The sequence below is a fragment of the Burkholderia sp. 4NA327C6 genome, assembly GCF_005502655.1.
Classification (GTDB): domain Bacteria; phylum Pseudomonadota; class Gammaproteobacteria; order Burkholderiales; family Burkholderiaceae; genus Burkholderia; species Burkholderia contaminans.
In genome coordinates this window covers 1-47,801 of sequence record NZ_SCNZ01000057.1, presented here as the reverse complement: position 1 = coordinate 47,801, position 47,801 = coordinate 1, and the positions used below count along the sequence as shown (strand labels likewise).

General features: G+C 62.7%; 38 protein-coding genes, 3 pseudogenes and 1 other annotated feature. Of the genes and pseudogenes, 20 read left to right on the top strand and 21 right to left on the bottom strand.

Features of this window, described 5'->3' with window-relative positions:
- Positions 1–99: 99 nt before the first annotated feature.
- From FFS49_RS36185 to ltrA, 3 genes are all read left to right on the top strand, one after another.
- On the top strand, positions 100–396 hold the full coding sequence (locus FFS49_RS36185) for a reverse transcriptase N-terminal domain-containing protein (protein ID WP_081071079.1): 297 nt from the start codon (positions 100–102) through the stop codon (positions 394–396).
- Positions 332–1,569 (top strand): IS3-like element IS1416 family transposase gene (locus FFS49_RS36180; RefSeq protein WP_105819029.1). Its coding sequence is split into 2 segments (ribosomal slippage): positions 332–623 and positions 623–1,569, totalling 1,239 coding nucleotides; the frame shifts between segments, so codons are not numbered across the junction. Before FFS49_RS36185 ends, FFS49_RS36180 begins: the two co-directional genes overlap by 65 nt.
- Positions 613–729 (top strand) — a sequence feature (AL1L pseudoknot). Its footprint overlaps the gene before it by 117 nt.
- A 24-nt stretch (positions 1,570–1,593) precedes the next feature.
- Positions 1,594–3,063: a group II intron reverse transcriptase/maturase gene (ltrA, locus tag FFS49_RS36175; protein WP_081071078.1), complete on the top strand. Its 1,470-nt coding sequence runs from the start codon at positions 1,594–1,596 to the stop codon at positions 3,061–3,063.
- 280 nt (positions 3,064–3,343) lie between these two features.
- Here ltrA and FFS49_RS36170 read toward each other — a convergent pair whose 3' ends face one another.
- From FFS49_RS36170 to FFS49_RS36150, 5 genes are all read right to left on the bottom strand, one after another.
- A complete protein-coding gene (locus FFS49_RS36170) occupies positions 3,344–4,072 on the bottom strand; it encodes an SDR family oxidoreductase (protein ID WP_060092562.1) in 729 nt (242 codons plus the stop codon).
- A 5-nt stretch (positions 4,073–4,077) separates the two neighbouring features.
- A complete protein-coding gene (locus FFS49_RS36165; protein ID WP_081071077.1) occupies positions 4,078–5,388 on the bottom strand; it encodes an MFS transporter in 1,311 nt (436 codons plus the stop codon).
- A gap of 66 nt (positions 5,389–5,454) precedes the next feature.
- The gene (locus tag FFS49_RS36160; protein ID WP_060092557.1) at positions 5,455–5,982 is read right to left on the bottom strand and encodes a 2,4'-dihydroxyacetophenone dioxygenase family protein; all 528 of its coding nucleotides are present in this window, start codon (positions 5,980–5,982) and stop codon (positions 5,455–5,457) included.
- A gap of 173 nt (positions 5,983–6,155) precedes the next feature.
- On the bottom strand, positions 6,156–7,091 hold the full coding sequence (locus FFS49_RS36155) for a TauD/TfdA family dioxygenase (protein ID WP_060092564.1): 936 nt from the start codon (positions 7,089–7,091) through the stop codon (positions 6,156–6,158).
- A gap of 140 nt (positions 7,092–7,231) precedes the next feature.
- Positions 7,232–7,924, bottom strand: a complete 693-nt coding sequence (locus tag FFS49_RS36150) for a GntR family transcriptional regulator (protein WP_060092555.1) — start codon at positions 7,922–7,924, stop codon at positions 7,232–7,234.
- A 392-nt stretch (positions 7,925–8,316) separates the two neighbouring features.
- Here FFS49_RS36150 and FFS49_RS36140 point away from each other — a divergent pair, with 392 nt between their 5' ends.
- Together FFS49_RS36140 and tnpC are read left to right on the top strand one after the other, a co-directional pair.
- On the top strand, positions 8,317–11,316 hold the full coding sequence (locus FFS49_RS36140) for a Tn3 family transposase (RefSeq protein WP_060092553.1): 3,000 nt from the start codon (positions 8,317–8,319) through the stop codon (positions 11,314–11,316).
- Positions 11,309–11,647 (top strand): Tn3 family transposase post-transcriptional regulator TnpC, encoded by a 339-nt coding sequence (gene tnpC / locus FFS49_RS36135; protein WP_060092552.1) that lies wholly within the window; start codon positions 11,309–11,311, stop codon positions 11,645–11,647. Before FFS49_RS36140 ends, tnpC begins: the two co-directional genes overlap by 8 nt.
- Positions 11,648–11,698: 51 nt before the next feature.
- Here tnpC and FFS49_RS36130 read toward each other — a convergent pair whose 3' ends face one another.
- A complete protein-coding gene (locus FFS49_RS36130) occupies positions 11,699–12,259 on the bottom strand; it encodes an alpha/beta fold hydrolase (protein WP_081071076.1) in 561 nt (186 codons plus the stop codon).
- Between the two features lie 315 nt (positions 12,260–12,574).
- Here FFS49_RS36130 and FFS49_RS36125 point away from each other — a divergent pair, with 315 nt between their 5' ends.
- The 3 genes and pseudogenes from FFS49_RS36125 to FFS49_RS42795 all read left to right on the top strand — a co-directional run.
- Entirely contained in the window at positions 12,575–13,450 is an 876-nt protein-coding gene (locus FFS49_RS36125; RefSeq protein ID WP_060092550.1) for a site-specific integrase, read from the top strand.
- Between the two features lie 21 nt (positions 13,451–13,471).
- Entirely contained in the window at positions 13,472–14,641 is a 1,170-nt protein-coding gene (locus FFS49_RS36120; protein WP_060092548.1) for an IS91 family transposase, read from the top strand.
- 397 nt (positions 14,642–15,038) lie between these two features.
- Positions 15,039–15,161 (top strand): annotated as a pseudogene (locus FFS49_RS42795) (LysR family transcriptional regulator); the annotation flags it as partial.
- Between the two features lie 82 nt (positions 15,162–15,243).
- Here FFS49_RS42795 and FFS49_RS36110 read toward each other — a convergent pair.
- Complete coding sequence (locus FFS49_RS36110; RefSeq protein WP_060092547.1) at positions 15,244–16,221, bottom strand: LysR family transcriptional regulator; 978 nt, start codon at positions 16,219–16,221, stop codon at positions 15,244–15,246.
- Between the two features lie 258 nt (positions 16,222–16,479).
- On the opposite strand from FFS49_RS36110, the gene FFS49_RS36105 reads away from it, so the two are divergent.
- The 4 genes from FFS49_RS36105 (at position 16,480) to FFS49_RS36090 (ending at position 21,074) form a co-directional block, all read left to right on the top strand.
- The gene (locus FFS49_RS36105) at positions 16,480–17,619 is read left to right on the top strand and encodes an iron-containing alcohol dehydrogenase (protein WP_105819010.1); all 1,140 of its coding nucleotides are present in this window, start codon (positions 16,480–16,482) and stop codon (positions 17,617–17,619) included.
- A gap of 82 nt (positions 17,620–17,701) precedes the next feature.
- The gene (locus tag FFS49_RS36100) at positions 17,702–19,015 is read left to right on the top strand and encodes an MFS transporter (RefSeq protein WP_060091149.1); all 1,314 of its coding nucleotides are present in this window, start codon (positions 17,702–17,704) and stop codon (positions 19,013–19,015) included.
- Positions 19,016–19,058: 43 nt separating this feature from the next.
- Positions 19,059–20,261 carry an alpha-hydroxy acid oxidase gene (locus FFS49_RS36095; protein ID WP_081071006.1) on the top strand — a complete coding sequence of 401 codons (1,203 nt, stop codon included), beginning with the start codon at positions 19,059–19,061 and terminating at the stop codon, positions 20,259–20,261.
- Positions 20,262–20,285: 24 nt separating this feature from the next.
- Positions 20,286–21,074 carry an SDR family oxidoreductase gene (locus FFS49_RS36090; RefSeq protein ID WP_060091151.1) on the top strand — a complete coding sequence of 263 codons (789 nt, stop codon included), beginning with the start codon at positions 20,286–20,288 and terminating at the stop codon, positions 21,072–21,074.
- 107 nt (positions 21,075–21,181) lie between these two features.
- Here FFS49_RS36090 and FFS49_RS36085 read toward each other — a convergent pair whose 3' ends face one another.
- Together FFS49_RS36085 and FFS49_RS36080 are read right to left on the bottom strand one after the other, a co-directional pair.
- Positions 21,182–21,457, bottom strand: coding sequence for an NIPSNAP family protein (locus FFS49_RS36085; protein WP_060091153.1), 276 nt, complete (start codon positions 21,455–21,457; stop codon positions 21,182–21,184).
- Between the two features lie 24 nt (positions 21,458–21,481).
- The gene (locus FFS49_RS36080) at positions 21,482–22,504 is read right to left on the bottom strand and encodes an IS30 family transposase (RefSeq protein ID WP_060091155.1); all 1,023 of its coding nucleotides are present in this window, start codon (positions 22,502–22,504) and stop codon (positions 21,482–21,484) included.
- A gap of 228 nt (positions 22,505–22,732) precedes the next feature.
- On the opposite strand from FFS49_RS36080, the gene FFS49_RS36075 reads away from it, so the two are divergent.
- Positions 22,733–24,316 carry an aldehyde dehydrogenase (NADP(+)) gene (locus FFS49_RS36075; RefSeq protein WP_060091169.1) on the top strand — a complete coding sequence of 528 codons (1,584 nt, stop codon included), beginning with the start codon at positions 22,733–22,735 and terminating at the stop codon, positions 24,314–24,316.
- Positions 24,317–24,349: 33 nt separating this feature from the next.
- Here the strand turns inward: FFS49_RS36075 and FFS49_RS36070 are convergent, their stop codons facing one another.
- Positions 24,350–25,261 (bottom strand): LysR family transcriptional regulator, encoded by a 912-nt coding sequence (locus tag FFS49_RS36070; RefSeq protein ID WP_060091157.1) that lies wholly within the window; start codon positions 25,259–25,261, stop codon positions 24,350–24,352.
- A 100-nt stretch (positions 25,262–25,361) separates the two neighbouring features.
- Here FFS49_RS36070 and FFS49_RS36065 point away from each other — a divergent pair.
- Together FFS49_RS36065 and FFS49_RS36060 are read left to right on the top strand one after the other, a co-directional pair.
- Positions 25,362–25,901 (top strand): annotated as a pseudogene (locus FFS49_RS36065) (aldo/keto reductase); the annotation flags it as partial.
- Between the two features lie 337 nt (positions 25,902–26,238).
- On the top strand, positions 26,239–26,481 hold the full coding sequence (locus tag FFS49_RS36060; RefSeq protein ID WP_060091160.1) for a hypothetical protein: 243 nt from the start codon (positions 26,239–26,241) through the stop codon (positions 26,479–26,481).
- 313 nt (positions 26,482–26,794) lie between these two features.
- On the opposite strand, the gene FFS49_RS36055 is transcribed toward FFS49_RS36060, so the two are convergent.
- A complete protein-coding gene (locus FFS49_RS36055) occupies positions 26,795–27,100 on the bottom strand; it encodes a DUF4148 domain-containing protein (protein ID WP_081071008.1) in 306 nt (101 codons plus the stop codon).
- Between the two features lie 305 nt (positions 27,101–27,405).
- Here FFS49_RS36055 and FFS49_RS36050 point away from each other — a divergent pair, with 305 nt between their 5' ends.
- From FFS49_RS36050 to FFS49_RS36035, 4 genes are all read left to right on the top strand, one after another.
- Positions 27,406–27,738, top strand: coding sequence for a PepSY domain-containing protein (locus FFS49_RS36050; protein WP_060091162.1), 333 nt, complete (start codon positions 27,406–27,408; stop codon positions 27,736–27,738).
- Between the two features lie 113 nt (positions 27,739–27,851).
- A complete protein-coding gene (locus FFS49_RS36045) occupies positions 27,852–29,303 on the top strand; it encodes a TolC family protein (RefSeq protein WP_325090151.1) in 1,452 nt (483 codons plus the stop codon).
- Complete coding sequence (locus FFS49_RS36040) at positions 29,197–30,402, top strand: efflux RND transporter periplasmic adaptor subunit (RefSeq protein ID WP_244104448.1); 1,206 nt, start codon at positions 29,197–29,199, stop codon at positions 30,400–30,402. The genes FFS49_RS36045 and FFS49_RS36040 overlap by 107 nt, the downstream gene beginning before the upstream one ends.
- Positions 30,399–33,467 carry an efflux RND transporter permease subunit gene (locus FFS49_RS36035; RefSeq protein ID WP_105819012.1) on the top strand — a complete coding sequence of 1,023 codons (3,069 nt, stop codon included), beginning with the start codon at positions 30,399–30,401 and terminating at the stop codon, positions 33,465–33,467. The genes FFS49_RS36040 and FFS49_RS36035 overlap by 4 nt, the downstream gene beginning before the upstream one ends.
- A gap of 189 nt (positions 33,468–33,656) precedes the next feature.
- Here FFS49_RS36035 and FFS49_RS36030 read toward each other — a convergent pair whose 3' ends face one another.
- The 10 genes from FFS49_RS36030 to FFS49_RS35985 form a co-directional block, all read right to left on the bottom strand.
- Positions 33,657–33,953 (bottom strand): hypothetical protein, encoded by a 297-nt coding sequence (locus tag FFS49_RS36030; protein ID WP_059889796.1) that lies wholly within the window; start codon positions 33,951–33,953, stop codon positions 33,657–33,659.
- 140 nt (positions 33,954–34,093) lie between these two features.
- Entirely contained in the window at positions 34,094–37,231 is a 3,138-nt protein-coding gene (locus FFS49_RS36025) for an efflux RND transporter permease subunit (protein ID WP_060091191.1), read from the bottom strand.
- A gap of 53 nt (positions 37,232–37,284) precedes the next feature.
- Positions 37,285–38,349, bottom strand: a complete 1,065-nt coding sequence (locus tag FFS49_RS36020; RefSeq protein WP_045577993.1) for a metal transporter — start codon at positions 38,347–38,349, stop codon at positions 37,285–37,287.
- On the bottom strand, positions 38,346–39,743 hold the full coding sequence (locus FFS49_RS36015) for a TolC family protein (RefSeq protein WP_059464115.1): 1,398 nt from the start codon (positions 39,741–39,743) through the stop codon (positions 38,346–38,348). Before FFS49_RS36015 ends, FFS49_RS36020 begins: the two co-directional genes overlap by 4 nt.
- A gap of 77 nt (positions 39,744–39,820) precedes the next feature.
- Positions 39,821–41,134, bottom strand: coding sequence for a HAMP domain-containing sensor histidine kinase (locus FFS49_RS36010; protein ID WP_045577995.1), 1,314 nt, complete (start codon positions 41,132–41,134; stop codon positions 39,821–39,823).
- Entirely contained in the window at positions 41,124–41,813 is a 690-nt protein-coding gene (locus tag FFS49_RS36005) for a response regulator transcription factor (protein WP_045577996.1), read from the bottom strand. Before FFS49_RS36005 ends, FFS49_RS36010 begins: the two co-directional genes overlap by 11 nt.
- Before the next feature lie 464 nt (positions 41,814–42,277).
- A complete protein-coding gene (locus tag FFS49_RS42790) occupies positions 42,278–42,850 on the bottom strand; it encodes a DUF4148 domain-containing protein (RefSeq protein ID WP_224383344.1) in 573 nt (190 codons plus the stop codon).
- A gap of 168 nt (positions 42,851–43,018) precedes the next feature.
- Positions 43,019–45,427: an HAD-IC family P-type ATPase gene (locus FFS49_RS35995; RefSeq protein WP_052691545.1), complete on the bottom strand. Its 2,409-nt coding sequence runs from the start codon at positions 45,425–45,427 to the stop codon at positions 43,019–43,021.
- Between the two features lie 147 nt (positions 45,428–45,574).
- Positions 45,575–46,027 (bottom strand): hypothetical protein, encoded by a 453-nt coding sequence (locus FFS49_RS35990; protein WP_045577997.1) that lies wholly within the window; start codon positions 46,025–46,027, stop codon positions 45,575–45,577.
- Positions 46,028–46,060: 33 nt separating this feature from the next.
- Positions 46,061–46,843: a membrane protein gene (locus FFS49_RS35985; protein WP_045577998.1), complete on the bottom strand. Its 783-nt coding sequence runs from the start codon at positions 46,841–46,843 to the stop codon at positions 46,061–46,063.
- A 371-nt stretch (positions 46,844–47,214) separates the two neighbouring features.
- Here FFS49_RS35985 and FFS49_RS35980 point away from each other — a divergent pair.
- A pseudogene (locus FFS49_RS35980) lies at positions 47,215–47,688 on the top strand (DUF4158 domain-containing protein); the annotation flags it as partial.
- Positions 47,689–47,801: the final 113 nt, after the last annotated feature.

Here is a 47,801-nt window from a genome sequence, read left to right as displayed (position 1 = left end):
GCTCGGTCAGAATTTCGATGCTTTCCACGTAATGACTAGGCTTACTGATAGGCACAAGACTATCCCTTATTTTAAGAGAGTCCTCGTGTCCTCAGATACGTGGGGCCGCTCCAACAGGCATGTGCACCTTCTAGCGCGACGTGGGACGGCATCAACTGGGCCAAGGTCCAACGACACGTAAGAAGGCTGCAGACGCGTATGGTGAAGGCGTTACAGGCTGGCCGCCATAACAAGGTGAAAGCCTTGCAATGGTTGCTGACCCACTCGTTCAGCGGCAAGGCTGAACCGCACCGAATTTTGTGGAGGCTCGGATTCTTGAGAGAATCGAGCCATGAACAAGAAGGCAACCAAGTTTTCCCCGGAAGTCCGGGAGCGCGCAGTGCGTCTGGTACGTGAGCAGCGTAGCGAACATCCGTCGATGTGGGCGGCGGTCGAATCGATTGCGCCGATGATCGGCTGTACGCCGCAGACGCTGCTGGATTGGGTCAAGCGCGAGGAGATCGATCGTGGGGAACGTGATGGCGTGAGCACGGCCGAGCGTGAACGCATCAAGGCCCTGGAGCGTGAGGTCAAGGAACTGCGCCGTACCAACGAGATTCTCAAGCTGGCGAGCGCGTTTTTCGCCCAGGCGGAGCTCGACCGCCGATTCAAGTCCTGAAGGCCTTCGTTGATCAGCATCGCGACACCTTCGGGGTCGAGCCGATCTGCAAGGTATTGCGGATCGCCCCGTCGGGCTACCGACGCCATGCTGCGCAGCTTCGTGATCCGTCCAAACGCTGCGCTCGTGCCAAACGCGATGAGGTCCTGCAACCCGAGATCAAGCGTGTCTGGCGGGCCAACATGCAGGTCTACGGTGTGCCGAAGGTCTGGAAGCAGATGAACCGGGAGGGCATTGTGGTCGCACGCTGCACGGTCGGGCGGCTGATGAAGCTGCAGGGCTTGCGAGGCACAGTTCGCGGCAAGCGAGTTCGCACGACGAATCCCGATACGAGCGCCCCGCGCCCGCTGGACCGGGTCAACCGGCAGTTCAAGGCTGAGCGCCCAAATCAGCTCTGGGTGTCTGACTTCACCTATGTCTCGACATGGCAGGGTTGGCTGTACGTGGCGTTCGTGATCGACGTGTTTGCCCGTCGCATCGTCGGTTGGCGCGTCAGTTCGTCGATGAGCACGGACTTCGTTCTGGATGCGCTCGAACAGGCGCTGTACGCGCGCCAACCGGGCGACGATGGGACCTTGATACACCACTCCGATAGGGGGGCTCAATACGTCAGCATTCGGTATAGCGAACGTTTGGCCGAGGCGGGTATCGAGCCGTCCGTCGGCAGCCGTGGCGACAGCTACGATAACGCGCTGGCTGAAACGATCAACGGTCTCTACAAGACGGAACTGATTCATCGGCGCGCTCCTTGGAAAACGAGGGAATCCGTCGAACTGGCAACGCTGGAATGGGTCGCCTGGTACAACCATCATCGGCTGATGGAACCGCTCGGCTATATCCCGCCCGCCGAGGCTGAGGCAAACTACTACAGGCAACTCAGAAATGCTGCTGAAGTGCCTGCATTAACTTAAACCAACCGGCCTCCACGATTCCCGGTGCGGTTCAAGGCATTAGCTGTGAAGCGGGTGACTGAAAATCAAGGCAGGAACACCCCCGGGGTGGACAAGGTAACGTGGAAAACACCGGGGGCAAAGACCAACGCGATCGCGTCGTTGAAGCGGCGGGACTATTCGCCCCTTCCACTTCGGAGAGTATTGATTCCGAAGAAAAACGGCAAGACGAGGCCGCTCGGCATACCCGTCATGAAGTGCAGAGCCATGCAAGCATTACATTTGCTGGCACTGGAACCGATTGCGGAAACCACCGCCGATCTGAACTCCTATGGGTTCAGGCCGGAGCGCTCAACCGCTGATGCAGGAGAACAATGCTTCACCTCTCTTGCGCAAAAGACGAGTGCGCAATGGGTGCTAGAGGCCGACATTCAAGGCTGTTTCGACAAAATCAGTCACGACTGGATGCTCGCCCATATCCCCACGGATAAGGCGATCCTCAAGAAGTGGCTCACGGCGGGATTCGTATACCAGAACGAACTCTTCCCGACCGAGGCAGGTGCCCCGCAGGGGGGAATTATCAGCCCTGTCTTGGCTAACATGACGTTGGACGGTCTCGAAGCCAGGTTGGCGGAGAAGTTTCCGCAGGCACGGCGGGCAGGTCTGAAAATGAACATGGTGCGTTACGCGGACGACTTCATTATTACAGGCAGTTCGAAGGAATGGCTGGAACAGGAGGTTAAGCCCGCAGTGGTTGAATTTCTGGCGGAACGCGGGTTAGTGCTATCGCCAGAAAAGACCCGAATAACGCATATCAGGGAGGGGTTTGACTTCCTCGGATGGAACATTCGCAAGTACAACGGCAAGCTGCTCATGAAGCCGTCCAAAGCGAACGTCAAAGCGCATCTTGACAAAATCCGTGAAGTCATCAAGGCCAACAAGACGGCTAAACAGGCAAACCTGATAAGGCTGCTCAATCCGGTATTACGTGGATGGGCGAATTACCACCGCCATGTAGTCGCCAAGGAAACCTTCGCTCGGGTTGATGACGATGTCTGGTCAATGCTATGGCGATGGGCGGTAAGAAGGCACCCGAACAAGGGAGCCTCCTGGGTGAAGGAAAAATACTTCAGAACTCGGGGTGCCCGGAACTGGGTATTCGCCGTCACAGAAAAACAAGAGGATGGAACGCAACGCGAGCTTACCCTGCTACGAGAATTGGATACGCCAATCCAGCGGCATGTCAAGATCAGAGCCAACGCCAATCCACACGACCCAAAATGGGAACCGTACTTCGAGTCCCGATGGGGCACGAAAATGCGCAACTCGTCAAAAGGCCGTGCGAAGCTGTACCGCGTCTGGCTCCGGCAGGACGGCCTGTGTCCTGACTGTCAGGAACCCATAACGACGGGCATCACTTGGGGTGTTCGCTGTATCGTGAAACGAACCGAAGGCGGATCGGACGCAGCAAGCAATCTTCAAGTACACCATCTCGATTGCCGTAGAGATCATTAGTCTGCCGAAAATACCGTTGTGAAGCCGGGTGTCGAGAGATGCCTTTGCAGAGGCTTGAGCCGTGTGGATCGAAAGACCCATGCACGGTTCTGAGGGGGCTGGACGCGGGTAACCGCGCCCAGCTACCCGACAGAACCCTCCTCCAGGGCGCTACCGACGATGCGAGCTGCACCCGCTCCACCGTCCGGTATCGGTCGCGCCCCGCCGATAATTGCACGCTACTATGCTCCGTCCCTTGTTCCATGCTCGTTCTAGCGCGCGGTGCCTGAAAAGCGGTCAGCTATGCCACCAGATATCCGCCATCAACCGGTATGACGGCACCTGTCATGAACGCTGCCGCCGGCGAGCATAGGAATGCGACGACTTGCGCGATATCGTTGGGCTGGCCCCAGCGCTTCATCGGCGTGCGGTCAAGGATCGCTTGCGAACGGCTCTCATCGTTCTGCAGCGCCTCAGTCAATGGAGTCGCAATCCAGCCGGGAGCCACCGCATTCACGCGGATACCGTCGCCCGCATAGGCGATCGCAAGCGACTTCGTCAGTTGCACGACACCGCCCTTGCTGGCGCTGTACGCGGGTACCAGTCCGCCGCCAAAATAACTCAGCATGGAAGCTGTGTTAACGACCGCTCCGCCGCTCGCTTTGAGTCGCTCGCGCGCCGCGGCGCACACGCGCATCGTGCCACTAAGGTTCACGGCGATCACGCCCTCGAAGACATCAATGCGAAGCTCGTCACCGCGCCGGATCATGCCGGCGCAATTGACGAGCATGTCGATCGATCCGGCTGTCTCGACGAGCGAAGCGACGCTTGCGTCATCACTGACGTCCAGTGCGACGACCTCGATACCGGGGCCGAGCGCCTGGCGCTGGGCTTCGGTCGGAGCGACGCCCCCGGAGATGACACGCGCGCCGAGCCGCGCGAGGCATTGCGCAATGCCGGCGCCGATGCCCTGCGTACCGCCCGTCACGACGGCGGTCTTGCCTTTGAAAAGGTCCGTTTGGAAGGTCATATTGGTCAGGAGAAGTCGGAAACAGGGACGGTGGAGACAGCGGGTTCGCTATCCTCAATCCTGGCTCTTACAACAAACATATAAACCAGCGCCGCGGCGAAAGAGACCATCGCACTAATGAGGAAAGCGTTGACGAAAGAGTGTGTCCGGTCCACTACAATGCCGGTCACGAACGGCGCAAACGATCCGCCAAAATAGCCGCCGAAATTCTGGATACTGGCGAGTGAGGCCACCATGTGACGTGGCACCGCGAATGTCGCCAGCGTCCAGCACGCGCCGCTTGCCAGATTGACGAAGTACATCGCGGCGCACAGGTAGATCATCGCGAGCGTCAGATTCGGCGTGAAAGCGGCGGGCACAGTGAACGCCGCCGCGCCGACGAGACCCACACAGATCGGCCACTTGCTACTGGTCATGGGTGGCACTCCGCGGGCCATCAGACCGTCGGACACGAAGCCGCTTGAAAGCATGCCAAGCGTGCCAAACAGGTAGGGAATGGCGACGAGCCAGCCCGTGTTCGCGATGGAAATATGCCGTTCATGCTCAAGATACGCGGGCAGCCAGGTGAGATACAGCCACACCATATAGATCACGCCCATGTTGCCGAAGATCATGCCCCACGTGGTTGTCTTGGTAAACAGGTTGCGCCACTCGCGAATCGTCATGCGGCGTTCGGCGCGCTGCTCCGGCTCGCCGGCGCCAAGAAAAGCCACTTCTTCCTGCTCCAGTGGGACCTTTCGCCGATCCCGATAGACGAGGTACCAGCCGATCGATACGGCGATGCCCAGCAGGCCCATCACGACGAACATCGTCCGCCAGCCGAAGACCAGCATGATGACCGTGAGCATGGGTGGGGCGACGGCCGGTGCAATGGTCGAGGAGGTGATGAAGATGCCCGTTGGCCGCCCGCGTTCGTGTACCGCGAACCATTCGCTGACGACTTTTGCGCCCGCAGGGAAGTTCGGCGCCTCGCCCAACCCCAGCGCCACCCGAGCCACGAGGAATTGCGGCAGACTCGAAACAAGACCGCCGCACAACTGCGCGCTCGACCAGACAAACATGCCGAGGCCGAGCATCACGCGCGCGCCGAAGCGATCTAGCAGCATGCCAATGGGCAGTTGCGAGAACGCATAGGCGAACGAGAACGCCGACAGCAGCAAACCCATCTGCGACGCAGAAAGGCCGAGCTCGTGACTCACGGAGTGGTTCGCGATCGAGAGGGTGCTTCTATCCAGATAGTTGACGGTGCCGGCCAGTGTCAGAAACGTGATTGCGACCACCTGAATATGTTTGAGGCGAGATGTTTTCTTAAGCATGGTTGTCTCCTCCGATGCTTTATTTGTGCCTTGGGTTCGGTCGATGTTGTCGAGTGTTATTGACTGTTATCGGATGAACTGATCGACGTAATCTTCGCCCAGACCCACCGCTGTGAAGTGTTTGCGGCACATGTCAACCTTGGTGAAGACGTCTTCATAGCCGGTGTAGTTGCCATACGGGTCGCAGTAAAACATCACGCCGTTGACCTGGAAGTAGGTGATCATTTCTTCCACATCCTCCGGGACGTAGAGCGTATGGGTCTCGCCGGGCGGCTCGAATACATAGCTGCCCTCGGTCGCTTCCCATTCATGTTCGAGGTAGCGCCAGCGCCCCTTAAGGACCATGCCGTGGACGGCTTGCGGGTGCCTGTGGCGGCTCAATACGCCCGACTTGCGTACGCGCAGCAGATTCATCCAGTAACCGGTCGATACGTTCAGGCAGAGCGGCCGGAACCAGACGTTCTCCGCCTGAGGAACCCAGAGGCGCTCGTCCTGAGGAATCGCCGAGCCAACGACGATCTCCTTCGCCGCTTCCTTGGGAAAGGGCAGTTGATACGGCGTCATTGCATCCGCCGAAGGTTTGGCTACAGCCATTCGCTGGCTCCTTGTCACTCTTGAGTGATGTTGGTGCCGGCGCATGCATGGGTTAGGAACCCGCTGCGCCGGCCGAAGGAAATCGGTAATGGTCGTCGTCGCATGCAGCACGAGTACTCATGCAGGCGGCGCGGGCCACGCGTCATCACTGCGCGCGCGACGCTTCGAAGCGGTTACGTCGCTACACGCTTGTTACCGACCACGGCCCGCGAATAGGGCCCAAGGACCGGACCGTCGCCCGCGACGGTGGTGCGGCGAAACACGCGACGATACTTGCTCATGTCATAGGCTTCCGCTTTATGCAGCATCGTCCGGTTATCCCACACGACCAGATCGCCTTTCCTCCACTCATGGAAGTAGGTGAACTGCGGCTGCGAAACGTGTTCGACGAGTTTCCTGTGCAGCGCTTGCCCTTCTTCCAGCGTCAAGCCACTGATCTCGTTTCCGGCGTTCGCCGTGAAATACAGTGAGCGCTGGTTGCCGCGCTCTGGATGGACGCGCACCAGCGGCTGGCTTACCGGGGGCACGCTCTCCTTCTCGTGTTTCGAAACCGGCGGCAGCTCCGGGAATAGGCGCCGGCCGAATTCGTATGTGTGAACCATGTGAAGCGGTTCGATCTCGTCCTTGAGCGCCTGGGGCAGTGCAGCATAGGCGGCGATCATGTTGGAGAAGCCGGTGCGCCCGCCCGGCGCGCCTTTCGGCATTACTTCAATGCCATAAAGCAGCGATACGTATGCCGGGACATACCGGTAGGAACTGTCGGTATGCCACCGAGCGTTAACCTTCTGGTAGATCACGCGAAAATCGGTTTCGGGCAGGTTCTGGCCATCCGCCGAGACGTTCGCAACATGGTAGACGGTGGGGGCGGCCACGGTCTTGTCTTCCTCGGGAAAGTCTTCCAATGGGCCCCATAGCTTCGAGAATTCGATTTGCTCTGCCTCGGTGAGCATCTGGTCGCGAAAGCAAAGCACACCGTACTTCGCGATTGCGCGCTTCATTTCATCGATGACTTCCTGGTTCACCGGCTTCGAGACATCCAGTCCCGTTACTTCAGCGCCGAGCGCGTCTGCCAGTGGCGAAATTACATAGTGCTTGGTTGCTGCCTCCATCGTCTCCTCCAGGTGGTTATCACCTGGCATGCCACTGGCATGCCAGAACACGAGGCATAGTAAGACGACAATCTCCCGGACGGCAACCGGTGGCTAACCCTTAGTTGCGGCGCGGCATAAGTTCTCGAAGCGGCATTGAATCAGTCGGGGCTGGGGTGATGCGGCAGCGTCGCATGTGCAAACTCGACCAAATAGTCGATCAGCCGGTTTGATGCCGTACTGGCGAGGGCAGGGTCGCCGGATGCGATCGCTTCGACAAGATTCGCGTGCAGTGGTCCGATCTGGACGAGAGCGGTTCGTGGGTCGTGGTGATAAAACCAGAAACGACGCGATACCGTATGCAACGTCGACGCCAAGGCTGCCGCGGTACCGTTTCGAGCCGCCTTCGAGAGCAACTGGTTGAGCTCGGCATCAAGGCGCAGGAATTCGCGCACGTCATTCGCGGCGATCGCCTTTTTGGTGTATTCGAGATTCTCCGCAAACGATTCGCGCTCTGTTGCACTGGAGCGGCGCGCCGCGGCGGAGCCCAACAGCCTGTCGAGTTCGCGCCGCGTTTCCAGGACCTCAAACTGGCGGCGAACGTCAATGGTGGTTACGACAACGCCGCGCCGTGGGATGATGTCCACCAGGTATTCCCGCGCGAGCCGCTGGAGGGCTTCCCGAATCGGCGTAGTGCCGATACCGAGTTGACGACTCAGGATCGACTCGGATACGAGGGAGCCGGGCGCGAGTTCCAGGGTGACGATCATTTCCTCCAGTCGCCGGTACGCCTCCTGGTTGAGCGTGGTGCTCGATCGCAGCGCCGGTTCGGCGACGGCGGCGGTTTCATTCATGTCCGTAATATGCACCACGGCACAATGCTCCTAAAGCAAGCGGTAAAGTTGTTTCGCAAGATGCGAGAACGTCATAGCTTACCTTAGCGCGGACCTCGATATGGGTTGCGCAACCTTGTCGCCCAGAAGGGATAAGTCCGCACCAATCGATCAACCGCGTTCCGCGAATCCGCCTCAACCAGCCACAGGCCGCCAGCGCCTGAGCCTTCGTTGTCGCGAAGCGGCCCGGCCGCCTTGAGGGGGTCTGGCCAAGATAAGCGAATCCGCTATCATAAGCCCGTAGGTTATGTGACTCTGCGCGGGTCATGCCCATTGGTTATAAGCCGCCCTGGATTTCCTCTTTCCTCCTCGGCTAGACTGGCCGGCCCTTCAGCGATTCCCGAGATCCCTGTATGGCCACCGTCGAGCGTACCGCCTACCCGCGTTTCCCGAAGGTCTTCTCCGCCAAGGAACTGCAGGCGTGCTACACGCCGAGCGCGGAGGAATTGGACTTGGCTGGCCGTGCCACACGAGGCCGGAGTTCCAGGCTCGGCCTGCTCGTGCTGCTGAAGGTGTTCCAACAGTTGCACTATTTCCCCTATCTCGACACGATTCCCGCTGCCGTGGTGGACCACGTGCGCGTTTGCGCGGGGCTGGACCCTGACACGCCATTCGGTTACGACCGCACGGTTTCCCCCATGCTGTACCGCCATTACGCGTTGATACGCGAGTATCTTGGCATCCAACCCTATATCGGCACGGACGCCAATGAGGTCACAATCCGCGCCGCCCGCGAAGCCGCCGAGACGATGGACCAGCCGGTGGACATCATCAACGCCACCATCGACGCGCTGCTCCTACAACAGATCGAGCTGCCGGCGTTCTCGACGCTGGACACCATCGCCGGGCAGATTCACGCGCGCACGCAGGCCGCGCTATTCCGTCGCGTCGTCCGCCGGCTCTCCGAAGGCGACCGGCAGTGCCTGGACCGGCTCCTTGTACGCGAATTCACGAACCGGCAGACCGCCTACAACAACATCAAGCGGCATGCCCGGCGTCCCTCGCGCAAGCATCTGAATCTGCTGATCGAACATCTGGAATGGCTGGACTCCTTTGGCGATCTGTCCGTGGCGCTGGATGGCGTGCCCGCCACCAAGCTGCGTTCGTTGGCCAACCAGGCGATGAGCTTGGATGCGGCCAACCTCAAGGAGATTCCGCCCGAGAAGCGCTACACCCTGATCGTGGCGTTGCTCAACCACATGCGGGTGCGCAGCCGCGACGATCTGGCGGAAATGTTCATCCGTCGCATGGGCGCGATCCACAAACGGGCCCGCGATGAACTCGAATACATCCAGTCCCGCCAGCGTGCCAAGCTCGAAGGCCTCGTCACCGTGCTGGATGGCGTGGTCGACATCGTTGCCGACGGCGGCGAAGATGCCCGGATTGGGGAGCAAGTCCGCAAGCTGCTCGCCCCCAACAGGGATCTGGAGCCGCTGCGCGAGCGCTGCGCCGAAGTGCGGGCCTTCAGCGGCAACAACTACCTGCCGCTGTTGTGGCGCCACTTCCGTGCTCACCGCTCCGTCATGCTGCGCCTGGCGCGGGTGCTCGAATGGGAGTCGACCAGCCAATCGCGCACGCTGCTGGCCGCGCTCGATGTCGTTCTGGAAAACGAATCCCTGCACCGCGAGTGGATCGCCGCCGAGGTCGATGTCAGCTTCGCCTCGGAGCGCTGGCGCAAGCTGGTGCGCCGGCCGCACCATCAAGGCCCTCCCACCAACCGGCGCTACCTGGAACTGTGCGTGCTGTCCCACATGGTCAACGAACTGCGCTCGGGCGACCTGTGTGTGATGGGATCGGACGCCTTTGCCGACTATCGGGACCACCTGCTGCCGTGGCGCGAGTGCGAGCGCCGCTTGCCCGAATACTGCGCCAAGCTGGATCTGCCGGCCAACGCACAGGAGTTCGTCGCGCACCTCAAGCAGTGGCTGGCCGACACCGCGCAGACGATGGACAAGAGTTTCCCCGACAAGCGCCAGCACGTCACCATCAGCGCCGACGGCGAACCGATGCTCAAGCGTACGGTCGCCCGCGACATCCCGCCCTCGGCCGTCGCGCTGCAGCAGGCACTGATCCGCCGCATGCCGACCCGCAACCTGCTCGACGTGCTGGCCAACATCGAGCACTGGACCCAGTTCACGCGGCATTTCGGGCCGCTATCGGGCAGCGATCCCAAGATCCGCAACGCTGCCGAGCGCTATCTGCTGACGATCTTCGCGATGGGTTGCAACTTGGGGCCGACCCAGGCCGCGCGCCACATGGGCGATCGCGTCACGCCGCATATGATGTCGTTCGTGAACCGCCGGCACATGAGCCTGGAGCGACTGGAAACCGCGCAGCGCGAGCTGATCGAGCTGTACCTGCGCCTGGATTTGCCCAAGCACTGGGGCGATGGCAAGACGGTGGCCGCCGACGGCACCCAGTACGACTTCTACGACAACGATCTGCTGGCCGGCTACCACTTCCGCTATCGCAAGATGGGCGCGGTGGCCTACCGGCATGTGGCCGACAACTACATTGCCGTCTTCCGGCACTTCATCCCGCCCGGCGTGTGGGAGGCAATCTATGTCATCGAGGGCCTGCTCAAGGCCAACTTGAGCGTCGAAGCCGACACCGTGCACGCCGACACCCAGGGCCAGTCGGCCGCGGTGTTCGCTTTCACCCACCTGCTCGGCATCCACCTGATGCCCCGCATCCGCAACTGGAAGGCGCTGGATCTGTACAAGGCCGATGAGAACCTCAAGTACAAGCATATCGAACCGCTGTTCTCGGAGGTCGTCGACTGGGATCTGATTGCCTTTCACTGGCAGGACCTGATGCAGGTCGCGCTGTCGATCCAGGCCGGCACCATCTCTTCGCCTCTGCTGCTGCGCCGTTTGGGTTCGGAGAGCCGCAAGAACCGGCTGTACCTGGCCGCGCAGGAACTGGGCAGGGTCGTGCGTACCGTGTACCTACTCGAATGGATCGGCAGCCGCGAGATGCGTCAGGAAGTCACCGCCACCACCAACAAGATCGAGTCGTACAACGGTTTCGCGAAGTGGTTCTCGTTCGGCGGCGATGCGCTGCCCGAGAACGACCCGGACGAGCAGCAGAAGCGCCTGCGCTACAACGACCTGATTGCCTCGGCGGTGATCCTGCAAAATACCGCCGACATGATGCAGGCCCTGCGCACCATGGTGGCCGAAGGCATGCAGGTCAAGGTGACCGACATCGAATTCCTGAGCCCGTATCAGACCAGCAACATCAAGCGCTTCGGCGACTACAAGCTGCACCTGGAGCGCATGCCAGAGGCCTGGATTCGGGATGGCTTATTCGCTGAGCCAGCCCGGGCTGTTCGGAGAGCACGCCATGCCTGAGACCAACACCCCCTACGGCGACGTCGACAGTGATGCGTTGCAGTCGCTGCAGCAGACCTTCGACACCCGCGCCATCTTGCACGCAGTGGAGTTGCTCGATGGCATCCGTGCACGCTGCGCGCCGGACGGGTTGCGCGACGATCTGCTGCGTGTGCACGGCATGGCGCATACGGTGATCAACGGCGCGAGCCTGTCCTACAGCACCGATGGACCGACGCTGGTCGAGCAAGCCGATGCGGTGCTTGTGGAACTCGAAGATTGGATCGTGGCGCTTGAGCAGATGCGAACGTCCTTGGAACCGCTGGAGCGGCTGCGTCCGGATAGCGAATAGGGGTAAGCGCCTCGCCAAGGTAGAGGGGGCAAGGTTCGCATCACGATGCTCTCACGAAACAGATGCAATGAACTGTCCCAACCAAACCAGTCCTTGCGGCCAAAGACCAAGTTGCGCCGCTGACCCGATATGGCCAAGTGCGCCAACGTCGACAAAACTCGATCCCCATGCCGAGGCGAAGGCCCGCGCCCGTTCAAAGGTTACGCGGTCGTCGTTACGGCTTGCGAGGACCATCGTGGGGAATGGAAGCCGCTTCGTAATCGCCGGAGCAAAGCCGCGCATTCGATACCCCGGCGTTGCGGCAAGCCGATCGACATCTGACGTCGCGACCAGGAATGCACCAGCCACTGTTCGAGAGTTAGCTTCTTGCGCCCAGCGAGCAACAAGCGCAGTACCGAGACTGTGAGCGACAAGCAGGACTGGCCGTCGACATCGGTCCACCGCCTCGGTCAGTCGACGAGACCAATCGTCATAGACAGGAACGTCCCAATCCTCCTGTTCCACCCGGCGCATGTTTGGGAATACTGCTTCCCAATGCGTCTGCCAGTGGTCAGGACCGGAGCTGTGTGTGCCGGGAAGGCTTAGGATGTCGAAGTCGCTGAGATCACGCACTTGAAATCTCCTGCACTGCCCGGGAGAAGCGTAGTCTCACCCTGATCGGCATTCGAAATCAATCGTTTCTATGGTCACTTGGCTTCTGCGCGGTCGCATATGATTTGCCGTCCGGAACGAGGGATGAATGACCGCTGTACCTTGGAAGCTGGCGATGTGGTCGCGGTGAGTCCAAGATCCGTTCGGGGTCGAAGGACTAAACCGCTCGCGCGGTAGGGGCTCCGGTCCGACGCTGGAGGCCAGGGAGAGGCCGGTCACGTGGCTTTATGTTGGCGAGTGAGGCAATCCGCCTCGTTCCTCAACAGGAGCCGAATCATGACCTCCTTACCGGCAAACGCCAGCCCATTACGCCAGCGCATGATCGACGACATGCGCATGCGCCAGCTTGCCCCCAAGACGCAGGACATCTATCTGCACATCGTGCGTGAGTTCGCGCGGTTTCTCGGGCGCTCACCTGACACGGCCACCGTCGAGGACCTGCGGCGCTACCAGCTCTATCTGGTCGACCACGGCACGTCGGCCGTGTCGCTGAACCACGCGATCACTGGCCTGAAGTTCTTCTTCACGGTCACGCTCGACCGGCCCGAGCTGATGGTCAGGATGCAACCGGTGCGTGTGCCCCGCATATTGCCCGTCGTGCTCAGTCCCGATGAAGTGCGGCGGCTCATCGAGGCGGCCGGCAACCTCAAGCACCAGACCGCGCTGTCGGTCGCGTACGGCGCGGGGCTACGCGCCAGCGAAGTGGTCGCGCTGAAGGTCACCGACGTCGACAGCGAACGCATGACCCTGCGTATCGAGCAGGGCAAGGGCCGCCGCGACCGCTACGCGATGCTCTCGCCGGTGCTGCTCGAGCGTCTGCGTGCGTGGTGGCGCGTGGCCCGTGCGCAGGGCAAGATGCTCGATGGCGGGTGGCTGTTTCCCGGGCTCGATCCGCTCGATCAGCTGAGCACGCGACAGCTGAACCGCGCCATTCATGCCGCCGCCGAGGCGGCGCACATCGACAAGCGCGTGTCCATGCACACGCTGCGGCATAGCTTCGCGACACACCTGCTCGAACAGAAGGTGGATATCCGCGTGATCCAGGTGCTGCTTGGCCATGCGAAGCTCGAGAACACCGCGCTCTATGTCCAGGTGGCCACCGACCTGCTGCACGAGGTCACCAGTCCGCTGGACCGTCTGCCCGCCGAGTAGGCCCGCGCGCTGTAGCGCCTCATGCTGGAGGTCGCGGACATCTTCCGCAGCCACGGGCCAGCGTGGCGGACCACGGCACACCTGAGCCTGGGGCAGCTGAAGGTCATGTCAGCCATCGAACGGTGCCGCACCGCGGCGCTGGGCGGACATGTGCTGCGCTGTTCAGGCTGCGCAAGGACAGAGGTGTCCTTCAACTCGTGCCGGGACCGGCATTGCCCGAAGTGCCAGGCCAGCGCCGCACACCGCTGGCTGGAGGCACGCCAGGCCGATCTGCTGCCCGTCGAATACTTCCACGTCGTCTTCACGCTGCCCGCGCCCGTCAGTGCGATCGCCTGGTACAACAAACGGATCATCTACGGCCTGCTGCTCGACATCGCCGCCGACACGCTGCGCACGATCGCCGCCGATCCCAGGCATCTCGGCGCGCAGATCGGGGCCACACTCGTGCTGCACACGTGGGGCTCGGCGCTCACGCATCATCCCCACGTGCACGGCATCGTCCCCGGCGGCGGACTCTCGCCCGACGGCGAGCGCTGGATCGCCTGCCGGCCCGGCTTCTTTCTGCCCGTGCGCGTGCTCTCACGCCTGTTTCGCCGGCGCTTCCTCGACGCGCTCGAAGTGGCCCACCGGCATCGCCAGCTGCAGTTCTTCGGCGAGTACACCGGGCTCGCTGATCCCGCCACCTTTGCCCGGTGGCTTGCGCCGCTGCGTAGCTGCGAATGGGTGGTCTACGCCAAGCGCCCGTTCGCCGGACCGAACGCGGTGCTCGAGTACCTCTCACGCTACACGCACCGCGTTGCCATCTCCAACCAGCGCCTCGTCGCCTTCGATGAGCGCGGTGTGACGTTCCGCTGGAAGGACTACCGCGCGAAGGGACGCACCCGCTACAAGACCATGACCCTGGAAGCCGGCGAATTCATACGCCGCTTCCTGCTCCATGTGCTACCCGGCGGTTTCCATCGCATCCGTCACTACGGGCTGCTCGCCAACCCGGTGCGCCGCGCCAGGCTCGCCAGGGTGCGCGATCTGCTGCACGTCGCCCCCGGGATCAGCCCGTCACCGGACAACGCCACCATCGAAACCCGGCCCGTCTTCATCTGCCGGCACTGCGGCGCACCGATGATCGTCGTCGACATCCTCGCGCGCAGCGCCCCGATCCGCGCACCGCCAATGCGCCGGGAGCAGACATGAACTCCACGGTTCCCCGATATCCGAACCGAGCGTCGGCTTTGCGGCAACGCGGCCCACGAGCGGACGTTTGCGCGTGTCGCTTCGCGAAGCGCTTCGCCCGCCCGCTTCATCCTCGTGAATGCACGACTCTACCGCTTCGCTCTGGCGTTAGCGACCGTCCGGCACCCCGCCTGACCCTGCCGAATCCGACACCACTGACCATCCCGGCCTATCAATCGCCATAGCCGCAAAGCCTTCAACCGCATTGGGGCACTCCGCGGTTTCCTCCATCGGGCTTATTCGACGCCTGCCGACACGCGCGGAGGCATGCACATTCCTGCGGCCGATGGCAGGCATCGAATAAACCTTAACGACTCGAATAAACCTTAACGACTACCGCCCGATGCGATTGCCGGAAATCGACGGCCCGGACGGTGAGCCGTACCGGATCACGCCGTCAATTCGGGCATCGAGCGGCGAGCCGCTCAGGCAACTCGCGCTCGACGGCGCGGGGATCGTGTGCCTGTCCGATTTCATGACGAGGCCGCGCGGACCACGGAATTCGGGCGCCGAGCGGGCGGTTGCGATGCCCGGCGGTCAGCGGTTGTTGTTCAGGCGGTCGTTCAATGCGATTGCGCGTCGTCGCCGGCAGGCTTGCCGCTATCGCCGTTATCCCCGGCCGACGTCGCCAGAAGCCGCTCGATCAGCAGCTTTGCGCCGGGCGAAATTGGCGCACCTTTGCGCGTGACGAGCTCGTACGGCTCGCTTCGCGACGCGAGCGGCACCGGCAGGATGCGTGTGATGCCGTGACACGAGAAAAACTCGGCGACGTCGATCGACACCAGCGCGACGAAGCTCGGGTTGTTCTGCAGCAGGGTGAGCGTGGCGAACGCCGAGGTCGTCTCGAGCAGATGCAGCGGGAAGCGAATCCCGGCTTCGAGGAATTCCCGTTCGAGCAGCATGCGCATCGGCATGTTGGCGCGATACACGACCCAGCGAAAATCCGCGAGATCCTTCAGCGTGAGTTGCGTCGCGTTGCACAGCGGGTGATGGATGTTCGCGATCACCGCCAGCGTTTCGTCCTGAACCTTGATGCTCTCGTAAAGCTGTGGTGTCTGGCTGATCGTGGTCCGGCACACGGCGAGATCGAGCCGGCCGGCATCGATCAGGCTGAGCAGCGTCGCGCTGGTGTCCTCGACGATCTCCACCGACATTTCAGGATGCTGAGCAATCAGCGCCGACACCGCGTCGGTGAGTTGAGGCACGGCGCCCATGATCACGCCGACCGACACCCGTCCGCCGTGCCCGCGCATGATGCCGACGATTTCCTCCCGAAGATGCGCGAGATCGGTGTGAATCAGCCGCGCATAGCGGATCACGCAATGACCGACCTCGTTCGGCTCGAGCCCGCGATTCGTGCGATTGAACAGCGGCGTACCGAAGGTCGTTTCGATTTCCTGCAGCGCCTTGCTGGCGCCCGGCTGCGTCAGCGACACCTGTTTCGCCGCGCTCAGCAGCGACCCGTGATCGCCGAGCGCGATGAGCAGGCGCAACTGCTTCAGGTGCAGCCGCGAGACGATCGAGTTGAGTGACGGAGTCATGCGGATTTGGCGGTGGGTTATACCGATAGCGGGCGCGCTCGGTTTTTTGGGCGGGCTCAATATAACACTCGTTCATCTACCAGGCTTGATAAAAAGTTATATCAGTATCAAATACTCTCAATTACCGAGCATTGGCGTGCTCCCTATACTGGCACCTGCCTAGCAAGAGAATGTCCTGTTATTCACGCACTGAGAGGGTTTTCACCCATTGCTCAGGCGCGCCGACATTCGCACTCACTATAACTGACGCTCATTGCCATGTCCCTCATCAACTACATCACGCAGATCCAGTTCGATTTCGGCGCCATCCGTTTGCTTAACGAGGAATGCGCGCGCATCGGCATCCAGCGTCCGCTCATCGTGACCGACAAGGGCGTGCGGGCCGCGGGCATCATCGACACCGTGCTCGACGCGCTCGCGAGCGCGACGCCGGTGGCGATCTATGACGGCACGCCGTCGAATCCGAACGAGGCCGCGGTGCGCGACGCGGTGGCCGCGTACCGTGACGGCAATTGCGACGGCATCGTCGCGGTGGGCGGCGGCTCGGCGATCGATCTCGCGAAAGGCGTGGCCGTCTGCGCGACGCATGAAGGCCCGCTGCAAAGCTTCGCCGTGATCGAAGGCGGCCTCGCGCGCATCACGTCGCGGACGGCGCCGGTCATCGCCGTGCCGACGACCGCAGGCACTGGCAGCGAAGTGGGTCGCGGCGCAATCCTGATTCTCGACGATGGCCGCAAGGTCGGCGTAATCTCGCCGTTCGTCGTGCCGAAGGTCGCGATCTGCGATCCGGCGCTGACGCTCGGTCTGCCGTCGATGCTGACCGCGGCGACCGGCATGGACGCCATCGCGCACTGCATCGAAACCTTCCTCGCGCCCGCGTTCAATCCGCCGGCGGACGGCATCGCGCTCGACGGCCTGTGGCGCGCATGGCGTCACATCGAGCGCGTCACGCATCAGCCCGACAATCGCACGGCCCGCCTGAACATGATGAGCGCATCGATGCAGGGCGCGCTGGCGTTCCAGAAGGGGCTCGGGTGCGTGCACAGCCTCAGCCATTCGCTCGGCGGGATCAATCCGCGCCTGCATCACGGCACGCTGAATGCGATCTTCCTGCCGGCCGTGATCGAGTTCAACCAGGACGCGCCGACGGTGCGCGACGAGGACAAGCTGAACCGTCTCGCGAAGGCGATGGGGCTCGGCAGCGGCGCGGAAGTTGCGCCGTCGTTGCGCGCGATGACCGAACGGCTCGGCTTGCCGACCGGCCTCGCGCAACTGGGCGTCACGCGCGAGATGTTCCCGGACATCGTCAAGGGCGCGCTGAAGGATCACAGCCACAAGACCAATCCGCGCGTGGCATCGGAAAGCGATTACGTCGCGATGCTCGAAGCATCGATGTAAGACGCCGCGCTCGGGCGGGTAACCGAGGCACAAGCAGCCGCACAGACGGCACATTCCAAAAAGCAAACCGGAGACATTCACCATGCAGGCAAGCAAGAAGCTGCGCCGCATCCAGCGGATCTCGATCTTTTTTCTGACGCTGGCAGGCTGCATCAACTATCTGGATCGCAGTGCGCTGTCCATCGCGAACAGCACGATTCGCGGTGAAATGGGGCTGTCTGCCGCGCAGATGGGGCTGCTGCTGTCGGCCTTCTCGATGGCGTATGCGTTCGCGCAGCTGCCGGTCGGCGTGCTGCTCGACCGGCTCGGCTCCCGCTTCATGCTGGGCGTCGGCATGCTGCTCTGGTCGATCGCGCAGTTGTCGGCAGGCTTCGTGCATACGATCCAGCAATTCTTTATCGCGCGCGTTTGCCTGGGCATCGGTGAAGCGCCGCAGTTCCCGGCAGGCGCGAAGGTGATCAGCGAATGGTTCGCACTGCGCGACAGAGGGGCGCCGACCGGCATCTTCGTCGCGTCGAGCACGATCGGCCCGGCGATTGCGCCGCCGATTCTCACGGCGCTGATGCTGACGCTCGGCTGGCGCGAGATGTTCATCGCGACCGGCGTGTTCGGCGTGCTGACCTCGCTCGGCTGGTATGTGGCTTACCGCAACCGCTCGGAAGTCGCGCTGACGCAGGAGGAAGAAGCGTATCTGGCCGAAGGCACCGAACACGAGGCGAAGCCGCAGCCGCTCACCGGCGCGCAGTGGCGCAGCCTGTTCGGTCAGCGCACCACGTGGGGCATTCTGTTCGGTTTCGTGGGCGTGATCTACATGGTCTGGCTGTATCTGACCTGGCTGCCGGCCTATCTCGAGCACGAACGCGGGATCAGCGTCGCGCGCGCGGGCTGGCTGGTCGCGATTCCGTATTTCTTTGGCACGATCGGCATGATCAGCAGCGGCTATATCGCCGACTGGCTGTATCGCAAGGGGATGAAGCCGGTGACGAGCCGCAAGTGGCCGATCACCGTGGGGCTTGTCGGCGCGGCTGCGTTCACGGTGCCGGCGGCGCTGACGCCGTCGGCGTCGATGGCGATGGTGTACATCTCGCTGGCGATGCTCTTCATCAACATGGCATCGGGCGGCGCATGGTCGCTCATCAGTATCGCGGCGCCGAAGCCTGCGGTGGCCTCGCTCGGCGGTATCCAGAACTTCGGCGGTTTTCTCGCCGGATCGGCGGCGCCGATCGTCACCGGCCTCGTCGTCGACCGCACGCATTCGTTCGTCATTGCGCTGATCGTCAGCGCGGTCGTCGCGCTGCTGTCGGCGCTCGCGTACGTCACGATGGTGCGCGGTCCGGTGACCCTCGCGGAGCCGGAAGACGAGATGCCGGGCGCGGCGCTCGGGTCGGCCGAGTGAGCGGTTCGTAGCGATTCATCAAAGTTCAGGATGCGGGAATCGAATGGCAGTCATTACATGTGTTGAGGATCTGCGTCTGCTGGCGAAAAGGCGGGTGCCGAAGGCGTTTTACGACTACGTCGACAGCGGTTCGTACACGGAGTCGACCTATCGCGAGAACACCCGCGCATTTCAGGACGTGAAGCTGCAGCAGCGCGTGGCGGTCAACGTCGAGCACCGCAGCACGGCAAGCACGATGATCGGCCAGACGGTGACGATGCCGGTCGCGATCGCGCCAACCGGCCTCACCGGCATGCAGTGGGCGAACGGCGAGGTGCTCGGCGCGCGCGCGGCCGAGCAGTTCGGCGTGCCGTTCACGCTGTCGACGGTCAGCATCTGCTCGATCGAGGACGTCGCGCGTCACACGTCCGCGCCGTTCTGGTTCCAGCTCTACGTGATGCGCGACCGCGGCTTCAACGCGTCGCTGATCGAGCGCGCGAAGCTGGCCGGCTGCTCGGCGCTCGTCGTCACGCTGGATCTGCAGATCAACGGCCAGCGGCACAAGGACCTGAAAAACGGTATGACGGTGCCGCCGCGACTGACGCCGCGCAATCTGCTCGACTTCGCGTCGAAGCCGGGCTGGGTGCTGCGCGCGCTGTCCGGCGCGAAGACGTTCGGCAACCTGGCCGGATACATCAAGGGCGGCAACGACGTGATCACGATCAGCAAGTGGGTTGCGCAGCAATTCGACCCGACGCTGAGCTGGGACGACGTTGCCGCGATCCGGCGCGCGTGGGGCGGCAAGCTGGTGCTGAAGGGCATCCTGAGCGTCGAGGACGCGCGGATGGCCGCGTCGGTCGGCGCGGATGCGATCGTCGTCAGCAATCACGGCGGCCGTCAGCTCGATGGCGCGCCGTCCACAGTTGAAGCGATCGGCCCGATCGTCGATGCGGTCGGCGGCGACGTCGAAGTCTGGATGGACGGCGGCATTCGCACCGGCCAGGACGTGATGAAGGCGCTCGCGCTCGGCGCGAAAGGCACGATGGTCGGCCGTGCGTTCATGTACGCGCTGGGCGCGATGGGCGAGGAGGGCGTCACGCGCATGCTGCAGATTCTGCGGAACGAGCTCGACGTGAGCATGGCGCTGACGGGCGTGCGCAGCGTCGGCGAGATCGGCAAACACAATCTGTTTCGGCGCGGCGACACCGGGCTGCTCGCCGGCCGCGATCGCGCGGCATCGGCACGAGCCGAAGTGACAATCGTTTGAAGTCTGAATCAAGGAGCAACACGGATGGATCTGAATATCGAGGGCCGCTGGGCGCTGGTCTGCGCGGCAAGCAAGGGGCTCGGCAAGGGATGCGCGCAGGCGCTCGTCGCCGAGGGCGTGAACGTCATGATCACCGCGCGTGGGGGTGAAGCGCTCGAAGCGACCGCACGCGAATTGCGACAGCTAAATCCGGCCGTGACGGTGACGGCGGTGGCCGGCGACATCACGACGAGCGCGGGCCGCGCAGCTGCGCTCGCGGCCGCGCCGCGCATCGACATTCTCGTCAACAATGCGGGCGGCCCGCCGCCGGGCGACTTCCGCGACTGGTCGCGCGACGACTGGATCGCTGCGCTCGACGCGAACATGCTGACGGCGATCGAGCTGATCAAGGCGACCGTCGACGGGATGGCCGAACGCGGTTTCGGGCGCATCGTCAACATCACGTCCGGAGCCGTGAAGGCGCCGATCGACGTGCTCGGGCTGTCGAACGGCGCGCGTTCGGGCCTGACCGGCTTCATCGCGGGGATCGCACGGCAGAAGCGCATCGCGGAGCGCAACGTGACGATCAACAATCTGCTGCCGGGGCTGTTCGACACCGACCGTCTGCGTCAATCGACGGATGCCGGGGCGAAGGCGCAGGGCAAGAGCTATGAGGCAGCGCTCGAGGCGAAGCGGCAGGGTATTCCGGCCGGGCGCTTCGGCACGGCCGACGAGTTCGGCGCGGTCTGCGCGTTTCTGTGCAGCGCGCACGCGGGGTATTTCACCGGGCAGAACGTGCTGCTGGACGGCGGCGCGTATCCGGGCACGTTCTGATCGGGCGCCTTCTGATTCGTCGTTTGGTGAAATAACGATTGCCCGTCGCGCTTCCGATTATTGGCCGGCGCGACGGGAAATCATCATTTAAGTAAAAGATTCGCCTTTTAGCGAATCGGAGAGAACGACGCCGGCACCAGGATTTTTGATTCCTGATTAATCAGCATCGGCGAGCCTTTCGAAATGAATTTCTCGATCCAGTCCGGATCTGCGAATAGCTCGGCGCGACGCTTCATGCGTTCGTCGAGGCTTTCATAGGCCCAGATATGTACGACCTGGTTCAGCGTGCCGATTTCCGTGTGCCACCAGCCGATCAGTGTTGCGTAACGAGAGATGATCTGCAGACCTTCTTTTTCGAAGTGCCTGATGTATGGCGGTTTCAAGAGTGAAGTGCAACACCTCGCGGATTACTGAACAGGAACTCGGTCCGTGGGGTTAGCCAGAACCTGAGCGAGGATTTGCAGAGGCGTGTGCCAGTTCAGCGTGGCGCGCGGTCGCGTGTTGAGGTTGTCAGCAATCTCGTCGAGGTCCTCTTGAGAGTAGATGGACAGATCCGTGCCCTTGGGCAAGTACTGGCGCAGCAGGCCGTTGGTGTTTTCGCACGTGCCGCGCTGCCAAGGGCTGTGCGGGTCACAGAAGTAGACACGCACGTTGGTCGCGGCCGTCAGTTCGGCATGTCGGGCCATTTCGCGACCTTGATCGTAGGTCAGGGTTTGACGCAGCGGCTCGACGAGCGATTGCAGTTTGGTCGTGAAGGCGGCGAGCGCCGATGCAGCAGTCGCATCGGGCATCTTGGCCAGCAGCACGGCGCGGCTCATGCGTTCGACGAGCACGGCCACGGACGACTTGTTTTCTGCGCCCTTGATGAGGTCGCCTTCCCAGTGGCCCGGCATGAGGCGGTCGTTGATCTCGGGCGGTCGCACGTGAATGCTGACCATGTCGGGAATCGCCCCCCGCCGATCGGTGCCGCGCGATCGCGGCAGGCGCTTGTTGCGGTGCTGGCGCAGGCAGGCAATCAGTTCGCGGCGCAACTCACCGCGAGGCTGGGCGTAGATGGCGTTGTAAATCGTTTCGTGGGACACGTGCAGGCTCGGATCGTTGGGGAAGGTGCGCTTCAGGGTAGCTGCAATCTCCTGAGGCGACCACTGGCGTTCGCGCAAGCGCTGGCAAACGACTCCCCAAAGAACCGAATCGGGTGCGAGCTTCAACGGCGGTCGGGCGGCCTGCCGTCGGGCGTTGCGAGACGCTTGGGCTACACGTGGGCAGTACAGACCGTTGGTCTGCGAGTTGCGGGCCAACTCGCGACTCAACGTCGAGGGCGCACGATTGAGCTTGCGGGCGATCGCCCGCAAGCTCAATCCCTCGTCCCGCCAGAAATCGATTCGCATACGTTCTTCAGGTTGCAGTTGTTGGTACGTGCTCTTTGCCATTCGCGGACTTTACCGGCTGGCGAGAGTGTTGCAGTTTAGATTTGAGGCCGCCGTTTTTTATAACGCTATGAAAATCTGTCATGCAAATCATATTGACTCGTTGCGGAGGATTTGAAAACATTTCATTTAATTTTGGTGATGCGGAATTCATGCCGATGCAATTGAAATTGCATCGGCATGCGCGACGCCCGGATTCGAGTATTCGATTTATTGACTGAGGAAATGGAAATGAACATCGCAGGTAATTTGCTGATCGGTCACAGCGCGCGGCGCGGCATGAGCGGCGTGACGTACGCGATCGACGCGTCGACCGGTGAGCGCATGGAGCCGGCTTTCGGCGGCGCGACGACCGACGATCTCGAGACTGCCTGCGCGCTCGCGTGGGCCGCGTTCGACCGCTATCGGGAGACGAGTCTCGAAGCGCGAGCGCAGTTCCTCGAAGCGATCGCGAGCAACATCCTCGAGCTGGGCGACGCGCTCGTCGAGCGTTGCGTCGCGGAGTCGGGATTGCCGCGCGCACGCGTCGAGGGCGAACGCGGCCGGACGGTGGGCCAGCTGCGCATGTTCGCCGGCGTCGTGCGCGCGGGCGACTTCATCGAGGCGCGCATCGATCCGGCGCAGCCGGAGCGCAAGCCGCTGCCGCGTCCCGATCTGCGCCTGCGGCACATCGGCCTCGGGCCGGTCGCGGTGTTCGGCGCGAGCAATTTCCCGCTCGCGTTCTCGGTGGCGGGCGGCGATACGGCATCCGCGCTCGCGGCCGGATGCCCGGTGATCGTCAAGGCGCATTCGGCGCATCCGGGCACGTCGGAGCTGGTCGGCCTCGCGGTGCAGAAGGCCGTGAAGGATTGCGGGATGCCGGAGGGGACGTTCTCGCTGCTGTTCGGCAGCGGCGTGGAAATCGGGCAAGGGCTCGTTCGCGACTCGCGGATCAAGGCGGTGGGCTTGACCGGTTCGCGGCATGCAGGAACGGCGCTGGTCGCGATCGCCAACGCGCGCCCCGAGCCGGTGCCCGTGTATGCGGAAATGAGCAGCATCAACCCGGTGCTGCTGTTCCCGCACGCACTCCAGCAGCGCGGCGTCGAGATCGCGCAGGCGTTCGTGCAGTCGCTGACGCTAGGCGCCGGGCAGTTCTGCACGAATCCGGGATTGATTCTCGCGGTGGACGGGCCGGCGCTCGATCGCTTTATCGCCGCGGCGGCCGAGCGGCTCGCGCAGGCGCCGGCCGCGACGATGCTGACGCCCGGCATCCATCGGGCCTTCGAGACGTCGGTATCGAAATTCGTCGAGCATCCGAGCGTGCAGACCGTGGCGCGCGCGCATGTGCCGACCGGAGCGAACCAGGGGCAAGGCGCGCTCTTTTCGACGACCGCCGAAGCGTTCCGCGAGTGTGTCGAACTGCACGAGGAGATCTTTGGTGCGTCGTCGCTGGTTGTTCGGTGTCCTGACCTGAAGACGATGCTCGCGCTGATCGAGTCCCTGGAAGGGCAGCTGACGGCGGCGCTCCATATCGACGATGCGGATCACGACGCGGTGCGGTCGTTCCTGCCAGCGCTGGAGCGGCGCGCGGGCCGCATCCTGGTCAACGGTTTCGGGACCGGGGTGGAAGTCGGGCATGCGATGGTGCATGGCGGCCCGTATCCGTCCACCGCGGATGGCCGCTCGACCTCGGTCGGCAGCCTGGCGATCCGGCGCTTCCTGCGGCCCGTCAGCTATCAGGACATGCCGGATGGGTTGCTGCCTGAAGCGCTGAAGAAGGGCAATGCGTGGGCGATCAACCGTCTCCTCGACGGCAGGATCGAACTGGCGAAGTGATCGCCTGATGCGGACGCGCGACCGATCTCGGGGTCATGCGTCCGCCAGCGCGGCGATCGTTGCGCTGGTCAAAATCTCCCGGAAGATGCCGACCAGCGGCCGCAGATTGACCTGATGCCAGGCCGCCCACAGCGGTGTGTGATAGCTGAACCACGGAAGTTCGCGCAGCGTGACGCCTTCCGGCACCTGATGACGAAGACTCTGTTGAATCATCGTCACGCCGAGTTCTGCCGTAACGAGTCCCAATGCGGCCAGCGGCTCGGTCGCTTCCACCGTGATGTTCGGGGAGAAGCCCGCCTTCGCGCACGCCGCGACGAAGGCGCCGTGACGCGACGCGGTTTCTTGTTGCGCGACGCCGATCCAGTGCTGCGCGGCGAGATCGTCAGCCGTCAGATCCCGCTTCCCGGCAAGCGGATGCTCGTCGGGCACGGCAAGCACCATCGGATCGTTCAACACCAGCGCCGAATCCAGCTCCGTATCGTCGACGGAAGGCGGGTCGCAAACGAGCGCGATGTCGAGGCTGCGTTCGCGCAAGCCTTCCAGCTGTGCCGCGGAAGAATAGTTGTACAACGCAATGTGCACGGCGGGACGCTCCGCGCGCAGGGTTTTCAGCGCGCGCGGCAGCACGCCGGAGTGCATCGCCGTCTCCAGATAACCGATGCACAGGCCTCCTTCATCGCCTCGACCCAGCCGGCGCCCCAGCGATTCCAGCCGGTTCGCGTGCCTGATGAACGCGCGCGCTTCGCTCAGAAAGGTGTGGCCGTCCCGGGTCAGCCGGATGCGCTGCTGGCTGCGCTCGAACAACGTCAATCCGAGCTTTTCTTCGAACTGGGCAATCTGCCGGCTGAGCGGCGATTGCGAAATATGCAGGCGCTCGGCGGCGCGGCCGACGTGTTCTTCTTCCGCGACCGCGATGAAGTATTGAAGCTGGCGCATGTCGAGCATGTAAGACCTCGTGTGACTCAAGTTTGTCTAATTATGTCTTGGACGGGCATAACTTGGCAACCTAGACTGAGCTCGTTTTCCCTGACAACTGGAGTACCTCATGAGTCTCAAAGACACACTGCCGGCTGGCGTCACCTTGGGTTTCGGCACCGCGCCGCTCGGCAACATGTTCCGCAACATCCCCGACGAAGAGGCCGCGGCGACTGTCGAAGCGGCGTGGCAGCACGGCATTCGCTACTTCGACACCGCGCCACTGTACGGGGCGGGTCTGGCTGAACTGCGTCTCGGCGAAGTGCTGGCCAACCATCCTCGCGACGAGTACGTGCTGAGCACCAAAGTCGGCCGGATCATCCTCGACGAAGTCGAAGACGCCAGCGCGCGCGATCTCGGCGAGAAAGGGGGCCTGTTCGAACACGGCCGGCCCAACCGTGTCGTCAACGACTACTCGGCGGACGCGACGCTGCGCTCGATCGAAGACAGCCTGAAGCGGCTGCGTACCGACCGTCTCGATATCGTCTGGATCCATGACATCGCGCAGGATTTCTATGGCGACGAGTGGCTGTCGCAGTTCGAGATTGCCCGCAAAGGCGCGTTCCGCGCGCTGACGCGGCTGCGTGAAGAAGGGGTGATCAAGGCATGGGGCCGTTAACAGGTGCCGGCCCGGTCGGGCGCCGGCCGTGGCGGTATGTCGCCATGCACCGGAAGTGCAGGCGAGACCGTGACGCGGAAAGGCAAGCCGGGCCGCGCCCTAAGCTTTCCCTAAGTTTGTCGAGCTAGGATGAGTGCAGTGGCTGTTCTGTCCACGATTGGCGCGAGACGGCCCGATACTTGGCCCCGCCAAGTCAAACGTGGAAGGAATGGACGACAGGGACGCATTCTAGATGTCGAACGTAGCGGCCGGTGTCGTCGAACCGACAGCACGCACTTGAATTCCGTAACAATGTGAAGGGCTGGAGCCGCGATCGCGGAACAACACGATGAAACTCCATATCAGTGCTTTGCTGGCGTTAGCACTCGCCATGGTTCCAGCGTTCGCGTCCGCAAAGGTTCAGGGTACCGGTATCGCGATCGCGGACGTTACGCTCGAGCGCATCAGGGTGGCGCGTGAGGATCGTGCGATCGACGACGCGCGACACCTAGCGCAGCGACAGGTGCCGACGACGACGCCGAGACGAGCAGGGGACCAGATGCGTGACGCTGAAAGAGCGTTGCCGCGGTAGCGCCTGGACAGCGAGTTTTCCGGCTGGCAGATCAAAAAGGAATGCAGGTCCCTCACGCATACATGCGCGGTTCAAGCGCGCATCGCATGGACCGCGCCTGACGTCAGAACCTTGGGGGGCGCATCATTCCACTCGGTCCGGGTATCTGGCGGAGCGGTCGAATATCGCTCGACGGTTCGAATCCCTGCGTCTCGCGCTGCTGGGCACACCGGAACGACAGGATTTCCGGAATGGCTTGCCGAGCCATTCCGGCGTACCCGCACGTGACCCACCATTCCCGAAGCGGTGTGATCAAGCTGCCCGGCATTCTGAATCAGTGATGCCGGTACAACTGGCCCACGTTATTCTTCCACACATGCTGTCCCGATGCGGCCCGATTTTCAGGATCGCTTCCAACACCGCTCCCTGTTCGTTCAAGCGAGATACGCCGCTCGGCGGCCAGAAGAGAGTCGGGGTAGTTGGGATCCTTGCGCTGCGGAAAATATCCGGCTTTTTCGATCTGAATCAGTTGCGCCCGCACCTGCGCGCGTGTAAGCGGAACGTTGTCGGATTGGGCGAACGATGCCGCCGGAGAAAGCACGGCCAGCGATAGGACGAGCAGCTTGAGTTTAAGGTTCATGATCGGTCTCTGTATGAAGTTACGCATTTCCGGTACGAACACACGAGATTCGCAACCGGCATGGCAAGCTTGACAGTTCAACCTTAAGATGCGGTTAACTATAAATATAGGAAACCGATATATTTGATTGACATTGCGGTTATGAAGATAAATTCAGGACGGAATTCTGAAGCATGTTCGCGTTGCGCATCATTCGCCATTCCGGCGGTTTTTCATGCAGAAAAATTGCATAGCTAAGGTAAAGCTAAGTCTCCCTTCGTACGCTTCGACTTGCGCAAGTTCCTGCGCTTCTTCGGAGAGAAATCATGAATCGCTACATCAAACTTTCTGTTCTTGCCGCTTTGGCTGCTACGAGCGCCGCAGCAGCTTATGCCGCGAATGGCAACGGGGAAAATGACGCCATGTCGGTCGTGCACGCACCCGTAACCCTCGCACAGGCGGTGACTGCTGCCGAGCGGCATGTGCACGGCAAGGCTGCCCGAGCAGAGTATGAAAATTCAAAGCAAGGCTGGGTGTATGACGTCGAGGTGGTCAGCGACGGCAAGGCATACGACGTTCGTGTCGATTCGAACAACGGAACGATCCTCACGTCCAGCATCGACAGTTCCGACCGCGACGGCCATGACGCGCTCGACTAAGGGTTGGTCCCGTGCATTGCAGGATGCATTGACGCGATGCACGGGATTCGTTGCATGGTCGGCGCATTGTTAACATGCACTTAAGGTGGGCGGCGGGAGAATTTGCCCGTACGTTGCAATGCAAGGCTATCGATTGCATTTCGCTTTCAAGTCTTCATACCTTGGTGTCAACAATGATTGTTAGCACTCTGTCGGGCAGATGGAAATCGGCATCACTGTGCGTTGCGTTATGCGGCCTCATCACCGGCTGCACGACCTATCACGAAAAGCCGCTTTCTCAAGTGTCGACCGCGTTGTCGAAAAACGATCTTGCTCGTTTCGAAATCGATTCCGGGAACATGCCGCTGCCGGAACTCGCGGCACATCGTTTCGACCCGTCCGACGGACTCGACATCGAAGATGTGGCGATGCTGGCCGTTGCGAACAACCCGGACCTGAAGCTCGCGCGCGACGACCTCGGCATTGCGCAGGCCCAGGCTTTCGCGGCGGGCCTCCTACCCGATCCGCAGCTGTCGGTATCGAGCGATTTTCCCGGCGCCGCGGGGCTCGAGCGCGCGTTCAACTACGGATTGAGCATGGACGTCATGGCGATCGTCTCGCGAGGCGCCAACAAGCGGTCCGCGATCGCGACTGCGCGCAAGACCGATCTGGGACTGCTCTGGCAGGAGTGGCAAGTCGTCGCGCAAGCCAAACAGCTCTATACGAAGGCGCGTTACCAGGATGCCGTGCTGCCGCTGCTCGAGCAGGCTCGAGATCTCGACCTGACGCGCTACGTACGGATCGAGCATGCACGGCACGCCGGTAACATGACCGACGACGCCGTGAGTGTTGCGTTGACGACTTACGGTGACGCGCGCAGGCAATACGACGACATGGTCCGGGCCCGCGAGCAGACGCATCACGACTTGAACCTGTTGCTGGGGCTCGCGCCAGACGTCGGCCTGAAGCTCGTCGGCTCGAGCCGGCCGGCCGCACTATCGCGCCCCGCGCTGGACGCCGCACTGGCCGCGCTGCCGAAGCGACGCCCGGATCTGATTGCGCTGCAGGCCGGTTACGAAGCGCAGGAACAGAAATACCGCGCGGCGATCCTGAACCAGTTTCCGAGCCTGACGGTCGGATTTGATCGCGCACGCGATACATCCGGCATCTATACAACCGGCTTCCAGATCGCGCTTAGCTTGCCGATCTTCAACCGCAACCGCGGCAATGTGGCGATCGAACAGGCGACCCGACAGCGCCTCGCCGATGAATATCAGGCCCGGCTGAATGCAGCGTACGCAGACATAGCGCATCTGCGCAACGATTCGCACCTCGCAGCCGTGCAGCTCGCGCAGGACGAGGCCGCGCTGCCGGCGCTTGTGCAGGCGGCCGGGCGCGCACGAAAAGCGTTCGCGGCGCACGACATCGCGCTTGGACAGTACACCGATGCGCAGCTCGCCGCGCTGGCGAGACAGATCGATGCGCAAACGCAACGCGATGCGCTCGCGGAACAGCGTATCGGCCTTCAGGCGCTGCTCGGCAGCGCGATCCCGGACGCATTTTCCACCGATTCCACCCAGCGTTGATCTTATGCCATCCGCTCCGATTTGTTCCCTCTACCGCCGCGCAGCCGCACTGGCCGCCACGCTTGCCTTGCTTGCCGCATGGGCCGGCCCGGCGCGTGCCGACGAACCCGTCATCGCGACGGTCGACGCCGTGACCGTGCGTCGCGCGCCGATCTCGCAACCGGTACGCGCGTACGGCATCGTCGCGGCATCGTCGTCGAGCGTCACCTCGATCAACCTGCCGTATGCCGCGCGCATTCGAAAAGTGCTTGTGCTGCCGGGCCAGACGGTGGCACGCGGCGCGGCGCTCGTCGTCGTACAAGCCGACCCCGCCGCGGTACTGGCGGCTTCGCAAGCCACCAGCGCGCTGACGCTCGCGCATGGCGAACTCGAGCGTACGCGCTCGCTGTTCGACGCCGGCCTCGCAACGCAATCGCAGCTTGCCGCGGCGCAGAAGGCGCTGAATGACGCGCAGCAGGGACTGGCAGCCCAGCATCAGATGGGGGTGCGTGGCGGAGACGTTACGATCGCCGCGCCGTTTGCAGGCGTCGTGTCGCAGTTGACCGCACTCCCCGGCGATCAGATCCAGGCCGGCGCAACGATCGCACAGCTCGCGGCGGTCGCAAATTCGTCGAGCCGGCAAGCGAATGTGACGCTCGGTGTCGATCCGTCGGCAGCGGCGTCGATTCACGCGGGAGATGCCGTCGTGCTGCATGGGTTGTCGACCGCGCTCGAGCACGCGAATCCGGCGGGGCGAGTCGTCGTGGCGGGCGCGGCAATCGATCTGCAAAGCCAACTCGTGAACGTCGGTGCGAACGTACCACTCGGTGGCACCGCGTTTATACCGGGAACACATGTGAGCGCCGATATTGCGACGCAGACCGGGACCTGGTGGGTGGTGCCGCGCACCGCGGTGTTGAGCGACACGAAGGGGGCATACGTGTTCCAGGTGACGCCGAAGCACACTGCGCAGCGCGTCGACGTCGTGGTGCGCGTGGAGAGCGGTAACCGCTATGGCGTCGACGGACCGCTTGACGCGGCGGAACCGCTGGTTGTCACCGGCAACTACGAGTTGCAGAACGGGATGGCAGTGCGAATGGCCGCAGGTGCGCGCCAATGAATTTCGGCCAATGGATGCAGATGCATCGACGATCGCTGCTGTTTGTCGTGGCGCTGCTTGCAGTCGCCGGCGCGCTGACGGCCTTTCGGTTACCGATCTCGCTGTTTCCGAACGTGTCGTTTCCGCGCGCGGTCGTATCGCTCGACGCGGGTGACCGGCCGGCCGAACAGATGGCGACGCTTGTCACGATGCCGGTCGAAGAAGCGCTGCGACGTGTGCCGAACGTGCGCGATGTCGAGTCGAGGACCAGCAGAGGTTCGGCCGAGATCTCACTGAACTTCGACTGGGGAACCGACATGGCGCAGGCGACGCTGCAGGCGCAGTCGGCCATCGCTGAGATCCTGCCGTCGCTGCCACCCGGTACGAAGATGCAGGTGAAGCGGATGGACCCCACCGTGTTCCCGGTGCTTGCCTACAGCCTCACGTCGTCTCGACAATCGCTTGCGCAACTGCGCGATCTTGCTCAGCTCCAGTTGCGGCCGCTTCTGTCGTCGGTCGACGGCGTCGCGCGTGTCGAAGTAACCGGCGGGGCTCAGGACGAGCTGCAAGTCGCCATTGATCCGGCCCGGCTCGCAGCGTACAAGCTGTCGGTCGAGGACGTATCGAAGGCGATCGGCGCGGGCAACGTGCTGATGGCGACCGGTCGGATCGAGGATCATTACAAGCTGTATCTGGTTGTCGCGGATACCACGATTACGTCACTCGATACGCTTCGCAACGCAGTCGTGTCGTCTGCGGGTGGCAATCAGGTACGCGTCGGCGACATCGCGACGGTGTCGCGAGGCACGGTTCCGCAATGGATACGGGTCACAGCGGACGGGCAGGACGCGGTACTGGTCAACGTATTCCAGCAGCCGGGTGCGAACAGCGTCGCGATGGCCAAGGCAATCCGCGCGAAACTGGGCGCTTTCGAGAAGCAGATGCCGCCTGGCGTGCACCTGGCGAACTGGTATGACCAGAGTCAGCTCGTCATCGCATCGGCATCTAGCGTGCGCGACGCGATTCTGATCGGCGTGGTACTGGCCGCGATCACCCTGTTTGTTTTCCTTCGTAACTGGAAAATCACCGCGATTGCCGTTGCGCTAGTGCCTGTCGTGATGAGCTCGACGATCCTGCTGCTCGATGTGTTCGGAATGGGCTTCAACATCATGACGCTCGGCGGGATGGCCGCGGCGGTCGGACTCGTGATCGACGATGCGATCGTGATGATCGAGCACATCGCGCGGCGCGTGCGCGAGGCCGGCACTCATGCATTCCACGGCCGCGTGATGAGCGCGGCCCTCGAATTTACGCGTCCGCTAGCGGGATCGTCGGCCGCGACGCTGATCATCTTTGTGCCCCTCGCGTTCCTGTCAGGTGTGACGGGTGCTTTCTTCAAGGCGCTATCGATCACCATGGCGAGTGCGCTGTTCATTTCGTTTGTCGTAAGCTGGCTCGCCATTCCGATCCTGTGCGATCACTGGCTGACTCCCGCCGATGCGGAGGAGCATCGTGAGTCGCGTCTGTCGCACTGGATGAATATTCGCTATGCGGCCCTGATCGAACGAGTAAGCGGCAAGCCGTTGCTTGCCCTGGCAGGTGTGGTGCCGCTTCTGATCGTGGCCGCGCTGGCGTTTACGCGTGTCGGCAGCGGGTTCATGCCGTCGATGGACGAGGGCGGGTTCGTGCTCGACTATCACACGGCGCCTGGAACATCCATAACCGAAACGGATCGTCTGATGCGTGAGGTCGAGACGATCATTCGCGAAAACCCGAACGTCGCGACGTATTCCCGACGCACCGGTGCAGGTCTCGGCGGCGACCTCAACGAACCCAACAGGGGCGACTTCTTCGTGCGCCTGAAGTCTGGTTCCCGCGAGCCGATTGATACGGTAATGGAAGAGATCCGGTCGAAAATCGAAACGAACGTTCCGGGCGTAAGTATCGAACTCGCCCAACTGATGGAGGACCTGATAGGTGACCTGACTGCGGTGCCGCAACCGGTGCAGATCAAGATCTATTCGGATGATCCTCACGTGCTGGATTCGACAGCAAGGCGGGTCGCGGCGCGGATCGGAAAAATTCAAGGCATCGTCGACGTCGACGACGGCATCAATCCGGCGGGCGATGCACTCGACCTTCACATCCGGCCCGATGCGGCAGCGGCGGAAGGCATGGATCCGCAGGCGATCGCGCAGCAAGTGTCGGATCTGCTCGAGGGTAACGTCGCCACGCAATTCCAGCAGGGACCCAAGACGGTCGGGGTGCGCGTGTGGGTCGCGAATGCGATGCGCACGAATGGCACGGGGCTCGGAGAACTGCAGATCCGCGCGCCGGATGGGCACCTGTTCCCGCTCGACCGAGTGACCGATCTCGTCACGGTTAGCGGTCAGCCGGAGATCAGCCGAGACAACCTGAAGCGAATGGTAGCCGTCACCGCACGAATCGACGGACGCGACCTGGGCTCGACGATCGCGGACGTGCAACATGCGCTCGGCGAGGCGGATCTGTTGCCGCCCGGCGTGTATTACGAGCTCGGCGGGCTGTATCAGCAACAACAGATCGCATTCCGCGGACTGCTTGCCGTGTTTGGCGCCGCCGTGGCGCTAGTTTTCGGCCTGCTGCTGTTCCTCTACGAACGGTTCCGCGTCGCGCTCGCCGTGATGGCGATGCCGCTGTGCGCGACCGGCGCGGTTTTCATCGGTCTGTGGGTAACGGGTATCGAACTGAACATCTCGGCGATGATGGGGATGACGATGATCGTCGGTATCGTGACCGAAGTCGCGATCTTCTATGTTTCCGAGTTCCAGGCGCTCGTGCGCGATGAAGGAATGGCGCCCGATGTCGCGCTGCTCGCCGCCGGCCGCAACCGGTTGCGGCCGATCGCGATGACGACGATCGCCGCGATCCTGGCATTGCTGCCGCTTGCGTTCGCGCTCGGTCAGGGTTCGGCGATGCAGCAACCGCTGGCGGTGGCGATCATATCGGGGCTGATCGTACAGCTTCCGTTGGTTTTGCTGGTGCTGCCGGTTCTGTTGCGTGTGCTGGTTGCGGGATCCGGGTCGGCAGGACTGTCGGACCATTGAGCCGGTTTCCGAGGCTGGCGACGCGGGAGCCCACGCCAGTGCGGATGCAAGGTTAACTGCATAGAATTTCAGCCGCCCCATGCGCGTGCTACCGTATAGCAGTGGCACGAGCGGGCGTACCGGTGCGCAAAGACGGGCGCGCACCAGACTCCCGACGCCATGTCGCTCGACGAACTGCTCGCGGCGGACTCAACTGTCGTGATGACCGCTCGCCTCGATCCACGGCCTGATGTCGGCGTGATAGCGCCGGCCCAGTTCGTAGGCCAGCCCAACGCCCAGGATGGCTCCCAGTACCACGGATGCCAGCGTCAGCCAGCCATTGAGCACGCCGGCACCGACGAGAGCACCCGCAAAAAACACGAGAACACGCGCCAGCCTCGTCGCGATCGCGCCGACGGAGGCAATTGCCTCGGCGCACGCGACGGCAAGCAACACAGTGAGAACGGCATAGGGGTGGTGCTTGATCGCCATGAGCCAGGTCTGCACGAAACGTCCCTCCTTACCGGCGCATGCCATGTGGGTTGCGGGTGGTCTGCGCCCGGCCCCGGTTTGCCTCGCCTTGTTGCACGCTTGCGGTCACCAAAGCTGTGCCCCGGTCGGGAAATTCCGGTATCGCTGGCTGCCCGTCACTGGCTGCCTCCCGCTTCCCCCTGTGCCGACGATGGCCCGGGTCCAGCCCGTTCGTCACGCCCGAAACGCCCGTAACGCAGTGCCAGGGTTGGCAGCACGATCAGGTTCAGGGCGGTCGAGGTGAGCAGGCCGCCGAGAATGACGATCGCCATTGGCCCCTCGATTTCGTTGCCCGATGCACCGCTTGTCACGGCGAGCGGCAGCAAGGCGAGCGCGGTGACGAGCGCGGTCATTAGGATCGGCACCAGCCGTTCCGACGCACCGCGCACCGCCGTGTTCATGTCCCACGCGAGGCGGTCGATGTGCACGAGGCGCTCGTAGTGGCTGATCAGCATGATCGAATTGCGCAGCGATATGCCGAGCAGTGTGACGAAGCCCACCATGCTGCCGAGCGACAGGTTCGCACCGGTTAGCACCACGCTCAATACCCCGCCCACGAGTGCGAAGGGCAGATTGATCATGACCAGCAGCACGCCGCGACGGCTCTTCATTGCAAGGAACAGCAACAGCGCGATACCGACCAGCGCAATCCCGCCGTACGCGATCAGGTCGCGTTGCGACTGCGCGCGCGCTTCGCTCTCACCGCTGAAGACGGCATACGTGCCCGGCGGCATTTTGATCTCACGATTCACACGCCCCTGGGCTTCATTCACGAAGTCGCTGACTGGCCGATTGCCGAGATTGACCGATACTGTCTGCACGCGCTGGCCACCGTCATGGGTGATCTGATAGCGGCCAGCGACCTGACGAATCGTCGCGAGCGTGGAAAGCGGCACGGCAAAACCGTCGGCATTGCGCACCGCAAGCTTGCCGATGTTGCCGACGGTCTGACGCTGGGCCGGGTCAAGCACGACCGCGACGTCATAAGTACGGCTGCCCTCGTAGATTTGCGCTACGGTGACGCCGGCGTAGGCGGCCTGGATCGCATCGAGCACCTCGACGGGCCGGAAGCCCCAGCGGCTCAGTGCGTCGGGATTCAGCGTCACGTCCAGTTCCGGAATGCCTGGTGGCGAATCCACCTTCACGCTGGCAACGCCGTGGATCGTGCCGATCAACTGGGCGATCTGCTGCGCTGTGCGATCGATGACGTCCAGATTGTTGCCGAACACCTTCACGACCACCGGGGCTGTGGCGCCCGAAATGGTTTCGTCGATGCGCTCCTCGAGAAAGGTGTTGACCGAGGTGGATAGGCCCGGAAAGCGTGACAGCGCCTGGCGGATCCGGTAGAGCGCCCAGCTCTGGCCCGATGCGCCCATCGGCTTGAGGTCAACCTCGAACTCGGAGAGCTGCACGCCGGTCGGATCGACCACACCGTTGGCGCGGCCGGCACGTTGCGCCACGAGACGCACGCCCGGCACCTGCATCAGCGCGTTCGAGACCTGCGTGCCGATGCGTATGGATTCGGCAAGCGACGTGCCCGGCGCGAGCCCCATGTGAACGGTGTAATGGCCTTCGCGCAGTTGCGGAATAAAACTCCCGCTCATGAAAGGCAGCGACGCGAGCGCGGCGGCGCACAAGACCGCGACGATCACCATGATTACCTTCACATGCTGCTCGACTTTCGTCAGCATGGCGATGTAGCGTGTCTTCAGGCGCCCGATCAGGCGCGGCTCCCGCTCGGGCAAGGGTCCCTTCGCCAGCAGCGCGAGCGCCATCGCCGGTGTGAGCGTCAGGGCGACGCCCAGCGACGCCAGCACCGCGAGAATGTAGGCGATGCCGAGCGGTGCGAAGAGCCGTCCGCCGATACCCGTGAGCGTGAGCACGGGCAGAAAGATCAGCATCACGATGAAGGTGGCGAACACCACGGCGCTGCGCACTTCGAGCGATGCGCGCAGCACGATGCGAAACGCTGGAAGCGGCTGGGCCAGGGTGCAGTTCTCGCGCAGGCGCCGGTAGATGTTCTCGACGTCGATGATGGCATCGTCGACCACCTCGCCCAGTGCGATGGCGAGCCCGCCCAGGGTCATGGTGTTCAGGCTAACGCCGAACGACGTCAATACGATGATCGCGACCAGCAGCGACAGCGGTATCGCGACCGCGGAGATCACTGCAGTGCGCACGTTCAGGAGGAACAGGAACAGCACGGCGATGACCAGCACGGCGCCGACGATGAGTGTCGTGCGCAGGTGAGCGACGGCGGCCTCGATGAAGTTGGCAGGCCGGAAGACGTTGGTGTTCACGTCCACGCCTTGCCGGGCGAGCGCGGGCTCAAGTCCGGCGAGTGTCCTTTCGATGGCGCGCGTCACGGCCATCGTGTTGGTCCCATACTGGGCTTCCATCACGACCATCACGCCGGGCTTGCCCATGATCGATGCGGCGCCTACCGCGGGTGCATCGCCCCATGTCACGTTGGCGATATCGCCCAGGCGAACCGCCCCGCCGTTGCTGGAGCTCAGTACGACGCTGGCGAGCTTTTGCGGTGTTGCGATCTGGCCATCGGCGTTGATGGCGATGCGCTGGTTGCTGTTCTCGATGAACCCGGCGCCGTGCACGCCGGTGGCCTGGCGCGCCGCGGCAATCACCTCCTGAATCGACAGCCCATGGCCGATCAGTTTCGCAGGGTCGACCTGGATCTGCATCTGGCGCGTCTCGCCGCCGAATACGATCACGTCGGCCACGCCGGAGGTGCCGAGCAACTGCGGTTTGACGGTCCACTGGGCGATGTCGTAGAGGTCCGCGAGCGAGCGTGTTTTCGACGTGAGGCCGATGGTGCGCACAACGCTCGTTGTCGTGGTGAGCGGCAGGAGCTGGGGGGCTGTGACACCCACTGGAAGCGCGCCCGCGAGCCCGCCAATGCGCTCGGTGACGAGCTGCCGGACCTGCATCACATTGGCGTGGTCATCGAACACAAGCGTGACCGAGGAGAGGCCCTGCATGGACCGCGAGCGAATCGACTGCAGGCCGGTCATGCCGCCCAGGGCATTTTCTACCGGCTGGGTAACGAGCATTTCCACCTGCTCGCTGGTCGTGCCTGGCGCGGCCGTCTGCACGATGCTCATCGGCGGCGCGAATTCAGGAAAGACGTCGAGCCTGGCGCGCGTCAGTGTAAAGAGCCCGTAGCCGGCGGCCACGACGGCCAGCGAGAAGATGACGCCGCGAAAGCGCAGCGAAAAGCGGATGATCGCGTTAAGCATGGGACGTGGAGTCGCGTTGTTCTGGCCGACGCATGTACAGGTCGATCGCAGGATCAGTCATCACACTCAGGCGGATCCTTGCAGGCGGTGGCGATGCCCTGAGGCTTGAGCTCTTCAGAAAGCAGCAGCTGCGCCCCCTGCGTCACGATCTGGTCGCCGGCGTGAAAGCCAGACGTCACCATGAAGCCGTGGTCGCCCTCGGTGCCGGCCGGCACGTAGCGCCGCGTAAAGCGCCCGGGTGCCGTGCGCACATAGGCCCACGTCTGGCCTCCGTACCACACCACCGCCCGCTGCGGGATCATCAGGCCGGACACGGCCTGGCTCGATGTCGGCACGCGCGCGCTCGTGCGCAGATTGGCTGGCAGCGCGGCATCGGCGATGTAAAGCCATGGGTTGCCCTGCACAGCAGGATCGGCAAGCGGCGAGGCGGAAAGTCGTTGGGCCGGCACCCAGCGGCCGTCGGTCGTACCGACGACGATGCGCTCGGGCGGCGCCATGCCAAAGCTTGCGGGCAACGTGACACGCAGCACGACCGCCTGGCCCGACTGGAGGCGCTGGAACAGCTTCGAGGCGGGTGCCGCTGTGGCATTCGCGAGCGCGTCGCCGAACTGCTGCCGCACTGTGCCCTCAAGGCCGGCCAGCGTGACCCGGGCGGACTGCAGCTTTGCGTCGTCACCCTGCATCGCTGACTGTGCAGCCTGCAGACTCTTCAGCGAAACATTACGGTCGTCGGCGTATAGCGTGCGGCTGCCCTGGTACTGCGTACGCGAACTGACCGCCTGCGCGGTGAGCGTGTCGACGTTCGCGCGCGCGCTGGCGAGCCGGTTGCGCAGATCGAAGAGCGGCTGCAGGTCGATCACCGTGGCGTCGGCGCTGATGCCGGACTGGCTCGTGACAGTTGCGAGCGGCGCAACCTCGATGTGGCTGGCGCGCTGCGCTTCGGGGCTTACGACCACGACCGTTTCGCCGTTGACCGTTTGCACCGCAGACGGTGGGGACGACGGCGCATCGGCGGTTGTCGAGGCTCCCGGATCGTGAACTGCCTGATAGATGTACCAGCCCGCGCCCGAGGCGAAGGCCAGCGAAATGACGGAGAGAAGAATCAGTCGGAGTTTCATCGTGTTGTCTCCTCACCGAGGGTGTGGCTCACTGCCTCATGGCCGACGGGAGCAAGCGGGCTCTGCATTGCATCTTCGAGCGCGCCGGCGGCCTGCTGGACGGCGACCTCGGCGTCCAGCCGCGCGGTCTCGCTGGTCTGATAGTCGGCTTTCGCCTGCGTGAAGGTCAGTCGGTCCGTACTGCCGCTGGAGAAAGCGGCCGCCTGGCTGTCGAGCTGCCGGCGGGCACTCGCCAGATGGGCATCGGACAGCTGCAGCGCTTCGAGGCTCGCCTGGTAGCGCGTCAACGCGTGCTCAAGATCGCCGAGAATCCTGTCCTGCAGCGCAGCGGTACGCACTGCCGCCTCCCTGCGCTTCGCCTCGGCTTCCTTGATGCCGCCCTGGTTCCGGTCAAAGATCGGCATCGTGATACCGGCGAGTCCGAAACCGATCTTGTTGGTGCCCGTGTCGTAGGTGTAGCCGGAGCCGAGGTGAATGTCCGGATACTGTTTCGCGACCTCGAGCTGAAGCGCCGATTCGGCCGCAGCGTAACCGGCGAGCGAAGCGAGCAGATCGGCGCGATGGAAGATGGCTGTACGCTGCGCATCGGCAGCGGGCGGCGCAGGAGGAACCGTGCCGAACGCGCTGAGGTCGAGCGCCACGCTGTCGAGCGCGGCGACCGGCACGCCGATCGCGGCAGCCAGTTGGGCGCGGGCGTCCTGTTCGGCGCTGCGCGCGGCGGCCAGATCACCCTGGGCCTGGGTGTCAGAAAGGACGGCCGCCTCGACGTCGGGCTGGGAATACTGGCCGACGGCGAGTCGGTGGCGGCTCATCACGGCGATCTGCCGCTGGGCTTCAGCCCTGGCAGACACGAAGGCCATGCGTTCACGAGCGGCATAGACAGCGAGCATGGCAGCGCGCACCTGGGCACGGACCGTCCAAGCCGCGTTGAGGATGTTCAGCCGGGCGGCTTCCGACAGGTGGGTCGCCTGATCGACGCGATAGCCGCGCTTGCCCGCGGTCTCGATCGGGATGTCGAGGGCCGGCCCCCACGTGAACGGAGCGCCCGGTCCGGGGTTGGGCGTCGCGTACTGGAATGGCAGTTGCAGGACCGGGTTCGGAATCGCGTCAGCAACCCGGATACCGGCCTTGGCGGTGCCCCACTGCGCTCGCGCGATATCCAGCGCCGGGCTGTAATACCAGGCCGCCAGGGTCAGCATCTCGCGGTTCCAGCGCGCCGGCGGCCATGATTGAACGTCGTGCCCGAGTTCGTGCGCGAGGTACGTACGCAGCCCGTCGCTCGCGAGCGAGCGCTCCTCGAACTGTCGAGCCATCTGGGCCGACGCGATCGGCTGCGCGTGGTAGGTCGCACAGCCAGACAGCAGGGTAAATGCAATCAATATCGCTCGGTGCATTCCGGCATCCACGAGTCTCGCTGCCCGTTCAGGCGGCCCCAGACCCGGATGCTACGCAACCAGTTGTGAAATTTTCGTCAAGAGGGGGCCGGATAGGCACCATCCCCCGTCCCGGCAGGGCTGCCGACAGGCAGACGCAGCGACACGCGCGTGCCGCGCCCCGGTTCGCTTTCGAGTTTGATCTGCCAGCCGTAACGGCCGCAGATCTTTTTCACGATCGCGAGGCCGATGCCGAAGCCGCGTTCCGCCGCGTGCGTCCGGTCCGCCTGATAGAAACGGTCGAACACATGCGGCAGCGCGTGTTCCGGGATACCTGGGCCGGTATCCTCGATATGCAGCCAGCCATCGGCGTAGGAGACATGCACGTGCCCGTGGTCGGTATGTCGGACCGCATTGTCGATCAGGTTCGAGAGCACGATGGCGAGTGCGGACCGGTTCGCTTCTATTTGCGTACTGGGGGCCACATCGACTACCGGTTCGATGCCCCTGTCGGCCAGGCGATCCGCGAGCGGCGTCAGTGCCGTCCAGATCAAGCCCACGAGTCCGACAGGTTCGACGTCCCGCACCGAATCTTCACGTGCCAGCATCAGGAGCACATTGACCCGCTCGCGCATGCTGTCTGCCGCCCGGTCAATCTGCGCAAGCCGCGCGCGCGACTTGCCACTGATGGCGGGATCTTGCTCGAGCAACTCGCAGCTAGTCTTGATCGCGGTAAGCGGCGTGCGCAGTTCATGGCTGACGTTGCCGGTGAATTCCTTCTCCCGCTCGATCATGTCCGCCATGCCTCGATGGTAGTCATTGAACGCGTCAACCAGCCCGACGAGCTCGGCTTCGTCATACCTGCCAGGATCGATCGATGCTGTCCGTTCATGTTTGAGCGCCTTGACCTGCTTCGCAAGGCTGGCCACCTGACGCACCAGCAGGCCCGACACTCCGAACGAGAGCCAGACTGTCAGCAGCGCGAACACCCCCGTGCCGGCCATCAGCGCGTTGATCACCTTCTTGAAATGCTCTTCGTAACGACTGAAGTTGTAGACGCGGTAGAACCGCGTCGTGCCGAACGGGGCGATCGCAACGTGGATCTCTCGCCCGCCGACGATAATCTCGTGGATTCCGTCAGGCAGCGCGCCGACCGTTGCGGGCAGCGCGATCGGCGGCCTGTCCGTCGTCGAGACGTACCCCCGCAGGCGCTGGTCGAACGGCGGCAACTCGGACGGATCCGCGTTGTAGCCGCGCAGCACGCTGGCCATATCGTCCTGGATCAGCGCGGCGATCAGCTTTTCTTCCTGAGCTTCCGCGAGCACCCTGACGCCGAGCGCCTGGGCGAGGAGCAGGACAATCGCGAGCGCCGAGAAAACGAGCGCGACCTTGACGCGCAGGCTACGACGCATGGGAGTCGTCCGCGTCGAGGCGGTAGCCGATCCCGTGGATCGTCTCGACCAATTCCGTCTCGCCGGGTTGGTTCAATGCCTTGCGCAACGTATAGACGTGCGCGCGCAGCGTGTCGCTGCCCGGCAGCTCGTCGCCCCAGACCTCGCTTTCGAGTTCTGCGCGCGTGAATACGCGGGTCGGGGACTGCATCAGGATGCGCAACAGATGCAGGCATTTGGGCTGAAGCTTGATCGGACGGCCGGCGCGCTCGACGGCGAGCGTGCCCAAATCGAGCCGCACGTCCACGAAGCGAAGTTCCGGTACGGCAACCAGGCCGCGATAGCGTTTGGTCAGCGCGTCCAGACGCGCACCGACCTCCTTGAGCGAGAACGGCTTGACCAGATAGTCGTCCGCGCCATACTCGAAGCCGCTCAGCTTGTCGTCGAGCGCATCTCTGGCGGTCAACATCAGGACCGGCGTGTCGCGATGCGCTTCGTCGCGCAGCTTGCGGCACAACATCAGGCCGTCCATCCCGGGCAGCGAGATATCCAGCAAGATCGCATCCCAAGCGTCAGAAAGGGCGAGGTGCAGCCCTGCAGGGCCACTTGACGCGACGTCGACATGAAAGCCGCGGCCTTCCAGATAGTCATAGACGTTCGCGGCGATCGCTGCGTCGTCTTCGATGATGAGCACTTTCATGAGCGAATGGGCAACGGTAAGTTTCTGCGTGCTTCGGATGCATGTGCCGACCTTGCCGTGCAGGGGCGCATTCCGGTCAGCAAGCGCGTCGATCAGCTCAACCCCGCACATTATCGGAAGATGGTGGATCCTAAAGCACCGTCCCGGTGACCCGAAGGCAGGGCGAGATTACTGGTACGGAAGTAAATCGAACGAAGACACCAGGAAGGTCCCGCCAGCACTTCGGAAAGCGCGAAAGCTGCCTCGAACCAAAGGCTCGCGTCGAACACCAAGTGAAGCTTCCTTTCGTCGAGCAACGCGTTTGTGCGGATTACACGCGTATATTCATACTTTGCCGTTGTTTCGTTGACGCTGACGAGCAGGCGGCGATGAAGATTCGCCACGCATGCGGACGGTGTCGAACGGTATCGTCCGGCCGGCGATGGATCGCCGGCCGGACGACAAACAACGCCGTGGACAGCCCGTCAGTGATGAAGATAGATCGAGCGCGACGCAGCGTGAGTCGTGAGGGCATGCCCCGAGTTGCTACCTGCGGATTGTGCGGAGCCGTAACCTGTTGTGTCGGCCTGGGCAGTCGACTGGGACGAGTTCAGCCGCGCTTCTGCCTGCTGGATGGATTGCGGATAGTGAATGTCTTTGCGGGCCGGGTTGTATCCGGCGTGCTCGATCTGAACGAGTTGTGCACGAACTTCCGCTCGCGTAAGACCTTGTCCCGCGAACGCAAGTGCAGGAACCACCGCAAGTGCCAGCATGACGGTTCGAATGGCGAGTTTCATGGCCGTGATCTCCAGTGAGTTGGGAAGGGCAGTCACACGATGTGCGATGCCGTAGAAACAGCATGCGCCTTCCGAACTGAAGATAATGTTAACGATGACGTTGATGAGGCGGTTCGAAAGTGCAATGCGAATGTGCGGTGCGCGGGCCCAGGTGGGCGTTTCGCGCCGGCCTATCGCAGCGGGAAAGGTGTCGGAACAAAAAAAGACCCGGACTCGCACCGGGTCAAACGAGCGCGGCGAACGACAAGCAACGAATTTCAAGCGTCGATTGTTGCTTGCTGCGTTTACCGTCACTCTGCGTGGACGAACGAAACAAGAGCCGCACGGTATCGAACGGGCGCGGCATATGCACGTTGCCATGCCATACTTAAGTTATCCTTAAGCTTAACGGAAATGGGTAACGCGTAAACTGAACTCTTGATATGAGACTCAGCGAGCGATACGGTGCCCGAGTCCAGGCACTCGCCTGACGAGACCCCTGACTTGATCGAGGACAAGCGCGAAGCCCGCGGCAGCGATGCCGACGCCGAGCACCCACGGAAGGGGAAGCGCGGTCACGAGCACGCCTGAAAGCACGAGACCGCAGACAATCGCGGTATCGACAACCGAGGAGAAGACCAGCCAGCGACTCGGTTTCGAATCCCATAGATGGTTCTGCGCCCGGAGTACATAGATCATTGATTGATTGCCGAACGCGATGGCAAGAAAGGCCAATGTCTGTACAGCGTGCGGCGACAATTGGCCACCGAATGCACCGACTGCGACGATCCCTGCCGAAAACACAAGCTTGCATCCGCCGAAGAACGCCGCCGTAAAGACGATCTGCTTCATGTTCCAGTTCTGAGGCTCGCGTCGCGGCTCGACGTGGTCGGTGGTCAGCGACATCGTCAAGAAATCGTTGGTGACGAGCAGGATGATCATGATCATCGGTGTGATCACCGGTTGGTGTAGCGCGATGAGTCCATATGCCATCAGCAGCACGACCTCGATTTTCTTCACGAGCATGTTCAAGGTGTAGGTGAGCAACCGGCGGAATGCCATTCGGCCCTCAATGATGGCTGCAACGACTCCGGATAGTCCGGGCTCGGTAAGCACGATCGCAGCGGCTGCCTTTGCTGCATCACTGGCGCTCGCCACAGCAATGCCGACTTGTGCCTGACGCAGGGCAGGCGCATCGTTGACGCCGTCGCCGCACATGCCGACGACGTGACCGCTCGCCTGAAATGCCTGTACGAGGTGATATTTGTCTTCAGGCATCACACGCGCAAACACATCGAAACCCGATAGCGCGGCCCGGTTGAATCCATCACCGTGCGGACCGGGCTCCGGGCGCAGTCCGACGTCTCGCGCAATAGCGGTCGCCGTCGCGGCCGAGTCGCCCGTTACCATGACCGTTCGTACCCCCAGATCGCGAAGCGACGCGATCAGGCTTGCTGCATCCTCGCGAGGTGGATCGCTGAGGGCGATCAGACCGGCCAGGACGGCTTGCGTGGCAGCGGCTTCCACCGCAACTGCGATGATTCGGTTCCCCCGGCTCGCCAGGTCATCCGCTTTCCGGCGCACGTCCGGCTCGACATTCGCGATTCTCTCGATGGCCTGCAATGCTCCCTTCGCGACACGCATCTGTCCACCGTCGGAAGCTTGGAAGCAGGCCTGCGACATCTTCGTGTCCGGATCGAATGGCTCGCGACGAGTCATGTGATCCTCGACGCCGATGTTGTCTCTCAAAGCTGCCGCTCGAAGGATCGCAGCATCGAGCGGCTCGTCGCCTGTCGGCTCGCAGGTCAGCGCCGCGAGGTGCAGGATCTGCTCAGTCGTGAAGCCGGGCATCGGCACGATCTCGGCGATTTCCGCCGTGTTTTGCGTCAGCGTACCGGTCTTGTCGGAGCAAAGTACGTCCATGGCTGCTGCTTCGTGGACAGCTGACAGGCTGGTCAGCAGCGCGCCCCGGCGACTTAGCGTAAGCGCACTGAGCGCGGCGGAAAGAGTGAACGTCGCCGGTAGTGCCACGGGCACCGATGCGAGCAGCATCGTCAGCGCGAGACGAAGCAATTCCGCTGTGGCGAAGCCGAGGTGGAGGGCGTAGCCTAGCGCAGCCAGTGCGACGACTCCGTTAATTGCGCCCAGGTTACGGACTGTTGCCAGCACTGTGTGCTGTTCGGCGCTCGGTGCACGCGCGATGCGCACCAGTTCGACGGTCCTGCCGAAATATGTGCGTGTGCCGGTGGCCGCGACAACGCCGAATGCGTGACCGCGCTTCACGATTGCACCGGCATAAATCGTTGCGCCGACCGAAATGTCCACAAGCGCGGATTCTCCTGTCAGCATCGACTGATCGGCGGCGACGGATCCGCTCGTCACGCGCACGTCCGCAGGGGAGACCGAACCGATCGGGAGTTCGATCGCATCGTCGGGCACGAGTTCGGCGGCCGGAATCCGGTGCCATTTCCCGTCGCGGCACACTCGGGCCGTCGGTTCGAGCCGCTTCCGCAGAATCGATAGTGCGGCGGAGGCGCGTTGCTCTTGCGCAAGAGACAACGCGATATTGAACGCAAGGAGCAAGCTGATGATTGCTGCCTCGATATAAGCACCGAGCAAGATTTGCAGGGCAATTGCGCCTTCCAGCAGCCATGGCACTGGCGCCCACAACTTGGTCAGCAGGAGTCGTCTGAAGGAGGGCAGCGTTTCGCCAACCACGTTGGGTCCGAATCTGCCCCTACGCTGCTGCGCTTCGGCGGTCGATAGGCCCGTCGGGATGGCGGTCGTCGTGGATTCGGCTGCGGTTTCCGCGTCCGAAGTACCCGCGACCGAGGATGACGTGCTTGCGGACAATGGCATGTCGCTGTAATCGAACGGTTCGATACGCGGACAACGGCGGAAACCGCCTTCCGCACTACCGAAGCACTGAATAGTCGGCTTGTGCGAGTGGACGCTTGGAGATTATCCAGCGTCGATCCCGCGGCCATTGATGTGCGTCAATACAACTCAGGAATTCCTGCCCTCAAGCTTGTCGAACGTTTTCAGCAGGTCGCTCAACGCTGCCGTGCAATTGCCTTGAATCGGGCGATCAGCCCGCAGCGCTTCGAGGGCACGGTCGATTGCCGTGTCGAGTTCATGCCAATCCGCAGCCGCGCGCGGTTTCAAACCGGCTTCCGCGCTGTCCCACGCAACCTCCAGATCCTTGATGCGTGTCCTGCCGCCCGCGAGATCACCTTTCGCCACGAGAGTGGATACGTCGGTTGCGATTGTACGGAATTGGGAGAGGTCGCCGAGTCTCGATACGTTCGACGATGCGCCGTGCTGCGCATCGGTCGCGCTGGACGCCGGTGCCGCCACAGCAGGACTATCGGTTTGCTTTGAGCAGCCGGTGGCGAGAGCAAGCATCGTGCACGCGGAAAGCGCGACGAGCAGACGTGAAGATGCGATTCGACCATTCATGAAGAAGCCTCGCCTCGAGGTTTGTTGAGGAAGTCACTCGACCGCTTCTGCACGCGCGCGACTGCTGGCGCCGAACTGCGCGAAAGCGACGAGCACGATGATCACGGACAGGAACAGTAGGCTCGTCGATGCAGCACCCAGACCGAACCCGCCGTAATTGCGCGATTGGGTGAGCAGATCGCCGAGCGATGCACCGAACGGTCGCGTAAGGATGTACGCAATCCAGAAGGTGAGCACCGCGTTGACGCCGCTGCTCCATGCGACATACACCAGTGCGAGCAGCACGCCGAATACAACAGTACCCAGCGAGAAACCGAGCCCCAAGGCTTCGGTCGCGAGATCGCCCGCAGCGGTACCCAGTGCGAATGTGCACAGGATCGCGGACCAATAGAACAACTCACGCTGCGGCGTGTCGATTGCATCGATCGACAGCGTCCCTTCGATCCGATACCAAATCGTGAAGATCGCGGCGAGAGCGACGGCGAACACGCTCGTGCTGACATACAGACTGACGCCGAGGCCGTCAGTGAGCAGATCGGTGATCTGGGTTCCGACGATGCTTACCAGGACGACCGTGAGCCAGTAGATCCACGGAGTGCAGCGTCGCGTGCGCATCTGCAGGACAAGCGCTATTGCAAGCAAGGACATCATCAAGCCGCGCGTAAAACCTTGGCCCCAGCCCGCGTTGACGGCCAGGTAGTCGGAGGCAGTTTCACCGACGGTGGTGGACATGATTTTGATAATCCAGAACGCAAGCGTGATCTCAGGAACCTTGTTGAGCCAGCGGGAGATAGGCTTGTCGGTAGCGGGCGACATGGTGGCGATTCCTCAGGAGTTGAGTGCCACGCAGTCTAGCTGAGCAGACTTAGGGGAACCTTAGTGTGGCGGAGAAATCGGAAAACCAGGGCCGTCATATGCGCCATTTTCGAAGGCATAAATTTGACATAAGCTAAACTAGCAATTTTTTAGGGTCGCAAGAAAAATACGTCTTTCGGGCCAGATGCGGCTGCCGCACGGGCGTGCCCCGAATGACCGCGTCGCGCCCGTTTTGTTGCCCCGACTCGTTGTCGTTCTGACACCATCCTTAGGCGATCGACGGCTACAGCTGCCATCCCGACTTTCCCTGTAGCACTTCAATTTTTACCTCGCTACGCTGGGCCGCTCTCATCATCGATGCGGAGCCGCTGATGGATCACTGGCGATTGGCTTATCTCGGAATCCGGCAGGTGCCGCGCGAACTGAGCGAATTCGAGCTCGCCACATTCTTCACGTTCTCCAAGCGGGAGCGTGTCGCCATTGATTCACGACGCACGGACCTTTTTCGGCTCGCGGTCGCATTGCACATCGGCTTTCTGCGTATGACCGGCCGGCCGCTTGGCTCGTACAAGCAGATCCCCACTGTTCTTTGGCGACATCTTGGCCGACAGCTGAACGTGAAGCCGCCAGACCTCGGCACGCTACGTTCACTTTACGATGGCAACCTCAAGACCTTATCTGACCACCAGCGCTTTGCTCGGGACGCCATCAATTTTCGCGCCATCGCGGAACATCAACGTCGGTATGTGATCCGTTGGCTCAAAGAGCAACTCACCGGCCGCCCAGAGCGCGGCCAGTTGACGAACGATCTCAAACGTTGGTTCTACGAGCATCGCATCGTTATACTGACCTGCCCCCTGCAAACAGGGCCAGCCGGAGTCTAGTAAAGTTCGTTTTCGGAGAAGAAGACGAACATGAAGAAGCGCTTTACGGAACAGCAAATCATCGGGTTTCTGAA

Bases quoted from the DNA above. Each gene is read 5' to 3' on its own strand.
- FFS49_RS35990 (WP_045577997.1), bottom strand. From the start codon at position 46,027: ATGAATGGTCGAATCGCATCTTCACGTCTGCTCGTCGCGCTTTCCGCG.
- FFS49_RS36125 (WP_060092550.1), top strand. From the start codon at position 12,575: ATGACCTCCTTACCGGCAAACGCCAGCCCATTACGCCAGCGCATGATC.
- tnpC (WP_060092552.1), top strand. From the start codon at position 11,309: ATGCCTGAGACCAACACCCCCTACGGCGACGTCGACAGTGATGCGTTG.
- FFS49_RS36060 (WP_060091160.1), top strand. From the start codon at position 26,239: ATGAAACTCCATATCAGTGCTTTGCTGGCGTTAGCACTCGCCATGGTT.
- FFS49_RS36075 (WP_060091169.1), top strand. From the start codon at position 22,733: ATGAACATCGCAGGTAATTTGCTGATCGGTCACAGCGCGCGGCGCGGC.
- FFS49_RS36080 (WP_060091155.1), bottom strand. From the start codon at position 22,504: ATGGCAAAGAGCACGTACCAACAACTGCAACCTGAAGAACGTATGCGA.
- FFS49_RS36035 (WP_105819012.1), top strand. From the start codon at position 30,399: ATGAATTTCGGCCAATGGATGCAGATGCATCGACGATCGCTGCTGTTT.
- FFS49_RS36005 (WP_045577996.1), bottom strand. From the start codon at position 41,813: ATGAAAGTGCTCATCATCGAAGACGACGCAGCGATCGCCGCGAACGTC.
- FFS49_RS36165 (WP_081071077.1), bottom strand. From the start codon at position 5,388: ATGCTTAAGAAAACATCTCGCCTCAAACATATTCAGGTGGTCGCAATC.
- FFS49_RS36015 (WP_059464115.1), bottom strand. From the start codon at position 39,743: ATGCACCGAGCGATATTGATTGCATTTACCCTGCTGTCTGGCTGTGCG.
- FFS49_RS36055 (WP_081071008.1), bottom strand. From the start codon at position 27,100: ATGAACCTTAAACTCAAGCTGCTCGTCCTATCGCTGGCCGTGCTTTCT.
- FFS49_RS36155 (WP_060092564.1), bottom strand. From the start codon at position 7,091: ATGGAGGCAGCAACCAAGCACTATGTAATTTCGCCACTGGCAGACGCG.
- FFS49_RS35995 (WP_052691545.1), bottom strand. From the start codon at position 45,427: ATGCCATTGTCCGCAAGCACGTCATCCTCGGTCGCGGGTACTTCGGAC.
- FFS49_RS36095 (WP_081071006.1), top strand. From the start codon at position 19,059: ATGGCAGTCATTACATGTGTTGAGGATCTGCGTCTGCTGGCGAAAAGG.
- FFS49_RS36100 (WP_060091149.1), top strand. From the start codon at position 17,702: ATGCAGGCAAGCAAGAAGCTGCGCCGCATCCAGCGGATCTCGATCTTT.
- FFS49_RS36040 (WP_244104448.1), top strand. From the start codon at position 29,197: ATGCGCAAACGCAACGCGATGCGCTCGCGGAACAGCGTATCGGCCTTC.
- FFS49_RS36140 (WP_060092553.1), top strand. From the start codon at position 8,317: ATGGCCACCGTCGAGCGTACCGCCTACCCGCGTTTCCCGAAGGTCTTC.
- FFS49_RS35985 (WP_045577998.1), bottom strand. From the start codon at position 46,843: ATGTCGCCCGCTACCGACAAGCCTATCTCCCGCTGGCTCAACAAGGTT.
- FFS49_RS36110 (WP_060092547.1), bottom strand. From the start codon at position 16,221: ATGACTCCGTCACTCAACTCGATCGTCTCGCGGCTGCACCTGAAGCAG.
- FFS49_RS36070 (WP_060091157.1), bottom strand. From the start codon at position 25,261: ATGCTCGACATGCGCCAGCTTCAATACTTCATCGCGGTCGCGGAAGAA.
- FFS49_RS36170 (WP_060092562.1), bottom strand. From the start codon at position 4,072: ATGACCTTCCAAACGGACCTTTTCAAAGGCAAGACCGCCGTCGTGACG.
- FFS49_RS36105 (WP_105819010.1), top strand. From the start codon at position 16,480: ATGTCCCTCATCAACTACATCACGCAGATCCAGTTCGATTTCGGCGCC.
- FFS49_RS36160 (WP_060092557.1), bottom strand. From the start codon at position 5,982: ATGGCTGTAGCCAAACCTTCGGCGGATGCAATGACGCCGTATCAACTG.
- FFS49_RS36120 (WP_060092548.1), top strand. From the start codon at position 13,472: ATGCTGGAGGTCGCGGACATCTTCCGCAGCCACGGGCCAGCGTGGCGG.
- FFS49_RS36050 (WP_060091162.1), top strand. From the start codon at position 27,406: ATGAATCGCTACATCAAACTTTCTGTTCTTGCCGCTTTGGCTGCTACG.
- FFS49_RS36020 (WP_045577993.1), bottom strand. From the start codon at position 38,349: ATGAAACTCCGACTGATTCTTCTCTCCGTCATTTCGCTGGCCTTCGCC.
- FFS49_RS36010 (WP_045577995.1), bottom strand. From the start codon at position 41,134: ATGCGTCGTAGCCTGCGCGTCAAGGTCGCGCTCGTTTTCTCGGCGCTC.
- FFS49_RS36150 (WP_060092555.1), bottom strand. From the start codon at position 7,924: ATGAATGAAACCGCCGCCGTCGCCGAACCGGCGCTGCGATCGAGCACC.
- FFS49_RS36090 (WP_060091151.1), top strand. From the start codon at position 20,286: ATGGATCTGAATATCGAGGGCCGCTGGGCGCTGGTCTGCGCGGCAAGC.
- FFS49_RS36025 (WP_060091191.1), bottom strand. From the start codon at position 37,231: ATGCTTAACGCGATCATCCGCTTTTCGCTGCGCTTTCGCGGCGTCATC.